The organism is Tannerella forsythia (assembly GCF_003860135.1).
In the GTDB taxonomy this organism is placed as follows: Bacteria; Bacteroidota; Bacteroidia; order Bacteroidales; family Tannerellaceae; genus Tannerella; species Tannerella forsythia_A.
Window position 1 is genome coordinate 57,672 of sequence record NZ_RQYN01000001.1, and the last position, 57,671, is coordinate 115,342.

53 protein-coding genes and 3 tRNA genes (2 of these 56 cut by a window edge) are annotated in these 57,671 nt (G+C 46.0%); 19 read left to right on the top strand and 37 right to left on the bottom strand.

Going from position 1 to position 57,671, the window contains the following annotated elements; genetic code table 11:
• The 9 genes in view from murQ to EII41_RS00300 are tightly spaced (at most 23 nt apart) and all read right to left on the bottom strand, a layout consistent with a single transcriptional unit that may run on beyond the window.
• On the bottom strand, positions 1-315 hold the 5' end (the start) of the coding sequence (gene murQ / locus EII41_RS00260; RefSeq protein ID WP_124788950.1) for an N-acetylmuramic acid 6-phosphate etherase. The gene continues 519 nt to the left of window position 1, outside the view; only the first 315 of its 834 coding nucleotides appear in the window; the start codon lies at positions 313-315; its stop codon lies beyond the left edge, outside the window.
• Entirely contained in the window at positions 312-1,163 is an 852-nt protein-coding gene (locus tag EII41_RS00265) for an ATPase (RefSeq protein WP_124750415.1), read from the bottom strand. The genes murQ and EII41_RS00265 overlap by 4 nt, the downstream gene beginning before the upstream one ends.
• On the bottom strand, positions 1,160-2,329 hold the full coding sequence (locus tag EII41_RS00270) for an acyltransferase family protein (protein WP_124788951.1): 1,170 nt from the start codon (positions 2,327-2,329) through the stop codon (positions 1,160-1,162). Before EII41_RS00270 ends, EII41_RS00265 begins: the two co-directional genes overlap by 4 nt.
• Positions 2,330-2,339: 10 nt before the next feature.
• Positions 2,340-3,578: an exo-beta-N-acetylmuramidase NamZ domain-containing protein gene (locus tag EII41_RS00275; protein ID WP_124788952.1), complete on the bottom strand. Its 1,239-nt coding sequence runs from the start codon at positions 3,576-3,578 to the stop codon at positions 2,340-2,342.
• Between the two features lie 7 nt (positions 3,579-3,585).
• Positions 3,586-4,887, bottom strand: coding sequence for an MFS transporter (locus EII41_RS00280; protein WP_124750412.1), 1,302 nt, complete (start codon positions 4,885-4,887; stop codon positions 3,586-3,588).
• Between the two features lie 16 nt (positions 4,888-4,903).
• Positions 4,904-6,220, bottom strand: coding sequence for a SpoIID/LytB domain-containing protein (locus EII41_RS00285; protein ID WP_124788953.1), 1,317 nt, complete (start codon positions 6,218-6,220; stop codon positions 4,904-4,906).
• Between the two features lie 9 nt (positions 6,221-6,229).
• The gene (locus EII41_RS00290; RefSeq protein WP_185711784.1) at positions 6,230-7,162 is read right to left on the bottom strand and encodes a DUF4922 domain-containing protein; all 933 of its coding nucleotides are present in this window, start codon (positions 7,160-7,162) and stop codon (positions 6,230-6,232) included.
• Positions 7,162-8,628 carry a glycosyltransferase family 2 protein gene (locus EII41_RS00295; RefSeq protein WP_124788955.1) on the bottom strand — a complete coding sequence of 489 codons (1,467 nt, stop codon included), beginning with the start codon at positions 8,626-8,628 and terminating at the stop codon, positions 7,162-7,164. The genes EII41_RS00290 and EII41_RS00295 overlap by 1 nt, the downstream gene beginning before the upstream one ends.
• A gap of 23 nt (positions 8,629-8,651) precedes the next feature.
• The gene (locus tag EII41_RS00300; protein ID WP_260425411.1) at positions 8,652-11,711 is read right to left on the bottom strand and encodes a xanthan lyase; all 3,060 of its coding nucleotides are present in this window, start codon (positions 11,709-11,711) and stop codon (positions 8,652-8,654) included.
• A 479-nt stretch (positions 11,712-12,190) separates the two neighbouring features.
• Here EII41_RS00300 and EII41_RS00305 point away from each other — a divergent pair, with 479 nt between their 5' ends.
• The 9 genes from EII41_RS00305 to EII41_RS00345 all read left to right on the top strand — a co-directional run bounded on the left by EII41_RS00305 (position 12,191) and on the right by EII41_RS00345 (position 29,539).
• On the top strand, positions 12,191-13,045 hold the full coding sequence (locus EII41_RS00305; protein WP_124788956.1) for a hypothetical protein: 855 nt from the start codon (positions 12,191-12,193) through the stop codon (positions 13,043-13,045).
• Positions 13,046-13,459: 414 nt separating this feature from the next.
• Positions 13,460-16,912 (top strand): SusC/RagA family TonB-linked outer membrane protein, encoded by a 3,453-nt coding sequence (locus EII41_RS00310; protein WP_260425412.1) that lies wholly within the window; start codon positions 13,460-13,462, stop codon positions 16,910-16,912.
• Positions 16,913-17,008: 96 nt separating this feature from the next.
• Positions 17,009-18,802 (top strand): RagB/SusD family nutrient uptake outer membrane protein, encoded by a 1,794-nt coding sequence (locus EII41_RS00315; RefSeq protein ID WP_317615860.1) that lies wholly within the window; start codon positions 17,009-17,011, stop codon positions 18,800-18,802.
• 205 nt (positions 18,803-19,007) lie between these two features.
• Positions 19,008-22,199: a SusC/RagA family TonB-linked outer membrane protein gene (locus EII41_RS00320; protein WP_124788959.1), complete on the top strand. Its 3,192-nt coding sequence runs from the start codon at positions 19,008-19,010 to the stop codon at positions 22,197-22,199.
• 32 nt (positions 22,200-22,231) lie between these two features.
• Positions 22,232-24,034, top strand: a complete 1,803-nt coding sequence (locus EII41_RS00325) for a SusD/RagB family nutrient-binding outer membrane lipoprotein (RefSeq protein WP_124750405.1) — start codon at positions 22,232-22,234, stop codon at positions 24,032-24,034.
• 68 nt (positions 24,035-24,102) lie between these two features.
• The gene (locus EII41_RS00330) at positions 24,103-26,577 is read left to right on the top strand and encodes a glycoside hydrolase family 9 protein (RefSeq protein WP_124788960.1); all 2,475 of its coding nucleotides are present in this window, start codon (positions 24,103-24,105) and stop codon (positions 26,575-26,577) included.
• A gap of 292 nt (positions 26,578-26,869) precedes the next feature.
• Entirely contained in the window at positions 26,870-27,256 is a 387-nt protein-coding gene (locus EII41_RS00335; protein ID WP_124788961.1) for a diacylglycerol kinase family protein, read from the top strand.
• 272 nt (positions 27,257-27,528) lie between these two features.
• Positions 27,529-28,284, top strand: coding sequence for a ThiF family adenylyltransferase (locus tag EII41_RS00340; protein ID WP_124788962.1), 756 nt, complete (start codon positions 27,529-27,531; stop codon positions 28,282-28,284).
• A gap of 154 nt (positions 28,285-28,438) precedes the next feature.
• Positions 28,439-29,539 carry a mechanosensitive ion channel family protein gene (locus EII41_RS00345; RefSeq protein ID WP_185711779.1) on the top strand — a complete coding sequence of 367 codons (1,101 nt, stop codon included), beginning with the start codon at positions 28,439-28,441 and terminating at the stop codon, positions 29,537-29,539.
• Positions 29,540-29,617: 78 nt separating this feature from the next.
• On the opposite strand, the gene EII41_RS00350 is transcribed toward EII41_RS00345, so the two are convergent.
• Positions 29,618-30,094: a Dps family protein gene (locus tag EII41_RS00350; protein WP_124788964.1), complete on the bottom strand. Its 477-nt coding sequence runs from the start codon at positions 30,092-30,094 to the stop codon at positions 29,618-29,620.
• A 131-nt stretch (positions 30,095-30,225) separates the two neighbouring features.
• Here EII41_RS00350 and EII41_RS00355 point away from each other — a divergent pair, with 131 nt between their 5' ends.
• Positions 30,226-31,170 (top strand): hydrogen peroxide-inducible genes activator, encoded by a 945-nt coding sequence (locus EII41_RS00355; protein WP_124750399.1) that lies wholly within the window; start codon positions 30,226-30,228, stop codon positions 31,168-31,170.
• Between the two features lie 268 nt (positions 31,171-31,438).
• The gene (gene rd, locus EII41_RS00360; RefSeq protein WP_124750398.1) at positions 31,439-31,600 is read left to right on the top strand and encodes a rubredoxin; all 162 of its coding nucleotides are present in this window, start codon (positions 31,439-31,441) and stop codon (positions 31,598-31,600) included.
• A 212-nt stretch (positions 31,601-31,812) separates the two neighbouring features.
• Here rd and EII41_RS00365 read toward each other — a convergent pair whose 3' ends face one another.
• The 16 genes from EII41_RS00365 to prmA all read right to left on the bottom strand — a co-directional run bounded on the left by EII41_RS00365 (position 31,813) and on the right by prmA (position 46,233).
• Positions 31,813-32,280: a C-GCAxxG-C-C family protein gene (locus tag EII41_RS00365; protein WP_124788965.1), complete on the bottom strand. Its 468-nt coding sequence runs from the start codon at positions 32,278-32,280 to the stop codon at positions 31,813-31,815.
• 211 nt (positions 32,281-32,491) lie between these two features.
• A complete protein-coding gene (locus tag EII41_RS14450; protein WP_260425413.1) occupies positions 32,492-32,716 on the bottom strand; it encodes an IS30 family transposase in 225 nt (74 codons plus the stop codon).
• Between the two features lie 100 nt (positions 32,717-32,816).
• Positions 32,817-33,104 carry a hypothetical protein gene (locus tag EII41_RS14455; RefSeq protein ID WP_260425414.1) on the bottom strand — a complete coding sequence of 96 codons (288 nt, stop codon included), beginning with the start codon at positions 33,102-33,104 and terminating at the stop codon, positions 32,817-32,819.
• Positions 33,059-33,244, bottom strand: coding sequence for a helix-turn-helix domain-containing protein (locus EII41_RS14460; protein WP_260425422.1), 186 nt, complete (start codon positions 33,242-33,244; stop codon positions 33,059-33,061). The genes EII41_RS14455 and EII41_RS14460 overlap by 46 nt, the downstream gene beginning before the upstream one ends.
• A gap of 374 nt (positions 33,245-33,618) precedes the next feature.
• Positions 33,619-35,853 carry a hypothetical protein gene (locus EII41_RS00375; RefSeq protein WP_124788966.1) on the bottom strand — a complete coding sequence of 745 codons (2,235 nt, stop codon included), beginning with the start codon at positions 35,851-35,853 and terminating at the stop codon, positions 33,619-33,621.
• 447 nt (positions 35,854-36,300) lie between these two features.
• Positions 36,301-38,007, bottom strand: coding sequence for an acyl-CoA dehydrogenase family protein (locus EII41_RS00380; RefSeq protein WP_124788967.1), 1,707 nt, complete (start codon positions 38,005-38,007; stop codon positions 36,301-36,303).
• An 8-nt stretch (positions 38,008-38,015) separates the two neighbouring features.
• Complete coding sequence (locus EII41_RS00385; RefSeq protein WP_124750394.1) at positions 38,016-39,035, bottom strand: electron transfer flavoprotein subunit alpha/FixB family protein; 1,020 nt, start codon at positions 39,033-39,035, stop codon at positions 38,016-38,018.
• A gap of 123 nt (positions 39,036-39,158) precedes the next feature.
• The gene (locus tag EII41_RS00390) at positions 39,159-40,046 is read right to left on the bottom strand and encodes an electron transfer flavoprotein subunit beta/FixA family protein (RefSeq protein ID WP_124788968.1); all 888 of its coding nucleotides are present in this window, start codon (positions 40,044-40,046) and stop codon (positions 39,159-39,161) included.
• A gap of 651 nt (positions 40,047-40,697) precedes the next feature.
• Positions 40,698-41,504, bottom strand: coding sequence for a 3-deoxy-8-phosphooctulonate synthase (gene kdsA / locus EII41_RS00395; RefSeq protein WP_124788969.1), 807 nt, complete (start codon positions 41,502-41,504; stop codon positions 40,698-40,700).
• Positions 41,505-41,525: 21 nt separating this feature from the next.
• Positions 41,526-42,440, bottom strand: coding sequence for a tRNA (adenosine(37)-N6)-dimethylallyltransferase MiaA (miaA, locus tag EII41_RS00400; protein ID WP_124788970.1), 915 nt, complete (start codon positions 42,438-42,440; stop codon positions 41,526-41,528).
• Positions 42,441-42,518: 78 nt separating this feature from the next.
• Positions 42,519-42,791: a hypothetical protein gene (locus EII41_RS00405; RefSeq protein WP_124788971.1), complete on the bottom strand. Its 273-nt coding sequence runs from the start codon at positions 42,789-42,791 to the stop codon at positions 42,519-42,521.
• Between the two features lie 243 nt (positions 42,792-43,034).
• Positions 43,035-44,045, bottom strand: coding sequence for a type I glyceraldehyde-3-phosphate dehydrogenase (gene gap, locus EII41_RS00410; protein ID WP_124788972.1), 1,011 nt, complete (start codon positions 44,043-44,045; stop codon positions 43,035-43,037).
• 249 nt (positions 44,046-44,294) lie between these two features.
• Complete coding sequence (locus EII41_RS00415) at positions 44,295-44,681, bottom strand: hypothetical protein (RefSeq protein ID WP_124788973.1); 387 nt, start codon at positions 44,679-44,681, stop codon at positions 44,295-44,297.
• Positions 44,632-45,045, bottom strand: a complete 414-nt coding sequence (locus EII41_RS00420) for a hypothetical protein (RefSeq protein ID WP_124752156.1) — start codon at positions 45,043-45,045, stop codon at positions 44,632-44,634. Before EII41_RS00420 ends, EII41_RS00415 begins: the two co-directional genes overlap by 50 nt.
• 24 nt (positions 45,046-45,069) lie before the next feature.
• A complete protein-coding gene (locus tag EII41_RS00425) occupies positions 45,070-45,279 on the bottom strand; it encodes a YtxH domain-containing protein (protein WP_124788974.1) in 210 nt (69 codons plus the stop codon).
• An 87-nt stretch (positions 45,280-45,366) separates the two neighbouring features.
• Complete coding sequence (gene prmA / locus EII41_RS00430; RefSeq protein ID WP_124788975.1) at positions 45,367-46,233, bottom strand: 50S ribosomal protein L11 methyltransferase; 867 nt, start codon at positions 46,231-46,233, stop codon at positions 45,367-45,369.
• Positions 46,234-46,448: 215 nt separating this feature from the next.
• Between prmA and EII41_RS00435 the strand changes: the two genes are divergently transcribed.
• The 6 genes from EII41_RS00435 to EII41_RS00460 all read left to right on the top strand — a co-directional run bounded on the left by EII41_RS00435 (position 46,449) and on the right by EII41_RS00460 (position 51,287).
• A complete protein-coding gene (locus EII41_RS00435; RefSeq protein WP_124788976.1) occupies positions 46,449-47,465 on the top strand; it encodes a hypothetical protein in 1,017 nt (338 codons plus the stop codon).
• Positions 47,466-47,482: 17 nt separating this feature from the next.
• The gene (locus tag EII41_RS00440) at positions 47,483-48,304 is read left to right on the top strand and encodes a helix-turn-helix domain-containing protein (RefSeq protein WP_124788977.1); all 822 of its coding nucleotides are present in this window, start codon (positions 47,483-47,485) and stop codon (positions 48,302-48,304) included.
• Positions 48,305-48,388: 84 nt separating this feature from the next.
• Positions 48,389-49,021, top strand: a complete 633-nt coding sequence (locus EII41_RS00445; protein ID WP_124788978.1) for a DUF417 family protein — start codon at positions 48,389-48,391, stop codon at positions 49,019-49,021.
• 333 nt (positions 49,022-49,354) lie between these two features.
• On the top strand, positions 49,355-50,224 hold the full coding sequence (locus EII41_RS00450; protein ID WP_124788979.1) for an alpha/beta fold hydrolase: 870 nt from the start codon (positions 49,355-49,357) through the stop codon (positions 50,222-50,224).
• The gene (locus EII41_RS00455; protein WP_124752149.1) at positions 50,225-50,695 is read left to right on the top strand and encodes an RNA polymerase sigma factor; all 471 of its coding nucleotides are present in this window, start codon (positions 50,225-50,227) and stop codon (positions 50,693-50,695) included. It abuts the gene before it with no gap.
• The gene (locus tag EII41_RS00460) at positions 50,688-51,287 is read left to right on the top strand and encodes a hypothetical protein (protein ID WP_124788980.1); all 600 of its coding nucleotides are present in this window, start codon (positions 50,688-50,690) and stop codon (positions 51,285-51,287) included. The genes EII41_RS00455 and EII41_RS00460 overlap by 8 nt, the downstream gene beginning before the upstream one ends.
• Positions 51,288-51,374: 87 nt before the next feature.
• On the opposite strand, the gene EII41_RS00465 is transcribed toward EII41_RS00460, so the two are convergent.
• From EII41_RS00465 to EII41_RS00500, 8 genes are all read right to left on the bottom strand, one after another.
• Positions 51,375-51,968, bottom strand: a complete 594-nt coding sequence (locus EII41_RS00465) for a hypothetical protein (RefSeq protein ID WP_260425416.1) — start codon at positions 51,966-51,968, stop codon at positions 51,375-51,377.
• 21 nt (positions 51,969-51,989) lie between these two features.
• On the bottom strand, positions 51,990-53,024 hold the full coding sequence (gene galE / locus EII41_RS00470) for a UDP-glucose 4-epimerase GalE (protein ID WP_124788981.1): 1,035 nt from the start codon (positions 53,022-53,024) through the stop codon (positions 51,990-51,992).
• Positions 53,025-53,196: 172 nt separating this feature from the next.
• Positions 53,197-53,352 (bottom strand): DUF4295 domain-containing protein, encoded by a 156-nt coding sequence (locus tag EII41_RS00475; protein WP_014223751.1) that lies wholly within the window; start codon positions 53,350-53,352, stop codon positions 53,197-53,199.
• A 21-nt stretch (positions 53,353-53,373) separates the two neighbouring features.
• Positions 53,374-53,562 carry a 50S ribosomal protein L33 gene (gene rpmG / locus EII41_RS00480; RefSeq protein ID WP_014223752.1) on the bottom strand — a complete coding sequence of 63 codons (189 nt, stop codon included), beginning with the start codon at positions 53,560-53,562 and terminating at the stop codon, positions 53,374-53,376.
• A gap of 24 nt (positions 53,563-53,586) precedes the next feature.
• Positions 53,587-53,826 (bottom strand): 50S ribosomal protein L28, encoded by a 240-nt coding sequence (rpmB, locus tag EII41_RS00485; RefSeq protein WP_014223753.1) that lies wholly within the window; start codon positions 53,824-53,826, stop codon positions 53,587-53,589.
• Positions 53,827-53,926: 100 nt separating this feature from the next.
• A tRNA-Leu gene (locus tag EII41_RS00490) sits at positions 53,927-54,010 on the bottom strand.
• A 12-nt stretch (positions 54,011-54,022) separates the two neighbouring features.
• Positions 54,023-54,104 (bottom strand) — tRNA-Leu (locus tag EII41_RS00495).
• A gap of 119 nt (positions 54,105-54,223) precedes the next feature.
• Positions 54,224-54,296: transfer RNA gene (locus tag EII41_RS00500), tRNA-Gly, on the bottom strand.
• On the opposite strand from EII41_RS00500, the gene EII41_RS00505 reads away from it, so the two are divergent.
• A complete protein-coding gene (locus EII41_RS00505) occupies positions 54,270-54,575 on the top strand; it encodes a hypothetical protein (RefSeq protein WP_124788982.1) in 306 nt (101 codons plus the stop codon). The genes EII41_RS00500 and EII41_RS00505 overlap by 27 nt on opposite strands.
• Positions 54,576-54,768: 193 nt before the next feature.
• Here the strand turns inward: EII41_RS00505 and EII41_RS00510 are convergent, their stop codons facing one another.
• The 3 genes from EII41_RS00510 to EII41_RS00520 all read right to left on the bottom strand — a co-directional run bounded on the left by EII41_RS00510 (position 54,769) and on the right by EII41_RS00520 (position 56,947).
• Positions 54,769-55,539 carry an SGNH/GDSL hydrolase family protein gene (locus tag EII41_RS00510; protein WP_124788983.1) on the bottom strand — a complete coding sequence of 257 codons (771 nt, stop codon included), beginning with the start codon at positions 55,537-55,539 and terminating at the stop codon, positions 54,769-54,771.
• Between the two features lie 77 nt (positions 55,540-55,616).
• Entirely contained in the window at positions 55,617-56,114 is a 498-nt protein-coding gene (locus tag EII41_RS00515; RefSeq protein WP_124789015.1) for a prolyl-tRNA synthetase associated domain-containing protein, read from the bottom strand.
• 20 nt (positions 56,115-56,134) lie between these two features.
• Positions 56,135-56,947: a purine nucleoside phosphorylase I, inosine and guanosine-specific gene (locus EII41_RS00520; RefSeq protein ID WP_124788984.1), complete on the bottom strand. Its 813-nt coding sequence runs from the start codon at positions 56,945-56,947 to the stop codon at positions 56,135-56,137.
• A 359-nt stretch (positions 56,948-57,306) separates the two neighbouring features.
• Between EII41_RS00520 and EII41_RS00525 the strand changes: the two genes are divergently transcribed.
• A protein-coding gene (locus EII41_RS00525; protein WP_221620685.1) for a glycosyltransferase crosses the window boundary here: on the top strand, positions 57,307-57,671 show its 5' portion. Its footprint extends 367 nt past the window's final position; the window shows 365 of its 732 coding nt (coding positions 1-365); its start codon is at positions 57,307-57,309; its stop codon lies beyond the right edge, outside the window.

Below are 57,671 nucleotides of genomic sequence, written 5' to 3' on the forward strand. Positions count from 1 at the left end.
GCGCAACGCTGTTTCTCCACCGGCAATCAGTCCGATGACCAGTGTGTTAGGCATTCCGAATGTGGGCGGTATTTCCGAGGCGTCGAGCACTCCCAACCGGCCGCTTGTGCCGGCACCCATGTAAAAGATACGTCCGCCCTGTTGCATACGGGGCACGATCTCCGAAACCAGCTTTTCTACCTGAGGAATGGCCTTTTGTACGGCCAATGCCACTTTTTGGTCCTCCTGATTGATATCGTCCAGAATCTCCCGGACGGTTTTCTGTTCTAAATCGCTGTACAGCGAATCTTGTTCTGTTATTTTAATAAATGTCATACGGTTTCTGCTACTGTCGAATAATAAGCGCGTAATCCTTCCATCGGATCGCGCACGATGGTACCGGTACGGATGCCCGTCGCCGCGGCCGCCTCCTCCAGAATATCTTTGTAATAATACGCTACCGAGCCGATAAAATGAGCCTTGTAACGTGTATAATCAAACTGCATTACGTTGCGGGTCAGGAACGATTTGAAAGCGTTCAACACCAGCGAACGGATAGCCGGATGTTCGATGTTTTCGGCCAAGAACGGCGATATGCCGGCCAGAAAACGGTTCGGGAACGGTTGCCGGTATACCCGTTCGATGATATCGGCGGGTGTCAGTTCATACTGCCGGAGGAACTTTTGTTTCAGCTCTTGGCCCATCTGGTTTTTCAGTAAATCACCGATCAGCAATTTACCCAATACCGCGCCACTGCCTTCGTCGCCTAAGATAAAACCGAGCGGCGAGACGTTGGCCGCGATCTTCTCTCCATCGTAAAAGCAAGAGTTCGAACCCGTCCCCATGATACATACGATGCCCGGCGATCGTCCGCAAGAGGCTTTGGCCGCCGCCAGCATGTCGGTATCGACTTCGATCAAACCGCTTACGTCAAGACAGCCTTCCAACACGTTGCGCACAATAGGAACTTTCTCCGGAATGCATCCGGCTCCGAAGAAGTGTACTTCACAAAAACGATTCGAATTCAGCTGCGGAAGCAAGGTCCGCTCAATTTCATGTCCCATCTCTTCCGGTGTCTGAAAGAAAGGGTTCATTCCTTTTGTAAATATTTCTCCAACGACCTGACCGTGTTCCAGCACACTCCAATGCGTCTTGGTCGATCCGCTATCTGCAATCAGTATCATATTTTGATGTATATTTTTTTCTTATATAAGATAAATCCTATTAACCAGTTGAATGCTACGAAGAGTGCGGCAAACAGGAACGAGCCGCCGTAATCTCCGGCCCAAGGGCGCAGACATACGCCGTACAGAAAGCCTTTCAGCGTAATGGGATCGCCTTGGTATGTGAGGTAGATGCTGCTTAACAAAATGGAAAGAACAGCACCCGCGACATACATGAAGAGCGGATTGACACCGAAGGCCTCGAAGAAACGGCACCATTTCGTATGTCCTTTCACATCGATTATCCAAATGAGCAAAGCGAGTAATCCCGCTGCCATCCCACAGGTCATGAGCACGAACGTAGGCGACCAGATTTTTTTGTTGATCGGGCAGCCGTAGCTCAGCAACCATCCGGTAAAAGCCATGGCGGTTCCGATCAGGAAAAGACGCAGCATTTTATCGCGTACTTCCGTCACCCCGAGCATGGCTCGACCGCAGCAAAAGCCGATCAGTACGTGTGCGATGGCAGGGATGGTACTTAACAATCCTTCCGGTTCGATGCCGTTGTCTTTATACATGTGGTTCACCCCGAGTACGGCACGGTCTACGATCGAAAGAATATTCGTTTCGTTGTATGCGAAACCGTTGCCAACCAACAGCAACACGGTATATCCGCCGAGCAAAGCGGCGATCAGATACGGAATACGGTGATGACGTACCGTCAGCGCGATCAGCGCCGTGGCTCCGTACGAGAGTGCCAGGCGTTGCATCACACCGAGTATGCGCAGATGACCGAAGTTCGATACCGACTGCCAGAGCCTCGCTCCGAACGACAGGCCTTCGTCGGCCAGACCATGCCACGTGCGACACGTCAGCCCGAACCATGCAATCCCGAGCCCGATGGCAAAAATGACGGCCGTTCGCCGGATGATCTTTCGCATGGCGGAATAGCTGAATGTAAAGTCGTATTTCTTGAGCGAAATATAAGTCGATATGCCCATGATGAACATAAAAAACGGAAATACGAGGTCGGTCGGTGTCAGGCCGTGCCATGCCGCGTGTCCCAACGGAGCATATACGAACGACCATGAGCCGGGATTATTGACCATGATCATGCCGGCAATCGTGATACCGCGCAGGATATCGAGTGCCAGCAGACGTTTGTTTGTGGGGGTTGTGAGAGTCATTGCACTAACGTTATTTGTACAGGTAAAACTTCTTCGATTGTTTCTTAAACTGTTCCACGTCTTTATACCAGTATGGGCGTACGTCTTCCCAACGGTTACGCCGGATGAACCCTTCCCGTATGTGGTTGCTCCCGCATACTTTATCGAACATTTGGAAACGAGTGGAATCGGCGTGCGCAAACACGGCGCGGTCGGGGTGGAGCGCCGCTACTTCCTGCATAAAGAGGAACTGTATGTCGCTCAGGGGTGCCCGCCGGTAGTCGGTGATATGCACCTGCACGCCTTGTATAAATTCGCCTTTGTTCGTCGCATAGAACGGCTTGAGGTGGATCGGTCGGAAGGTGACGCCCGGCACGCGTAGCGCGTTCATCCGGCGGGTCAGTTCTGCCGCCTTTATCCAAGGTGCGGCAAACATCTGGAACGGAATGGTATATCCCACACCGATAGAAGCATAACCCAGTTCGCCGAATATCCCGCTAACGGGATAAAAGAACGCCGAATGTGCATGAGGAATATGGGGCGACGGCGGGATCCATTGCAAACCGGTTTGCGTATAATCCATCTTACGCTTCCATCCTTTCATCTTTACTACGTGCAGCTTACATGCCTTACCGGGTTTCTTGTCGGCATTCAGCATCAGTGCCAGTTCACCGCAAGTCAGGCCGTAGATATACGGTATCTTGTATTGGCTGACGAAGGAGAAGAACCCGTCTTCCACGATACAACCTTCCACTTTTAATCCGCCGAGAGGATTCGGACGGTCGAGCACGACAAATTCGATATTGTTTTCGGCCGCTGCTTCCATGGCCAATCCCATCGTGCTGATGTAAGTGAACGAGCGACAGCCGATATCCTGAATGTCATACACCAGCACATCGACGTCCTTCAGCATTTCGGGTGTCGGCTTCCGTGTCGCACCGTAGAGCGAATACACAGGCAAACCCGTTGCCGGATCCGTACCGCTGTCGATCTTATCGCCGGCATGCACATCGCCCCGTACGCCGTGTTCAGGACCATAGAGCGCCGTGAGGTTCACGTTAGGCGCTTCGTGTAAAATATCGATCGTCGATCGAAGGTGATTATCTACTCCCGTCGGGTTTGTAATCAATCCTACGCGTTTACCTTCAAGGCATTGGAAGCGTTGTTCTTTCAGTACTTCCAAACCGGTCTTAATCGTAATCTTTTGTGCCTGCGTCGTCAGCACCGACAACGTGCACAAACACCATACAATGATATGAATACGTTTCATCCGTCGATTATGATTTGATTTTCTTCCCGAAATCGGGCGCTATTTTATTTCTAACTAAGAGGGAGGCGATAATACCCGGCAGGGTACAGAAACACACCCAAATGAAAAAGTTCGTGTATCCGATGTTTTCCTGAATCCATCCGGCTACCATCCCGGGCAACATCATCCCCATCGCCATGAAACCGGTACCGATGGCATAATGCGCCGTTTTATGTTCTCCCTCGGCAATGTAAATAAGGTATAAGGTGTAAGCCGTAAATCCGAAACCGTATCCGAACTGTTCGATGGCGACCGACATAATCACGAGCCATGTATCGGGCGTGGCGGCCGAGAGGTAGACGTAGAGCAGGTCGGGGAGATTGATCGCCAGTGCCATAGGTAATATCCAGCGTTTGAAACCGTGCCGGGAAACGACGATACCGCCCAATATACCGCCCAGCAGTAAAGCGATCACACCAATGGTTCCGTAAATCATCCCCACGGTCGCAGTCGATAGTTCCAATCCGCCGGCCTCGGGATTATCGAGCAGGAACGGAGACGCTATTTTAACAAGTTGCGATTCTCCCAGTCGATACGTCAGCAGGAAGAAGAACATCAACCCCAGATTTTCCTTTTTGAAGAACGACGTGAATGTACGGAAGAAGTCTTCCAATAACTTACCCGCAGTTACTCCTGTTCTTTTAGCGTCGCTGTCGGGCCTGGGCAAAATGAATTGATGGTATACCGTCAGCCCGATAAAGATGGCCGTCAGAAGATAGAAAGTAATGCTCCATGCCATGGGTATGCGAAGAGGTGTGTCGGCCAACAGCGGGCCGGTTTCCAACCATCCGGCAAACATGACGAGAATACCTTGCCCGAAAATATTGGCCAACCGGTAAAACGTGTTACGGATACCGACAAAAAAAGACTGCTCGCCCGAAGTAAGCCCGAGCATATAAAAGCCGTCCGCCGCAATATCGTGCGTTGCTGAGCTGAACGCCAGCAGCCAGAAGAAAGCGAGCGTCAGTTGCAGGTAATAATCGGTCGGGATAAAGAAGGCGATGCCTGCAAACCCTGCCCCGATAAGGAGCTGCATGCTGACGATCCACCAGCGTTTCGTCTTCAGCAGATCGACGAACGGGCTCCAGAACGGCTTGATTACCCAGGGCAGATACAGCCAGCTGGTGTAGAGCGCAATCTCGGTATTTGAAAGTCCTAAACGTTTATACATGATGACGGCTACCGTCATGACGGCTACATAAGGCAGTCCTTCCGCAAAGTAAAGCGTCGGCACCCATCCCCACGCGTTCGTTCTTTTCTCTGTTTTCATTTGTTGTTTGTTTTAGTTAATCGTATGCTTTTTCGATGGATGCGTCGATATAATAATGTAACAGAATCTTATCGTAAGGGTATTGCTGCTCGCCCATGACAGCTGCGCCGATCTGGCATAGCCCTACGCCATGCCCCCATCCCGCGCCGGTCAGGGTAAAACGCCCGGGGATTCCGTCCGAGATGTCGACTTTGTCTATCACGAAAGCAGAACTATACAGGTGCGACGTCGATAACGTGCGTCGTATCTCCAGCTCTTTTCCGATGGTCAACGTGCGCTTGCTACCCACAATTTTCAACTTGATCAGCCGTCCGGATGTACCGCGTTCGACAGGCACCAGATCGATAATCCGGCCGAAGTCGATACCTGACCGTTCACGGATCAGTGCAGCCAGTTCGTCTTGTCCGTACGTCACCGTCCAACGATAAAACTGCGTTGTCTCCTGATCATAGTGATTAAGAACCTGCGAGAGAATCTTCGCGTCGGCGGTATTGCAGAAAGCTTCCGGCGATGTACGTATCCATCGGTCGGCTTCGGCTTCTACGGTCAGATCAGGTAATTCCGTCACGGTTTTACTGTCGCGCTGTTTCGCCAGATAAGGATGCTCAACCTCTTCCCAGCAGCTCCCGAATTCTTCGAAGACGCCTCCGCAACATTTCGAGAAACGGGCATCGCAAATTTTCCCGCCGTACATCAGCAGCTCGCCACGGGTAGCGGCTACAGCTTCCCGTACGGTCTCTGTCGAAGCGCGGGTGATTCCCTGATAGCGTTGGCAGTGGTCGTCGGCACAGACATCGAAATGAAGATGATCTTCCCGGTCGTACCATTTGATTAACTCCTCATCCGTCTGTGTGCATGTCGTGTACGTATCTTGCTTGTCGGCAAGCGCTTTGTTTTTCTCCATTTGCGCCAGCAGCCAGCTTCGTGAAATGACGGCGTGCGCTTTCAACAGTTCAAGCGAGGCCGTAGCACTCATCTCGGACGAAATCACGCTGATCAGATAATCTTCGACTCCAATCACATTGATGCCGGTCAGTTTGCCGTTTTCGACAATCACATGGAACGCTCCCTGAAAACGTTGATGTTCTTTACGTTCCCAATGAAAATTAATCCCGATCGTTACATCCCGAATCTCGAAACTTCCCGATAACGCGTCTACCGGCTCGAATTGCAGCTCGTCGTACAGACGACCTTGCCAGATGATTTGACCGTTTTTATACGTCACCGTCTGCGTGCCGCTTACTTCGCACCCATCGATGCGATACGGAGCAAGTAAGACGAATTCAATTTCCGGCTCGAAAAGGATGCCGACTTTTACTTTCGGTTCTGTCATAGCTTTTTCTTATACGTTTTCTTTAATCTGTTGCTGTAACCGACGGAAATCTTCCGGTCGGATGCTGACTTCTTCCATCACCTGACGGATGGTTTGCAAGGTAATCTTATCGTAATCTTTTTCCTGTACAGTAATGAACACTCCGCCCATATCTACCGATCCCGGACTGATCAGGAGGTTTTCTTCTCCTTCGGCATAATAGCAGGCCGGCCGGTGGGCAGCCCTCGGGAAGATACACATGAACCATTTACCCTGTTCGTACCATGCCAGCAAGTTCATCATCGGTTCTCCGGATGTTTCATCCGGCGTCATTACACGGTAAATGGTCTCAAACAGATGGATGGCGTCCACTTTCTCACTTGCTTCGATGACTAATCTCGGTGCCGGTGTCCGATCTGCGTACCATAGAATGGCGTCGTTATATCGGAGAACCTCCCCGGATATTCCGTGTCGCGGGTTTTCTTCTACCGGCAACAGTCCTTTGTTTCCTGCCTGAAAATGAAAATGGTCAGGAGCCGATGCTCCGCATTTGGGACCGTTGTAAAACACCACATAACGGTCGAGTTCCTGTGCCAGATCGAGCATATCGTCGATGCGTCCTTCGATGCGCTGGTCGACATGCTGCATCTCGGGGATCGTCAGATGGCGCGGAAAAATCGGGAACGGGTTGACCAATATCTGATAACGCGTTTTGAACGCGATGCCCCGCTGCTCGACCGGCAGATGATGCGGACAGAGGAAACAGGCACGGGCACGGATGGATTGCGTATCGACCTTGGCCGACGAAGAGGTGATGCGTGCGGGATTGAATTGCACCTTGTACAAGGAATCTCCGTCTTCGAAGTACTTCGTCCGCACTTGATCCAATGCACGATAATTATTACCGGCCAAGGTCCAGACGGCCAGTTGCTCTTCAAACAGCTTATCTACGGTTTCTTGCATCATTGCTTCCGTTTTTTGTTCATGGCGATACGCGCCTCTAATTCCCATGTGCGTATCCTGTCTTTATATACATTATGATGATTCATCTTTACGATATCGAGCGCTGCGTCGGAATTGTCTTCCCAACGGCGGCAAAGATACACCACATCGTAGATACGCCCAATCTGATAATGGCGCGAGAAAGCCAGACCGAGCGCGTAATCCTCGCCATAGCTCGTATTGGGCACTTTAATCTCGCGAAGCAGTGGAGTATAGAACGCCCGCGGAGCACCCAGTCCGTTGATGCGAAGCGCGTTGTTTCGGCCATTGTCGGACGTCCACTCTTTGTGATCGATAATGCCGGGCGGGATCATCTGCATGTGGAAGTCCGTCATCATGTACGTCCCTACGACCATCGCACATTGTTGTTCGTAGAAGGTATCCACCATTTTCTGCAGCGTATGTTCGTCCTTGTACACATCATCACTGTCGAGCTGTACGGCAAATTTACCGCAGGCTTCGTGGTGTACACCGGTGTTCCAGCACCCGCCGATCCCGAGGTCGGTTCGTTCCGGAATCAGATGGATCACGCGTTCATCGGATGTGTATTTCCGAATGGCTTCGGTCGTGCCGTCGGTCGAATGATTATCGATGATAATCAGGTTGTATTTGAATGTTGTTTGTTGATTTAATACAGAGCGAATCGCGTCTTCGACGGTGCGCACACGGTTGCGCACAGGGATGATCACTGAAGCCTCATATTCGAAATGTCCGGCATCGAAAGCGATTGACCCGAACGAAGGTTCCAGATATCCGCCAATCTCTTTCAGATGCTCCGTGCAGGCTTGCTCCATCTCGATTTGTACGTCACGGTTCTTCGGGTCTACATAATCGAATATCTTCTCGCCGCTCTTACGCGTGTCAGACAGGACTTCGGTATACAAATATTCATTGATATGTACCAGCGCATTCTTTTGAGACAACTTTAACCGCAAGTCATACAGTCCGGCAAACCGGTAGGGTGACGTCATGCGTGCGGCAGCTTCGCGGAAGGCATCCGAACGGAACAGTAATACGGAGCCGAAGTCGAAATCGTCGCGCAGACTTCCCATCTGATAATCGATGACCGGCGCCTGCTTTTGGGTCGTTCCTGCTGTCTGATACCGGTCGGCATATACCATTCCGGCTTGTGTATCTTCGAGGATTTGCACCATACGTTCCAGCGCGAAATACCCCAAAGCCAGTGTCGAATATTTCGTATAGAAAAGCGTATAATCCGTTTCGGCTTTTTCAGCCATAGCCCGGATCGTCTCGCTACCGAAAAGCGATGAAACCGTTATCGTTTCACATCCGTCTATCGCAGGCTGCGGCTCTGCGGCAAGCAGATAAATGGAACCTGTCTGCGGACTGCTTTTCAGTGCAGCAATTGTTTCTCGTACTTGTGCTTCGTCTTCCATCGGGATGAAGCAGGTTATCTTTGCTCTCATATCGTTTTGCTTTTTATTCGTTCTTATTTCTGATTAAAAAATGTAAGGATCGATTCCATCAGCCGGTCTCTCGCTTCGCCGGTGCGAACCGATTCAAAGGGGAAACCGAGGATACATGTTTTATATTTGCCCCGATAAGCCACGCCTGCGCTGATATTGTTTTCGGCATAGCGTAAGATCGTGTGTCCGCCTTCTCCGGCCGGCTCGATACCGTCCGGCGATTCGACCACATAAGCCTTTTTGTTTAGCACATGATGATAATTATATCGGCCCGAAAAGACAGGGAATGGCGACGGAGCGCTTTTGACTTCGCCCGTGATAGCCGCCCGACCGGTCCGCCACTGAAAGCGGAGTGTGTTTGTCGCAAAATCGCGATCGGCCGGTGTCGCTGCCGGGTGATCCCATAAGTCGGACCCGACGTAGGCTCCCGATACAAAAATATGCCCTCCCGACTGGCAATAAGCCGTTATGGCTTCCTGCAACCCAGTGCTGAAGGTCTTGAATTGTAAGGGGACAACGCCTCCACGTCCCATTTTCGTCTGTCGCTGTTTTCCCAGAATCAGATCGACGATGGAGTAGTCGCTCAGGGTGATCTGTTTCGACTCGACGGCCTCGTTGCTACAGGAAACAAATGAATAACCGGCTTTTAAAATAGAAGCGCCATGTGTCGACGGATAGTCGAACGTGTTGCCTGCAATCACCAACGTGTCGCAGTTTGAGTGGCTGTCGCCGAACCCGGCGGCATCGTCGTCCATCCACGGAATCGATCGCCGGAACTCTTTCATCGGGCCTACATAGCTGATGTCATGAATATACGGCACGCCGTGATCGATCCAGTCCGTAAATCCGGCAATGCTGTCGCCGGTAAAATCAGCCGGTGCTGAAATCCGGTCGAATCCGTTGACGATCAAAACGGTTCCTTTTTCGTTCACAGCGCGTGCCGCCGAGAGGATTTCGGAAGGGAAGCTTTCCCCTCCTTCATTTAAGGCTGTGACCTTATAACTGTAGATGATGCCGGGAGACTGTATATTCCGGAACGAATTTTGTTTGACGATGGTACCATTGTCGAAAGCCCCATCACCGACGCGTGTGTAAACCATGTACCGTTGAGCTTCGGCGGTAGGTTCCAACGGATCGGATACGGCCTGCCACGAGAGTTCAACTTCGTTCGATCCGACAAACTGCAAACGCATGTGATCAACCGGAAGAGGTTGTACCACGTATTTTTGCGCGTATTGAGAACAAATGAACCGGAGCATGCCTTTGTAGATGGCGCGACTGACGGTAAACCGGAAACGGGGATCGATCCCGTAGCGCATATCGGCAAAATTCTGATGCGAGAGCAGTTCCAGCAGCATAGTCGGTACGCGGGGCGTACGTGCTTCGGAATACGGTTTGTCCCACATACCTCGCCGGCTCCACCTCGGTTCGTGCAGTGCTCGAATATCGTTCACGATCTGACTCTGAATCAGGTCGGTCAACTCACGTGCAGCATAGCGTGACGCGCCATTGGCGTATTGTCCGTCATATACGTCGGTGAAGAAGATGCCGAGCGTTCCGACAATCGAGTCGTTGGGTGTTGTTCCGGCATCGGAATGGAAGGCGAAAGCCAGATCGACGGGGATATTCAGCCCTTCTTCTTTCGGGTTGAGCGATGAGCCGCCACACAAGTAATTCACCCATTTTCCGCGTGAGCGATAATCGTCTGTATAGTCGTTCTTCCCCTGACTGTCGGAATAGATCGTGTCGGGAATACCGGCCCATTGCATCCAGTAACGTGCCGCTTCGGTGAAACGCGGATAACCGCTGATTTCGTTGGGGCTGTCGATGGCTGTGAGCATCTCGGCCGCACCCGGTGCATCCGAGCTTTTGACGTTGCTCGTTATCATTGCATCATGCGAAGTTCCCCGTGCGATGTTTCCGTATCCTCCTCCTATTTTAACGGCGTCGGCTGAAATAAGTTTACCGGACTCGGACGACCGGTTGCTTAACACCACCTTATTGGCATCGTTTTTACCTTGGTCGAAGTCGAAATGTCCAAGGTAAATCCATGTCCCTCCGCCCATTTGCTGGTTAACGGAGAATTCGGAGCGCTCTCCCCCGTGATATACGGTATAGCGTGCGTCCGTCGTACTGTTCGCGAGAGTCCGGTAAGAGATGTAGACGGCATACCTGCCCTTCTCAGGGATGTCGGGAATCCATTCGGCACGGCTTTCGTCTCCTTTTCGAATACTTTCCGTCACCCGGTAAGTGCCTTCTTCAAACGGATTCTCGAAATCGACATAGTGCTTACGCAGATGAGCGAATCCGGGGCCTTCTCCCGTGTGCCAGCCTTTCATCGCCGTGTATTCGATGTAGTGAGAATTATTTCGGCATCCGTCGTTATCGATGACAATTTCTCTTGTCTGTACGTCGCGTTCGCGCGGGATCAGCACATTCGCACCGGCGTTTTCGAGCATCGGAACCAGATAAGGTAATACAAAACTTTGCGTGTACAAGTCTTCTACGGTTTGGAACGTACGAGCGCGTTGCCATTCCCAACGGTTGAGTTTCGACTCGTAATAGAATCCATGACTTTGCCAAAGAGCGATGTGCCGGTTTTGCAATCCGTATTTCGGCGTGTAAGGTACGGAGAGCCGGGTCACTAACGGCTTACTGAGCACCTGACGGAATGTCTTTTGTTTGTTGTTTTTCTTTGCTTTGAATGCGAGAGGAATAAGCTCTTCGATAGCATGATGCTCTGTTCTTACCTGAACGCTATGCTTTTTGTATTCTTCAGGCAGGAGGTTTTTAATGTTACGGTATATTTCAGCCACATTATCTTCCCGGAAAGGGAGATAAGAACAATTTGTATTGGCAAAAAGAACAATCTGATTCTTTCGGACATCGATCGAATCGATCGTAATCTTGCCGATCGAAACTTCCTTTTTCGAAAAAGCGGTTAAATAGCTACCTATTTGTTCCTGTACGTTTTTCGGAAAGGTCTGCGCCTGTATAGCCTGTGAAAAGAGACAGCAGCAGATTACCCACCATGAATATTTTATCTTGTGCCCGAGCCTTTCGGCTGTTTTTTTATGTTTCATCTATAAAATCAAATTTGCTTCTTGATATATCCACTGTTCGGAAAGAGGCTGATCATTCCTCTTGCCATATAGTTTAATGTATATGCTTCTCCTCACGCGGTGGATATATTTCTTCTGTTATACTACGGACAAAGATAGGCTTTTGTTTTAATATCGGAAACAAAGATTCCGATATTTTTTGAATTATACTTATTAATTTGCAAATTTAGCGCATGATTTGACTGTAGTTAGCGCATGTTTTTTCGGTGTTTTTTCAAAAGCATTTCTGTCGGAGGATAGGGTGTTTGCTATGGATAAAGATTTACATATCGATTTGAAAGTAGCGGCTATTTATGCATGATTGATTGAAACAATTTGTCAGTGTCGATCAAAAAACAGCCTATATGCTGCGACTCTGAGCCGAGTCTGAGAAAAGATTCGTTTGGAGACAAATCTAAAAAACTATTATCTTTGTGTTTCAAACAGCATCTTTAATCGGAATGAAATTAATAGCGGAAAGCGGATCGACAAAAACAGAATGGGCGCTGGTGGAAGGCGAGCACTTGATACAGCGTGTTTTCACAGAGGGTCTGAATCCTTTTTTTCAAACAAGAAGAGAAATCAGTCGGAGTATTAGGCTCGGGCTACCCGACTCGTTTTTTAAACGCAAACTGGAGCAGGTCTTTTTTTATGGGGCGGGGTGTACCTCGGCTGAGAAGAAGAATGTCGTAGAGGCTTCTTTAGTCGCCCAATTCAAAACACCGGCTTACGTGGAAAGCGATTTGTTGGCTGCCGCACGGGGGCTGTTTCAGCACGAGTCCGGGATTGCCTGCATTCTTGGAACGGGCTCGAATTCATGTTTCTACGATGGAGATTCAATTGTTAAAAATGTACGCGCAGGAGGGTATATTTTAGGCGATGAAGGAAGTGGGGCCGCTTTGGGAAAGCAATTTCTCTCGGATGTCTTGAAAAAACTTGCTCCGCAGGTACTGATCGATGATTTCTTCGAAAAGTACGACTTGACACCTCACGATGTAATGGATGCGGTTTATAATCGTCCGTTTCCTAATCGTTTTTTAGCGGAGCAGTCTTGTTTTTTAGCTGATTATCTTCGTCTTGATTATGTAAAAGGATTGTTGCTTTCCAATCTGCGCAGCTTTTTTCTGCGTAATGTGATGCAATATGACTATCTGAATTATCCGATTCGCTTTGTCGGATCGGTGGCATATAATTATGCGGATTTATTGCATCAGGTCGGAAAAGAGTTTGGGGTAGAGCTAAGCGTGGTGGAAGAAACCCCTATGGGTGGGTTAATCAAATACCATGCCTTCCCTCCGGATGATGCCGGAAGCTGATTTTCTGCTTCTTTTTGTTACTTCGCATGGTTTTTTGTTTTTATTTTTCAAACAATCATTTGTTAAATCTTGAGCCTAATTCATAAAAAAGAAGAATAAAAGTTCTTAATGTGAAAATTATAGTATACCTTTGCTTGTACAAAAATGCAAAATAGTATACTTTTAATTGTATAAAGAGCAAACAGGAATAGAAACAACGAGAACATATATTTAATGTAATACTTGACAATTAACAGGAAAGAATAAACAATCCCTTAAAAAAGAGAGCCTATGGAAATGATTTGTCTGAAAAGCACCCATATCGTTGCGGACTCGAGATGCGTTTGCATATAACGTTTTTCGGATATTTCATATTCCATCTACAAACAATCATTAAAAGCATAAATCAATATGGTAAACGTAAAAAAACGAAGCATGTATTACGACAGAATGGTTGCGATTTGCGCAATCACTGCGTTATTAGGAGGGACGCCTCATTTTGCGAAAGCCGACAAGCCTGTCGGTCTACATGTAACTGATACACAGAATCCGTCCGTAAGCATCAGCGGAACAGTCGTTGATGAAAAGGGTGAAGTCGTTATCGGAGCCAGTGTATTGGAAAAAGGAACGGGAAATGGTACGATAACGGATATCGACGGAAGATTTACCCTGAACGTAAAATCGGGTGCTAAATTGGTGATTTCGTACGTAGGGTATCGGACGCAGGAAGTGACAGCCAGTGCATCGATGCGTATCGTGCTTCAGGAAGATACTGAATTGCTGGACGAAGTCGTTGTGGTAGGGTATGGAACACAAAAGAAAGTGAATCTTACCGGAGCCGTAGCTTCTGTCGATGTCGGCAAGGCATTGGGAGCCCGTCCGATCGCAGACGTCGGACGCGGTTTGCAAGGAACAACGCCCGGTCTTTCGGTCGTGGTACCGAATGGTGAAGTCGGTATTGATCCGAGGATCAAGATTCGTGGCCAGATCGGATCGTTCGAGGGCTCTTCTGCCCCTCTGATCTTGGTCGATAACGTCGAAGTGCCGAGTATTTCGTTTATCAACCCGGACGATATTGAGTCGATTTCCGTATTGAAAGATGCAGCGTCGGCATCCATCTATGGAGCTAAAGGCGCTTTTGGAGTGGTATTGATCACGACGAAACGAGGCGCGAAACAGGAAAGTTTAAATATTGCGTATTCCGGCAATTTTGCATGGCAGAATCCGGCCTTAAAAATGGAAATGGCTGGTCTCGAAGGCATGGAATACAATATGATTGCCGCTTTGAATGGCGGGAAAACCGTTTCGGGTTGGCCGTATTATGTAACTCCCGAAGGTTTGGAACGAATGAAGGAATGGCAGAAAGAATATGGTGGAAAATTAGGCGTTGACGATCCGACGGTGTACGGACGCGACTGGTATGTAGATGCACAAGGACGTAAAATCGGATTGAGAACGTATGACCCGTATGATTATATGATCAGAGAATGGGCTCCGTCAACGAATCACAACCTTTCTTTGAATGGAAGAAGCGGAAAGATCGGCTACAATGTCGGATTGGGCTATTTGAATCAGAATGGTATGACCAAGCCGGCGAAGCATGACGATTTTAAACGTTATAATGCCTCTACCAATTTGGACATTGAGGTAAGCAAAGTTATTTCGGTTAATGCCGGCATGATCTTCTCCAAACAAGAGAAGCGTTTCCCTTATGTTACCGGAACAAAATCGGCAGACCCGTGGTATTATATGTATCGTTGGGGACCGACCGTACCTTTCGGACGAGATGATCGCGGATATCTGATGCGTGGTCCTGAGCAGCAAATTCATGATGCCAACGATGGATTGCAAATGAATAATTATTTCAGTGTGAACTTAGGGACACATATCAATATTATGAAGAACTGGACGGCAGACCTGCAATATACCTATGCCAACCGCGAGTATGCATTTGAGCAGAACGGAACAAGATTTTCGGCCGCAGATACATGGGGTGCTCCGATCAAACGGCTGGATAAAAATGGAAATCAGGTTTACGTGAACGGAAAAGGAGAAGTGATTGGCGCAGGAGCAGTCGGTGCGATGCCGGCGTATGATTTGAATTATGTAACGTATACCGGCGCAGGTTCTACTCCTGATCTCGTTTATCGGGAAGCAAAGAACTGGCATCAGAATACCTTCAATGCCTATACGACTTATAACTTGAATCTGGACGACACCCATCATTTTAAATTCATGGCCGGTGTCAATCAGGTATCTTCCCGCTTTGTATCGAACTGGTCGCAGAAAAAAGAGTTGAGCAATATCCACAATCCTCAATTCGATTTGGCTACCGGCGAGGAAAAAGCAGGTGGGGACAGAGGCTGGGAATCTCAGCTGGGCTATTATGGCCGTATCAATTACGACTTCTTAGGTCGTTACTTGTTCGAGGCCAATCTGCGTTACGACGGAACATCGAAATTCCCGACGGATTTGAAATGGAGATGGTTTCCCTCTTTCTCGGCCGGATGGCGTGTCAGTGAAGAGGCATGGATGGAATGGAGCAAGCCTTTCTTGGCTTCGTTGAAACTCAGAGGGTCTTGGGGGCAAATCGGAGACCAAACAGTTGCGAATACGTTATATCTTTCCTTGATGGAATCCGGACAAGGCAGCTGGCTCGATGCTTCAGGAAAGAAGTTGACGTATGTAGGAATTCCTTCTTCCGTATTAGCTTCCATTACCTGGCAGGATATCGAATCGTTAAACCTCGGATTTGACGTGTCTTTGATAGAAGGAAAATTGGATGTTATGTTCGACTGGTATCGAAGAGATACGAAGAATACGATTGTACCCATGGAAGGTGTCCCGGCTACTTTTGGTTCTAAAGCACCGCTCGGAAACTTTGGTAACTTGCGTACGTACGGTTGGGAGCTATCGGTCAATTACCGTCATCAATTTAAAAACGGCTTGGGGGTAAATGCAATGGTAACCCTTTCCGATGCGTTGACTGAAATTACTCAATACGGTAGCTCCAGAAGTATTGAAGCCAATTATAATGGCAAGACGTATGGTGAAATTTGGGGTTATCGAACCGACCGCTTATATCAAAAAGACGATTTTGTGTATGATGCCAAGGGAGAACTGGTGAAGACATATGCACTGAACGGCAAAGAAGTTGCCAAAGGAACAGCGGGAGCTAAACTTGTCAATAAGTTAAAAGACCCGAACGGAGTATATCAGGATTATTTACAAAGCGGGAACTTTATCTTTGGTCCCGGCGATGTGAAATTTAAAGATGTGAATGGCGACGGAAAGATTGACCAAGGAGCTTCGGACATCCATGATCATGGCGACAAGGAGAAGATCGGGAATACGACCCCGAGGTTTGAATACGGAATCAGACTGGGCGCGGACTATAAAGGATTTGATTTCTCGATCTTTATGCAAGGTGTCGGAAAACGTGAATTGTGGGGAAGTTCTTCCATTTCTATTCCCGGCTTCAATACGTCTGATGGAGCGATGGCCAAATCGTTCGCGAAAGATTATTGGACGGAAGAAAATACTGGAGCTTTCTATCCTCGTCCGTGGAATATGGCCAACTCAAAAGATGCATACAATATGCGTCCTCAGGATAAATACCTGCTTAATATGGCCTATCTACGCGTTAAGAACATCACGTTTGGGTATACGCTTCCGGAAGTACTTGCAGGAAAAGCATACATGAAGAGTGCTCGTGTATACGCGTCATTGGAGAACTTCTTTACTTTCGATCATCTTAGAGGCTTGCCTCTCGATCCGGAAGTCATTCCCGGAGCTACTCCATTCTATGATAAAGGAAATGCCGAACGGGTCGGATTAAGTACTCCTACATTTAAGTCCTTGTCATTCGGCGTTCAGTTAACATTTTAATTAGTTTAGAATATGAAAAAGATTATATATGCAATATCGGGTCTTGTCGCGCTTTTCTTATCTTCTTGCAGCGACAGTTTTTTGGACAGACCTCCGTTGACAAAATTCGAAGATCAGAACTATTGGCGTAATGAGAATGATTTGCGCATGTATGCCAATCAATTTTATCCTCAGTTCTTCAATGGATATAACAGTGGATGGGCAGCCAGTTGGACACCACTGAGAGGATATGACTTCTGCGATGACTTTTCGACTGAAGGACGGCAATTAGCGTTCCCTAACTCGGTTCCGAATACGGTTACAAAAGTGAAAACAGACGATGCGTGGGACGGACAGGCATTGGGCGATAAATGGAACTATTCCTGGGTCAAAAAAGCGAATATCATGATCATGCGCATGGAAGAGCGTATGAAAGATAAATTGACACAGGAAGAGTTCAACCATTGGATGGGAGTAGCTCGCTTCTTCCGCGCTTACCAGCATTACAGACTGGTGCTTACGTATGGAGACATCCCGTACTTTGAAAAAGATTATGATGCGGAAGACTTTGCGAATCTTTATAAGGACAGAGATCCCAGAGGGGTCGTAATGGACAAGATTTATGATGATTTGAAAGCGGCCTTAGCCGGTGTTCGGGCTAACGATAAAGGCCCGATGAACGTAAACAAGATGATTGTGGCTGCGATTGCTTCCCGCATCATGTTGTACGAAGGTACGTGGCAGAAATACCATCATTTGGATATGGAACGTGCACAGAAGTATCTTACGTTCTGTAAAGAAGCATCTGAAGTCGTGATGAATAGCGGAAAGTATAAGTTTGGAAGCGATTTCAGATCTTTGTTCGGATCGGATAATCTGGCCGGTAACCCCGAAGTCATCTTGTATCGCCATTACGATAAGGCCGTAGGTGTTTCGCATTGCATCGGTTCCTATTCGAATGGTACCGAATCTCAGTCGGGTGTCAATCTGGCGCTGATAAAGTCTTTTATTTGCAACGACGGGAACGTCTATTCAAAATCGGCAGTAGACGGAGCCGCGAAGTTTGATTTGGCTACGCTTTGCAAAACGCGTGACCCACGTTTCGAAGCTACTTTCTACGACACGGTCAATGTCAATTCATCCACGTTGATCTACGGAAACAAATTTATTAGCCGCGAGGGAGCATCATACTGGAGAACGGGTAACAATGCGAGCTTACCGGGACAATACAAAAGCATCGATAATGTAAACGATGCGCCGGTACTTCGTTATGCCGAAGTCGTATTGAATTGGATCGAAGCGAAGCAGGAGTTGGCCGAATCGTTTGGAGGCGAAGCCGTATCACAGAGCGATTTGGATCAATCGATTAATGCGATTCGTAAACGTCCGTTAGACAGTTATGCCGTCAAAAAAGGAGTGAAACAAACAGCTCCTCTGTTATTGGCATCCTTACCTGAAGATCCCGAAAAAGACGCTGATGTGTCGCCTCTTTTGTGGGAAATCAGAAGAGAGCGCCGTATGGAATTTATATTTGAACATACCCGTTTACACGATATCAAACGTTGGGCAAAGATTCAGTACATGGATAATTCCAAAAATGTCGATACGCAATGCGGCCCATGGGTGGATTTTCCGAAAGAATTGCCGGACTTTGTGGCGGCTGATCCGAAAACAGGAAAATATACGAAAGCCAATTTGTTGAAAGTACGCAAGGCAGACGGAACCATCGTCACGTTCGATGGTACAAACGCTGCGGATATGGTCGGCTTCTATGTATTGCCGAAATTTGCTCCCAGAAATGTTTTTGGAGATGAGGCGTATTGCTATCCTGTCGGAAAGCTCGACATCAAGGCCTATGAAGATAAAGGCTTTAAGCTGACTCAAACAAAAGCATGGACGGCTTTTAATTAAAAAAGTATTTGTTCATAAAAATGAAAAGTTAAATCATAATCCATCAAAAGGTGTTCGGAAATCGATGTATCGTACTTCGGTTATTCCGGACACCTTCATCCTGAAAAAAATCTCCATGAAAATCAAAGACGAAAAGCAAAAAAAAGACTCTTGTTACAGAGCATCAACTTGAAAAACAAATTGTATCATGATAAAAAAGTGTACCATGGGAAGAAAAATGAAACTATTACTCTCCATATTCTTATTGAGTGTGGGAGTTGCAATGGCACAAACCCGTATAACGGGTAACGTAACAGACGAGAAAGGAGAACCGGTCATCGGTGCTTCGATCCTCGTTAAAGGAACAGACCAAGGAACGGTTACAGACTTGGATGGAAATTTCAGTTTGTCGGTTTCTACAAACGCAAGGTTAGTCGTATCATATGTCGGAATGAAAACACAAGAAGTCTTAGCTACTTCTAATCTGCGTATCGTTCTCCGATCCGATACCGAGTTATTGGATGAAGTGGTTGTTACTGCCATGGGGATAAAGAAGGAGCGAAAAGCGTTAGGATATGCCGTGCAAGATGTAAAGAGTGAGGAGCTGCTGAAAAACAAAGCCCCGAATTTGATCAATTCTTTGGCCGGAAAGATTGCTGGAGTTAATATTACACAAAGTTCAGGGTCGGCAGGTGCAGGTGCGCAAATTGTGCTTCGTGGAGGAACCTCGCTCGAAAGAGACAATCAACCGTTGTTTGTGGTAGATGGAGTCATCTATGATAACTCTACTCCTGTCGGTGGAAACTCTGGCTTTGATGGAGCGACTAGAAACTCTACAACTTATGGGAATCGTGTAATGGACATCAATCCGGAAGATATAGATAATGTTTCCGTACTTAAAGGTGCGGCTGCGGCTGCTCTCTACGGTTCTCGTGCCGCTGCTGGAGTCGTTGTCATTACAACTAAAAAAGGGAATACCGATGGGAAAACAGAGGTAACGCTTAGTTCACGATATACGTCCAATTGGGTCAATCGTTATCCGGAAGAACAAACTTTATATAAAAGAGGTTCCTATAATAATATAGGAAACTTGAATACAGATTGGATCATGTCGTCATGGGGGGAAATGTTTGGGGCAAATGATGCTCAATATCAAAATCTTCAAGATTTTTTACAGACAGGCTCAAGTTGGGATAATACTGTAACGATATCCGGAGGAAACCAAACAGGAAGTTTTTACCTTTCCGCTTCCCATTATGATCAGGATGGCATTGTACCTAAGACCGGATATGATAAAAGTACCGTTCGTTTTAATGCAGACAGAACTTATGGAAAATTTAATATTGCGATTAACTCGGCATTCTCTAAATCAAACACTCAGAAGACCTTTACTTCAGGTGGACTTTACAACTCCAGCAGTAATGGAGCAATGGAAGCCGTATATTTATGGCCCAGAAGCGAGAACATGTCGAAATACTTAAATGATGACGGAAGTAAATATCGTATTTTTCAGGGATTAGATCCTCAAAACCAATCGTTGGACAACGATATTGAAAATCCGTATTGGATTATCAACAAAAACAAAATAGGTGATGAAACGACTCGTCTTTCTGGGTCTATTACTCCGAGTTATAGGCTGAATGATTGGTTGACATTGACTTATAGATTAGGAATAGATCGTTATAACATGACTGACAGAACGGTTATCGCGGAGAACGGAGCAGTAGCTCCAGAATTCCAAAAAGGTCGTTTGTCTGAAAATGATGTAACGTATGAATATCTGAATTCGAATCTAATGCTAACTGCATCCAAAAAGTTCAATGACTTTGATCTGAATTTTCTTTTAGGACAATCGGTAGAAGATACGAAATCGACAGTCAATCGTCGTACGGGCTATAAATTCATCGTTTCGGACTTCCCCAGTTTTGGCAATATAAACGACGCTAACAAGCGTTTGCAGTCCAATAGGACACAGAAAAGACTGATGGGATTGTATGGAGAGTTCAGAGCTTCGTACAAGAGTTTGCTTTATTTGACACTTACCGGACGAAATGACTGGACATCTACCTTGCCTGTGGATAACAGATCATACTTTTATCCTTCGATCGGAGGCAGTTTCGTCTTTTCAGAGCTATTTCCGGAAAACACCGTATTTTCTTTCGGAAAAGTGCGCGCTTCATGGGCACGTGTGGGTAAAGATACCGATGCGTATGCAACTACGACTGCCTTGTTCGCACCATTGGAATTTCTTGCCGGAACAGGAGTCGGTAACAGCTGGGAAAGAGGAAATCCATACTTAAAGCCTGAAATTACAGAATCTACTGAATTGGGGTTGGAGATGCGATTCCTGAAAGGGAGGCTTGGGTTTGATCTGACGTATTACACGAATAACAGTAAAAACCAAATTGTTTCTCCCCGTCTGAGCCAGGCCAACGGTTATATTCTCTATAAAGTGAATGTAGGAAATATTTATAACAAAGGGCTGGAACTTTCTATTACGGGCACTCCTATTCAAACAAAAGATATTCAATGGACAACAACGCTTAATCTGGCAGGTAACAGAGGAACCGTCGACAATCTTTTGGATGGTATGAAGTTGCTTTATGTTACCGATGTTCAGATTGGTGGTGTAAAAGCAGCATCTGTCAACGGAGGGGATTTTATGGCTATTACCGGCAATAAGTGGAAACGCGATGATGCAGGGAATCCGATTCTCGATGCCGTTACCGGTATGCCTACGTATGATAATACCCAAACAAATTATGTAGGGAATCGTGAACCTAAGTTAATAGGAGGATTAAACAACAGCATTCAGTGGAAAAATTTCAATATCTCTTTCCTTCTTGATTTCAGGCTTGGCGGAGATATCTATAACGGTACCGATTATTTCATGACGGTTAATGGAAGGAGTAAACGAACCGAAAACAGAGAAAAGCTTACTATAAACGGTGTGGTACAGACTGAAAAAGAAATTACGGAAAACGGCGAAACTAAAAAAGTGCTTGTCTCTGAGCCTAAATCGTTTACATTTGAAGCAGATAAGCGCTATGACATCCTGAACAAAGACGGTTCCGTCAAAACGCACCGATATGGACGTGAGATTATAGAAGAGTATTACAAAACATATTATCCTGCCGAAGCCACGAATTTTATTACAAAAACAAATTGGTTAAGGTTACGTTCTTTCTCTATATCATATTCTTTCCCTAAATCGTTGCTGGCAAAAATCGGCTTTATAAAAGCTTGTACGGTTTCAGCTACGGGAAATAACCTTCTGCTCTTTACTAATTACAAAGGTTTGGATCCTGAAGCTAGTGTCGCTGGATCGGGTGTTACCGGTTCCAGTTCGACCGGAATAGATTATTGTGGAGTACCCAACACGATGAGTGCATCGTTTGGCGTTAACTTGACTTTTTAATACTTCAAATAAAAAGAGAAAGGAATAGAAAGATGAAAAAAATAAAATATTTAGGATTGGGGTTAATTTTCTCGTTGGCATGTATATCATGCAATGACTGGTTGGATGTGAATGAAAACCCCAATACTCCGACCAATACGGTAGCAAGTGTCGAAACAAGGCTTCCATGGATTCAGCATTTTTACGGATACGCTTATGGTGCTGCAAGCATGCGTGTTAGTTGGATTAATGGAACCATTACTTCACGACATGGTTTTAGTTCCGGCAGTACTCATACCTATATGCCTGTTTGGAATCCGAGTAACGGAGTATCTATTACCCCTTATCAACAGTGGTTTGTTGGTGCGGCTTCTAATATCGAAGATATAAAAAAGAAAGCGGAAGAGACACAAGCTTATCATTATACGGCAGCTACGCTTGTGATTGAAGCAATGGGGTTTATGCTGATGACAGACCTTTATGGTGAGATGCCTTTCCGCGAGGCTGTAGGGGCTCAACTAACGCCTAAATACGATGACGGAAAGACCATCTATGAAGGTTGTTTAGAGAAGTTGGAAGAAGCACTGACCTACTTCGATAAAAAACAACCCTCTACTGCTCCTCCCTTGTCTAAAGGTGATAATTGGAATAACGGAGATGTCGCTAAATGGAAAGCAATGGTGTACGGATTAAAAGCTCGCTGGCTGAACAAAGTGTCTAAGAAACCGTCTTATAATCCTGACGCTGTTTTGGATGCATTGTCTAAAGCGCCTTCGACAAATAATATGAGTGCAGTTGTACATCACTTGAATCTTCCGGGCGATTTGGTGGGGCCTAGCTTGAATGGTGATCCTACTAAAACAAGTTATTTTTTCGATGTCTTTGCTTGGAGCGATCATATTCGTTTACAAAAATGGTATACCGACAAGTTGGAATACACGGAAAAAGGCACAACGCATTATGATCCCCGCCGGCATGCTTTACTCCCGGCCAATCAACACTACAATGTTGATGGAACTTCTTATTTTATGATCACGGCAGGTGTGGATGAATTACATTCCGATATTCATTTGAAGTCAGGGCCCGTAATTTCTAATTATAACAATAAGACTAAAACCTACAAAGCCGGTAGTACGATTGCCGAAAGAAGCGGCGACACAGTCTATGTTACGCTACGTTCTATCTGTGCGGTAACAGGCTCTACCGATGGGGAGAGTATGTATAAAGATAAAGATGGAACCATTCTCTCTACCGGAACTTTTTATACTCGTCCGGAGGCTCCTACCCATCTTTTGACTTACTCCGAAATGTGCTTCATTAAAGCCGAGGTATTGTTCAGGAAAGGTGATCGGGCAGGAGCTTATCAAGCATATAAAGCCGGTATTCTGGCGGATATTGAGTTGATGAATCAGAAACTGAAAGCGTATGCAGACAATAACAATCCCGGCAAGAAACCGATGACGGATCAAGAGATCAGTGACTTTATGAAAAGTGAAGGAGTGTGTCAGGATGCTGCGAAACTGACGATGGAAGAGATCATGAAGCAAAAATTTATTGCCATGACGTTTACGGTTGAGAACTGGAACGATATGCGTCGATTTAACTATTCAGCCGGCAATATAGGCAGTTTTGGAGTTGTTTACTCCGGATTTGAAAGGCCGAAAGCCATGCCTGCATCTGCAACGACTAATAAGTTTCCCGGAGCTTCGAAAGCGGATGACAATTATTGGTGGAGACGCTTTATGCATTGTTCGCATGAAGTCAATTACAATGCAGAACAATGGAAAGCATCGAATCCGAAAGCCGATAAGTTGGATATATGGTCTGTGCCGGTTTGGTGGGATAGTGTTGATTGATAGTTGATTTAAAAAGAAAGAACGTTCTTTGGAGGTTTGTTCTCTCTTCGGTAGAGTTTATTTTCACTATGCGAAAAATAATTTGTGCGTCTGTTTGGTTGCTGTTCTTTTTGGGAGTGCGTGCTCAATCGTGGGTACGTGTGAACCAGATCGGCTATCTGCCTGACGATGTCAAGGTAGCTGTCTGGGTAAGCAAGGAGAAGAGGCCGATCGATTCGTTCGAGGTAGCCGATGCACAAACCGGTAAGAGGGTCTATCGGGGAGGGACGATCATAAATACGGGAAAGCAGCCGGCTTTCGAGTCGTCGGTACGGCTTCATTTTTCGGAATTTACGACGCCCGGCACCTATGTACTGCGTGCTGGTGGCAGCCAGTCCGTCCCGTTCCGGATCGGGTATGAGGTGTATGCCGGGGCGGCGGAGATTCCGCTCCGGTATATGCGTCAGCAGCGATGCGGATACAATCCTTGTCTGAAAGACTCATGCCATACGCATGGGGGCGTTTCGGTGGGTGACCCCGACGGAAAACGCGACGGTATCCCCTTCGACGTTTCCGGTGGCTGGCACGATGCCTCCGATTATCTCCAATACGTTACCACATCGGCCCATGCCGTGTACCAGATGCTTTTCGCATATTCGCAACATCCCGAAGCATTTGGAGACCGGCATCAGGCCAATGGGGACGAGGGTGCCAACGGCATCCCCGATATTCTGGACGAGGCCAGATGGGGACTTGACTGGTTGCTGAAGATGAATCCCGACTCGGTTACGTATTTTAACCAGTTGGCCGACGACCGCGACCATGCGGGTTTCACGCTTCCGGCCGCTCAACGTGTCGACTACGGTTGGGGGGCAGGCAAAGCGCGTCCGGTATATTTTTGCAGTTCGAAGCCGCAAGGATTGAAGAAGCATCGGAACCGGAGCACGGGACTCGCTTCGACGTTGGGAAAATATGCTTCATCGTTCGCTTTAGGCGCAAGCGTGTTGTCGGAATATGACCCTGAGTTTTCCAAGCTGTTGTTCAAAAAGGCGGAGCAGGCTTATCGCAGGGGGGCGGCCTATCCCGGCGTATGCCAGACGGCGCCGTGCGGGGCGCCTTATTTCTACGAAGAGGACAACTGGGCCGACGATATGCAGCTGGCCGCAACCGGGATGTATGCGCTCTCCGGACAAAAAGAATATCTGAAACAGGCCGTTCAATACGGCCGGATGGAACCCGTAACGCCATGGATGGGAGCTGATTCGGCTCGTCATTATCAATGGTATCCGTTCGTGAATCTCGGCCATTACCGGCTGGCGGCACAAGGAGATGATCCGAAGGCGAAGCAGGAGTTTATCCGCAATCTCCGCAGTGGTTTGCAGCGGGTGAAAGAGCGGGCACAGGGCGATGCGTTTCTCAACGGCATCCCGTTTATCTGGTGCTCCAACAACCTCACGGTGGCCTTCATCACGCAGTGCCGGCTGTATCACGAACTGACGGGCGACGGAGCATTCCTCGAAATCGAAGCCGCAATGCGCGACTGGCTGTTCGGCTGCAACCCGTGGGGAAAGTGCATGATCGTGGGCTATCCGGCACATGGAGACACGCCGTCCGATCCGCACTCGGCCTTGACCCATCTGCACGGAATGCCCGTTACCGGGGGGCTTGTCGATGGGCCTATCTATGCGTCGATATTCGGCAGCCTGATCGGGGTACATCTCTCGAAAGAAGACCGGTACGCGCCTTTTCAGTCGGATGTGGTCGTCTATCACGATGATTATGCCGACTATTCGACGAACGAGCCGACGATGGACGGAACGGCATCGCTCTGTTACTATCTGGGCTATCTGAGCGCTCAGGCACATCGGTGCGAGACGGTGGAGGGCGGAATCGTACGGGGTGACCGGACGGAGAAGAAGATCGCGCTTGTGTTTACCGGGCACGAGTATGCCGATGGCGCCGGTGTCATCCGTCGTGCCTTGAAAAAGCATCGAGCTCAGGCATCGTTCTTCCTGACGGGCGATTTCTACCGGAAATATCCCGACGTAGCCCGCCGACTGCAAAACGAAGGACATTATTTGGCGCCCCATTCCGACAAGCATCTGCTCTATGCCGACTGGCAACGGCGCGACTCGACGCTCGTTTCCCGCACCGTCTTCGAGCAAGACCTCGACGGCAACTATGCCGCGATGCAAGCGGCCGGATTGAAGATCGAAACGCCTCGGTTCTTTATCCCTCCTTACGAGTGGTATAATCATAAGATAAGCCGCTGGGCTAAGGAGATGGATGTGCAGGTCGTAAATTTCACGCCCGGCACACAGTCGAACGCCGATTACACGACGCCCGGGATGAAGCATTATCGTTCGTCCGAAGCGATTCATCGTTCCATCCTCTCGTATGAGGCGGAAAATGGACTGAACGGTTTTATCCTGCTTCTTCATATCGGCACCGACCCCAAGCGGACGGATAAATTTTACAACCGGTTGGATGATCTGATGCGCGGATTAATGCAAAAAAAGTATATTTTTGTACGCATCGATGAGTTATTGGCAAGGGACAAATAGAAAGAATAAACGCGAATGAAATCATATCGAAAAAAATCAGGTAAAAACAAAAGCAATGATCTATCTCAAAGCCCCGGATAGCAGTCGTGTGTATTGCGCATGACGGCTGTCTGCGGGTTTGTTTTTTCATATCTTTTCCATAAGCGTCTTGCCCGGGCTTGCATTTGCAGGTTCCGGGCAAGTTTTTTGAGAATGCTCTTATTCAACTTATTCATACGGATAGTAAAGGGCAGTGATACCGATCAAATCGGAATACGACCTTGCGTTCGGAATTTTACCTTACCTTTGAACCATGATTAAAGAGAAGAAAAAAATTTCTATCCGGCGTTTATTCCGGAGTTTCAGCTATGCGTTACGAGGCGTTCGTCAGGTAATTTATGCAGAGCAAAACGCACGAGTACACACCTCGGTACTCGTATGCGTAGTTGCGGCAGGGATTTATTTCCGGCTATCGTCGACGGAATGGATCGCTGTTGCCCTTGCTGCCGGTGGAGTCTTTGCAGGAGAGACGTTCAACACGGCTATCGAAGAATTATCGGATGCCGTATCCCCGCAATATGATGAACGTATCAAACGAGTAAAAGATTTTTCGGCCGGAGCCGTACTGATCATGGCGATCACAGCGGCGATCATCGGTTTGGTGATTTTTATCCCTAAAATCGCCGAGTGCTGTTACTAAGACCTCATTAGTACTGTTACTAATACACCATTAGTACCGTTACTAATACACCGTTAGTAGTAGTACTAATACACCGTTAGTACCATTACTAATACACTGTTAGTAGTAGTACTAATACATCGTTAGTAGGAGTACTAACCCTCTATTAGTAATAGCACGAATGGTTCGTCTCCCCAGAGCGGGAGATTAAATGATGAGTACCCCGATTTTATCGAGTGCTGTTTTTTTGTTTTATCCTTATCTTTGCGCCGGGTTATTGGGAGCATGTAGATATGTCAGGAAAAGCGAATTTTGAACGTACCGAATTATTGATCGGCGGGGATGCGATGCGGCGCATGAACGCCGCACGAGTGATCTTGCTGGGAGTTGGAGGAGTAGGCAGTTGGTGTGCCGAAAGTCTGATACGCAGCGGCATTCGTCACTTGACCCTTGTCGATTCCGACTGCGTAAGCGAAACGAATATCAACCGTCAACTTCCGGCCACGACGCTTACCGTAGGGGAAGCTAAAGTGAACGTACTGAAAAAACGTCTTCTGGAGATCAATCCGGAGGCAGAAATTACAGCGATTCAAGAGATGTATAATGCTGACACATCCGCCTCTTTTCATCTCGACTCCTACGATTACATCCTCGACGCCATTGACAGTTTAGAAGAAAAAACTCACTTGATACGGACAGCGACACACACCGATGCCGTATTCTTCTCCAGTATGGGCGCAGCCTTAAAGATGGATCCGTCGCGTATCCGTACGGCGGAGTTTTGGAAAGTACAAGGGTGCCCATTGGCTGCGGCTTTGCGCCGGAAATTGAAGAAAGGTCAATGGCCCGGAAAGAAATTCGTCTGTGTCTTTAGCGACGAAGTACTCGAGAACCGAGGCACTCTTCCCGACGCGGCCATACCCTTGTCGGGATGGGATGCTCGAAAAGCGCGTATCAACGGTACTTTGGCACATATTACAGCAATTTTCGGATTTACCTTATCCGGACTCGTTATCAGCGATATATACGCCTCTGTCCATACGAGGTAGTATTTGCTCCGTTGTTTCTCTCATGCGACGAATAACGGTTCTTCTTGGCATTTTTTCATTCTTTTGTATCTTTGTAGACAACGGGAATGATATGATAAACAGATTACATTCCTCAACAATAAAATTTTACATATCATAAAAATAAGACGCAATTATGTTGGATAAACTTTACTATGGGAACTCAGTGCAGGACTGGGGAATATCTTTGCTTATTATTATAGGAGCCATTCTTATTAATAAGCTCATTGCTTTGATTATTAAGAAAATCATCCGAAAAGTTACGGCTAAGAGTCGTACACGTCTGGACGATATCCTGATCACCGCCTTCGAAAAACCCGTTTACATGGGCATCATATTGTTTGCGATATGGGTATCTCTTGACCGTCTGACATTGAGTGAGACCTTTCATGAGACCCTCAAAAATATATACGAAATACTAATTACCTTAAATGTAACCTGGTTCTTTGCCCGGCTTTTTACGGGATTGCTCGAAAATAATCTGGCAGGCAAGGACGATGAACAACAGAAAAGTCCGTTTAACATCGACCGCAAACTTTTTCCTATCATCAGACGCGGGATACTTATTCTTGTATGGGTGATCGGTGGAGTAATCGCACTTCACAACATTGGAGTAACTGTTACGACTCTGATCGGAACGTTAGGGATTGGAGGGATTGCTTTTGCATTAGCGGCACAAGATACGATCAAAAACATCTTCGGCGGAATCACCATCTTTACGGATAGAACTTTCCAAATCGGCGATGTGATCAGCTTCGACGTGATGGAAGGTACAGTCGTCGACATCGGACTAAGAAGCACACGCCTTGAGACGTATGACAAGCGGATCGTCATCATCCCGAACTATAAACTGATCGATGCCTTGATCACGAATATTTCTTCCGAACCGGCGCGACGTATTGTCATGGAGATCGGACTGACGTATGATACTACGCCTGAGAAGATGCAGGAAGCCGTTAAGATTTTACGAAAGATTCCTCATAAGGTAGCAGATGTGGAAGAGAATGATCTAAATGTGGCTTTCGCGAATTTTGCAGATTCATCGCTCGTGATCCGTTTCGTTTATTTCATTCGCAAAGGTGGCGATATTTTCGGGACACGCTCTGCCGTCAATTTCGAAATTCTCCGTTCTTTTAACAAGGCCGGTCTCAACTTCGCCTTCCCGTCCAGAACGATTTATATCGAAAATCATACGGAAGCGTCCGAGGTCGAAACGTTAATCAACGAACAACGTTAAGGCTGCAAAAGAGAAGAAGGTGTGTCATAACGAAATGTTTCGACACACCTTCTTTATACTATCAGTAAGCGATCTACATTACGCCATATAGGTCGTCAGCTTCCACAAGTGAGTCTCAATGGCAGCAAGATGCTTACCGGCCATTGCAACCGTACCGAAATCGCCGGCCTCGGTAGCCAACTTAACGAGGTTCCGGTATTTATCGCGCAAGATGTTCTTCGATTCGATCACTTGGTTGACTCCTTTTTCCCAATCCGATACATGATGCGTTTCTTTAATATCCGATTGTTTCAGATACTCCGAGAAGCGGTTTTCAGGATGCCCGCCCAGCATGGCGATGCGCTCAGCCACTTGATCGATGGCCGCTGCTTCTTCATTGTAATATTCTTCATACAGCTCATGCAGTTCGAAGAACTTATCACCTACGATATCCCAATGCAATCCTCTCAGATTCGCATAATACACCTGACGGTTGGCGAGCACATCGCTCAAACCGTTAATAATTGATTCTACGGAACTGTTTACTTCCTTACCCGTCTTTTTCTTCGCGTTCATAATTCTATTTATTTTTATTGGTTTAGTAATAATCTTATTTCTTTTTGCATGCAAAGATACAGTTATAAATTCCACTTGTCAAATTGATAATTTCTATCTTTGCATCAATTTTATCAATAAATGGGACAGATATGACGATTCAGCAATTAGAATATATCATCGCCGTCGATAATTACCGGCATTTTGCCAAAGCCGCAGAAGCTTGTCGAGTGACGCAGCCGACTTTGAGTATGATGATTCAGAAGCTGGAAGATGAGCTGGAGGTCAAGATCTTCGACCGAATGACACAGCCTGTCCGCCCCACAGAAATCGGGAAGCAAATCATCCGTCAGGCACGTGTGTCGATCTATCAATTCAAGCAAATTAAAGAGCTTGTAAACAACGAAAAAGATATTATAAAAGGAAATTTTAAGGTCGGTATCATTCCTACCATTGCCTCCTATCTGGTTCCGGAATTACTAAAAATCGTTCGTGAGTCGGAAAGCGAAATCAACCTCATCATGGAAGAAGTTTCTACATCGGAAATGATCGAAAATATCCTGTGTGGCCGTATAGACGGCGGGCTTGCTGTCAGTCCGTTAAATAATCCTTTGCTGATCGAAACCCCGATCTATTACGAAAAATTCTACGCCTATGTATCGCCGGACGAAGAACTCTTTCGAAACAGAGAAATCGATCTAAAAAACATCGATATCCAGAAAGTGTGGCTTCTTAATAATATTCATTGTTTGCGTGGACAAGCCGAAACACTCTGTAAAAGAAAAAAAGAGCACGAACCGTTCCCAACCGTCAGTTATGAGTCGGGAAGTTTAGACACCTTGATGAATATTGTAGATTATAATGGTGGGCTGACGATTGTTCCCGAGATGACGGCCATGGGCCTTCCGGAAGAGAAGCAGGGCAACCTCCGCAAAATCAAAGGAGACACTTCCGTAAGGGAAATCAGTCTGATCGTCAGTCGTAGTTTCGTGCGCCAGAAGATGGCCAAGGCAATCATAGACATGGTCAAGAAATCGGTACCGCAGTCGATGCAAAACCCCGAACTCAGCCGTCATATCATTCAGGTCAACTACTGACACTCAAAAGAGACAATACGGAACTCAATGCCCAATCCTCCTCCATGTGATCGGAGCAACAGGCGGACATTCCGGTAAAACCGTCCCCCCGATTCATCCGACAAGATCAAACGCTAAAAACAAACAGCCTTGATAAGCCACATCCGAACATGCCTCTCTTCTATCCACAAAAAATAATCGAAGACAGGAAAGAATATCCGCATATAGAATTATCAAAATAAAAAAAAACAGTATATTTGTCCGCTTAATTTTTTAAACACAATAAAGTATGAAGAAGTATAGATGCATCGTATGTGACTACATTTACGATCCGGTAGAAGGAGATCCGGACGGCGGTATTGATCCGGGAACAGCGTTCGAAGATATTCCGGACGATTGGGTTTGCCCTTTGTGTGGCGTTGGTAAAGAAGATTTTGAACCGGTCGAATAAAACCCGGCCAGCACAAGTTCAAAGGATAAAATCAATGGTAAAATCAGGATGAGGATGATATCCGTCATTACGTATGGAACTCCCATCCTGATTTCCTTTCTTTCTACGACTCCCCTGTCTTCCTGATACGCTTAAGGTATCACATTGCTTCTACAAAAACAAGCCTTTATCAATCAGGAATACTCCTGTTTGAATCGTGAAATTTTAACACCTCAGGAGCGTTCCTGAAGTTTCTCACCGACAAGACGAGCCGCTGTGGCGACATATTCGGCACATGGACGCTTGCGGATCGACGCAGAAGTATCGGACGACGATGTGGTGACGTCCTTTTCATCTTCTTTGACAAGCAATTCGCGGCATATAATCGATCCGTTTACTTTACGAAACGCCCCGGCCAGTTCCTGAACGAGTGCATAGTTCTTCATCTTGGCTTCTTTATCCGACGGATCGGCTGCCGGTTCCATAAGTCCCGCGATGATGGCCATACCGCTTACCGTACCACACACCTCACGCATCTTTCCTACTCCTCCGCCCAGCGGCGCGGAGATTTTCGCCGCAAGCTGAGGTTCCATCCCAAACACATCGGCATAGGCTAACAGTACGGACTGCGCACAATTGTAGCCTTCCGAGAATAAACGACGTGCTTTTTGTACACGTTCCTCGACATTGATTGGTTCCATATTTTTTTCTTTTACAACAACACGCAAGTGAACTATATACTTGACAAAGATACAAAATATGATTCGTTCGCAATTTTTTAATTGTAAAATGATGACAAATGTAGTTTCAACTAGTGAATGCAACTTTTCGCTTCAAATTTAAGAAGAAGATTTCTTTTGGAGAGTAGAAATTGAGTTTGTATCTCGGCCTTTTGTTGATTCTGTACTGTATCTATTTGATTATATTGGCACTATACTCATTGAAATTTGATTTTTTAGGGATGTACTGCCTGATGAGTTTGTTTGTGTTCTCAATCAATCCTTTTTCCCATGAAGAATAGGGATGAGTGAAATAGATCTGTGTATGTAGCTTTCTGGCTAATGTTTGATGCTCTGCAAACTCGCTACCGTTATCTACGGCGATGGTGTGCACATGTTCTTTGTATGGCAACAGCATAGCGTAAACGATTTTTGAAAGCTACTTTGCCGTTTTTCCCGACAATAGTGTCCATCTCCCAATCTCCAAAGCGTTGTTTCAGATCCACAATAGGAGGCCTTTACTCTATACCGACACGATTCTTAATGGATACAGACTTGGGCTGCTTCCTTTTTTTATGTTTCATCTTGTGCCGGGTATGCAGGTAGAGTTTTCCGCCTGCGGCTTTATCGGCTCGGATGATTTTATAGATAGTTTCAAGCGAAACGTAAGACTCCCCGCGGAGCTTAAGTCTTCCTTCGATCTGCTGTGAAGACCATTGTTGCTCTAACAGGAGAAGAATCTGCCTTTTTAGGCTGGGCTTTAATTTCCGGGGCTGCCGACTGCACTCTTTACGAATATCTGCCATATCCTTAGATCATAAGAAAACGTGTGCTTCTCTTTCTCGTTACAGTTTCGTTTAAGCTCTCGGCTCACGACCGATTTGTCTTTACCGATTGCCTGTGTAATCATTTTCTGCGTACAACCCTGCTTATACATGGCAGAAATTGTGCACCTTTGCTTTCAAGCTAAATGTCTCATAATGTTTTTGAATGAAAGACAAGATGGAGATTTTATCCCTTCGGAACAAAGGATAGGGAAGTTTTTTCTCTTCCTTTGTCCGATAAAATCAATTCTTACCTATCCCCTAATAGTTGCATTTGCTAATTGAATTTACGTCGCTTAATTCTGTAATTTTATGCTTCAAAATCACAATAGGGTTGTTTTAGTATAGCTCTATATTTCAGTACTATGAGATTAATAAAAATGGATCTCCGGATATTTACCTAAAATGACTATCTTTGCAAAGATAATAATCATCTTATGTAAATATGCGGGGATTCATATATTTTTATCAGCAATATTTATAAAAGAAAGAGACTTTAATATCCAGGATTCTGTGACATTTGAGGGCTTAAAAGAAGTTGCCTCTCAGGTATCGGGAGTAATGTTCTGTATTCTTCAACACCATATACATTTTTTGCAAAATTATTTCTTTTCATGAAAGCAAAATTCGTGTTGGTGTAAAGCATCAATTGCAATCTTGCATTTTTTATCTTCTCCAATACACTGTTACCCGATACATTTATATTTTTGGCTGTAGTAACTTTTGATAGTTGTTTTTCTGATTCAGAAAGCATTCCATTTTTATAGAGACATTCTGCATAAGACAAAACCACATCAGTGTAGGTCATTATCGGCACGACCTGTGGAATTGGAATAGGTACATCACGGCCTGTTTTAGATTTGTTATAGGTAGCGAATATCGTTTCTTTGTTACTTCCGTTGCTAAACAAATCGGTTATTGTCTGTTTGCTGTTATAGTTAGAAGCATCCAGTTTATAGAATCCATTATTGATGACTTTCTCCAATAGCTTCTCAGCTTGGCCATAGTTGTCTTGGTACATGTGAATATTGGCAAGTAGGATTCGAGCTACATCTTTTGACAGAAAGAAATAGTCATTAAATTCATTATTAAGGGACTCATTCTTTTTTTCTTCAAGATAATCTATTGAATTCTCTAAATTGGTTTTCAAATCTGAAAGAATCTCGTTCTGTGGCATTCTTTTTATATTGTAAATGTCAGTCATATAAGAATCAGAGTCGATATAAGGAACATCTCCCCAGGCTATTATCATATTATAATACTGCATTGCACTAAATACGTTGAAGTACTCTTGGTATACGCCAAGTTGTTTAGCTTCCGCATCCTTGAACATCATAATATTCGTATTAGCCTTATAAAAATTTTCCCAAATGTTGTGGACAGTGTTACTGTTTGGATAAACGTATTGTCTTACTAAATCTTTTTCTTTATTATATTGGTAATACTGTTCTACAAGATTTAATTCTGCTAAACTTAGTGCAAGATTCGTGGCAAAAGCTGCTACTACGTATTTTCCTGTAGGGCCCAATTTTGGTATTGAAATATCTCTATTGCCTTCTTGGGTAATTTTTATATTTCCTACTACATTGCTTAATCCATCGTATATTTTGATACCTGATATTTTGGGCTTCTTGGAATGAAGCGGTTTTATTCTCACCGTCAATATACCGTTTGTTAAACTTTTTTCCATCTGAATGTCGATATCGACTATTCCTTCATATATTTCCGAGAAGAACTGTTTGGAGCTTATTTTAGAATCAGGTTTACCTGGTCCTGATTGTGGTTTTAAGTAAATGGGAATAGGTGAAGAAATGCCAATGTTATAAACTCCACCTTCGTTAGGAACATTGAGTTCAGTCGTTTCGAATTTGATTTCCTGTCCGTCTTGTAGCACTTCATTGCCAGCTACGCCGTCATTATTCCAATCAATAAAGCGCTCCAAATCCTTTACTTCTACATTTAACCCAAGACTTTCGTAGCGTTTGATTATATTATCTCGTATAGAAGGGAGCTTAAACCATAGAGCTTTCTTATCTTCGTTTATTTGTTGTTTTGTGCTTTCTTGAAAAGCTCCTTTTTCACCAAGCTCCCTACATAATTTTGCTAAATATTCAGTTAAAGCGGCTTCGCTTCTGTTTACTAGTAACAGGGAGGAAATAGTAATCAAAGCAGCAGATTCAACCGTCCCTCCTGCGATGGAGAAAGTGGACGCATCTTTCTCAACATATTTTTGAAGTCCAAAAGCGGTGAATAGTTCCTTTTGGGCTTGTTTGTTGGCTTCTCCAAACTTCATTCCATTCGCAATGAGTTTCTGTATTCTTTGATACTTTAAATGTGTAAGAAGATTTACGTTTACGGTTGTTCTATCAGACAAATCCACCAAGGCACGCAGGCTTAGTATACCTGAAGATAATTGTCCATCAACTTCATTAAAAAAATAACCGTTTGCAACTAACTCCACATAAGGAGCTTCAAATAATTTAGATCCAAATGAAAAATTTCCCAAATCATCCTGAATCGTAGTGGAATACAAACTTCCTAAAACTTGTAAATTACCATCCATCGGTTGAATAGTAATAGTGGAACCACTGACGAATGGTCCTTTTTCAACTTTTCCTAAAACATTGTACGTTGTAGGTTCAAAATTATTATCCAAGCCGTCCTTTTGACTGCACGATGAGAGTGTAAAGGTAAGTACGGCAGATAAATAACAGTACTTTTTGAATTTCATATAACTGTAGTTTCAACTAGTGAATGTAACTTTTTGCTTCAAATTTAAGGAAAAGATTTCTTTTAGGAAATAAAAATAGAGTTTGTATTTGGAGCTGTTGTTAACCCAAAATTATATCCTTTTGATTTTAATATGATTAAATTTGTCAAGATATGATTTTTATAATTACTTACCCCCGAACAAGTACATTCCTCAAAAGTGGCGTAAATCATGAAATAAAAAAGAAACGATAAGAACAAAAAGAACTGTCAACCTTTTCAAGACATGACACTTACTAAAAAACGCCGAAAATGGTTCATCGGATTATGGGATTACCCCATAAATCTAAACCCAAAAGCTCCTATCGCGTAATCCGGGTTAATTTAACAATACCCGAAATAAAAAAATGAGACTGCCTGTGTTTTCGAGGCAGCCTCATTTTTGTTGTTCGGTATAGTAACTTTGTTGTTACTCTCTGCGGTAGGCCTTCAGGTCTTCGATGCTGAAGTTTTCGATAAACGAACGGATTTTGTACATCTCCGCTTTACCGTAGTGGAGGTAGACCTTCGTGGAAGGCAGGAATGAATCGTCCGTATGGACGCTTTGAAGCAACAGGTAACCGAATACGCAATGCGTCGCTGCTTCGACGAGGCGGCGGGCAAGGAAATCGAGGTATTCGTTGTCTTTCGCCTCGGTCACTTTCGTCACTAACTGCTCGTACGTATCGGTCATTGCGACGAGGTCTTGCTTCAGCGACGAGAGTTCGGGTTTGTATTCCATCGCTTCATATTCGCGAAGTCTGGACAGGTAGGTGCCTGTGGTGACGTGGCGGATGGCCGCAACGACCTGCAACTGTGTCGTTCCTTCGTAAATATTCGTGATACGTGCGTCGCGGTAAAGACGTTCGCAAGCGTAATCTTTCATAAAGCCCGATCCGCCGTGAATCTGTATCGCATCGTAGGCGTTCTGGTTCGCAAATTCGGTCGACATGCCTTTGCCCATCGGGGTGAACGCGTCGGCCAACTTGGCGTATTTCTTCTGTTCCTGACGTTCTTCGGGCGTGAGTTTGCGCTCGCGCGAGATGTCGTCCAGCGCCTTATAGATATCGACGAAGCGTGCCGTTTCATAAAGCATGGCGCGTACGGCATCGGTACGGGCACGCATCATGGCTACCATTTCGTAGACGGCCGGAAAGTCTAAAATGGCTTTGCCGAACTGCCGACGCTCCTGCGCGTATTTGTATCCTTCCTGATAGGCCGCTTCGCACAGTCCCACGGCTTGTGCCATGATACCCAGACGGGCGCCGTTCATCAGTGCCATGACGTACTTGATCAATCCGAGCCGACGTTCGCCGCACAGTTCAGCCTTCGCGTTGCTGAATACCAGCTCACAAGTGGGGGAGCCTTTGATTCCCATCTTGTTTTCGATGCGGCGGACGTTCACGCCTCCGTTTCGCTTGTCGTAAATAAACATCGAAAGGCCGCGTCCGTCTTTTGTTCCTTCTTCCGAGCGGGCGAGTACGAGATGGATGTCCGAGTCGCCGTTGGTGATAAAACGTTTCACGCCGTTCAGTCGCCAGCAGTTCTCTTTCTCGTCGAACGTGGCTTTGAGCATCACCGATTGCAGGTCGCTACCGGCATCGGGTTCGGTCAAGTCCATCGACATCGTTTCTCCTTTGCACACACGGGGGATATAATGCTTGTGCTGCTCTTCGTTTCCGAATTCGTAAAGCGTTTCGGCGCAGTCCTGCAATCCCCAGAGATTTTCGAATCCGGCATCGGCGCGCGACACGATGTCGGCGGCCATGATGTAAGGCACGATGGGGAAGTTCAGCCCGCCGTAACGGCGCGGCATGGCCATGCCCATCAGTCCGGCTTTACGCACGGCATCGAGGTTTTCCTGCGTGCCGCGGGCGTATGTTACTCGTCCGTTGGCCACCGTCGGGCCTTCCTGATCGACGCTCTCGGCATTGGGAGCAATGACTTCGGCGCTGATCTCGCCGACCATCTCGAGCACGCGCTCGTAACTGTCCATCGCATCGTCGAAGTCGATGGGAGCATAATCGTATTCGTCTTTATCTTTGAATTCGCGTTCTTTCAGTTCCACAATCCGCCGCATCAGCGGGTGATGCAAGTGATGACGCAACGAGGGAGTATCTAAATAAAAGTTTGCCATGATAATCGTTATTTACTGTTCTTCTTATAGTATTTAATCATTTTGGGGATCACGTTTTCGACGGTGCCGGTGATCACGTAGTCGGCAATCGCATTGATCGGAGCGTTGGGATCGCTGTTGATCGAAATGATGATCGAGCTTTCCTGCATTCCCGCGATGTGCTGGATCTGTCCGGAGATGCCGCAGGCGATATACAGTTTGGGGCGCACGGTAACGCCGGTTTGTCCCACTTGACGGTCGTGATCGGTGAATCCCGCATCGACGGCTGCGCGCGATGCGCCTACTTCGGCATGCAGTTCTTTGGCAAGATCGAACAGTAACTTGAAGTTCTCTTTCGAACCAACGCCGTAACCGCCGGCGACAACGATCGGCGAACCTTTCAGGTTGTGTTTCGCCTTTTCGACATGGCGTTCGATCACCTGTACGACATAATCCGTCTCGGAAACGAATTGCGACACGTCGTGCTTGATCACTTTGCCCTGATAGTTGGCATCGAAGATTTCTTTTTTCATCACCCCTTCGCGCACGGTAGCCATCTGCGGACGATGTTCGGGGTTGATGATCGTCGCGACGATATTTCCGCCGAACGCGGGACGTATCTGGTAGAGCAGATTTTCGTATGTCTTGCCGGCTTTTTTGTCTTCATGCTTGCCGATTTCGAGCGCCGTACAGTCGGCCGTCAGTCCGCTTGTCAGTGCCGACGATACGCGTGGCCCGAGGTCTCGACCGATGACGGTTGCTCCCATAAGGGCAATCTGCGGCTTCTCCTGTTCGAAGAGCTTGATCAGGATCGACGTGTGAGGCAGCGAGGTGTACGGATCGAGTCGCTCGTCGTCGAACAGATGCAGCACATCTACGCCGTACGGCATCACTTGTTTTTCCACCTCGTCAAGCTTGCTTCCCGCAACGACAGCCTCCAAGCCGCAGTTCAGTTGATTGGCCAGCGAACGTCCTTTGGTCAGGAGTTCGAGGCTGACATCGGCAATCGTGCCGCCATCTATTTCGCAATATACAAATATGTTGTTCATTATGTATCGTATTTACTTATTTATTTTTGAATAATGTAGTTATGGTAGTCATCATGTAGTCAATGTAGTTAACGAACTACCTTTACTACTTTTACTACTCTGAAACTACTCTTCTCTCTCCCTTTACCCGATCGTATGGTTACTGATTAATTCTTTCATTAACTCTTCGATATCACCGTCCGAGTCGGTAAACGATTTATTTTCTTTCGTTTGAAAAACGATATTTTCGACCGTTTTCACTTTCGTCGGTGAGCCGGACAGTCCGCATTGTGTCACGTCGCCGTTTACGTCGGCTACCGACCACTCGATGATATTCAGATATGGGCGATTCTCATACAGCTGACCATAAGGCAGTGCAGTGCCGTTTTTTGTTCGCTCGGCCTTCTCTTGCGCTCCCAATGCCCGTTTGTACTTCTGTACCAGCTTGGCGTTGCGCGGGCGGCATGGTGCGGCCGACCCGTTAACCGTTACAACGATAGGCATCGGCGCTTCGACCGTTTCAATTCCTCCGGGAATTTTACGTTTGGCCGTGATCCGGTTGTTTTCGATCTTGACAATTTCTTCGGTGTACGTGATTTGTGTCAGGCCGAGCTTCTCGGCTACCTGAGGCCCTACTTGTGCCGTGTCGCCGTCGATCGCCTGCCGTCCGCCGATGATCAGGTCGAACGAGCCGATTTTCCGGATCGCCATAGCGAGCGCGTACGAGGTGGCGAGCGTATCTGCCCCGGCAAATGCGCGGTCGGTCAGGAGGTAGCCGTCATCGGCTCCGCGATATAATCCTTCGCGGATGATTTCTGCCGCGCGTCCCGGTCCCATGGTCAGAATCGTTACGGTCGTACCCGGATGTTGTTCTTTGAGACGTAATGCCTGCTCCAGCGCGTTAAGGTCTTCCGGATTGAAGATGGCGGGGAGCACGGCCCGATTGATCGTGCCGTCTTCTTTCATGGCGTCTTTCCCGACGTTGCGGGTGTCTGGCACTTGTTTGGCCAATACAATGATTTTCATTTGTATATATAGTTTTATGTGAATAATCGCTTGCGAATATATAGAAGGTCGTTGCGTGTTTTAGAACGGCATCGGAAACATGTAAAAGTGCCCGTTGCAAGCAGTTTCGACCTGTTTTTATCTCTGCGTTATCGCTTGCAAAAGTAGTGAATGATTTCGGATTTCAAAGTTTTTTGTATAGAAATTGCACATCTTGGGCGTTTTTGTGCATATCGGAGTGTGGATAGAAGACTTCCCGCAGCATAGAGGTGAGACTTTGTTTCGTATCGAGTGTTTGGCCGCGTTTTTGTTCTTCCGAAGTCCAACGTTGCCCTTCCGAGGTTGAATTTTGGTCTTCCGAAGTTCAATTTTGTTCTTCCGAAGTTGAATTTTGTTCTTCCGAAGTCCAACGTTGCTCTTCCGAGGTTCAATTTTGTTCTTCCGAAGTCCAACGTTGCTCTTTCGAGGTTCAATTTTGTTCTTCCGAAGTCCAACGTTGCTCTTTCGAGGTTCAATTTTGTCCTTCCGAAGTCCAACGTTGCTCTTCCGAAGTCCGGCCTTGATGCTTTTAGGAGCATTTCGCTTTTCCGAGGCATCGTTTGTATCATTCCGGAGGAACGCCGAGATGGTTACAAATAAATGCCCGGTGGGCGAGGGGAGGAAATCTGTTTTTTATTTTTACGGATACTGTACAGCCTGACGGATTCGTACCAGTTTGGTCAGAAGGTCTTCCAGCAGATGGAGTGGAAGCATATTGGTCGCGTCCGACTTGGCTTGCGAAGGTTCGGGATGCGTCTCGATAAATAATCCGTCCGTACCCACCGCCACGGCGGCTTTGCCAATCGTTTCGATCAGTTCGGGCAGCCCGCCCGAAACGCCCGACGTCTGGTTGGGCTGCTGCAACGAGTGTGTGATGTCCGTAATCACGGGGAAGCCGTATTGCCGCATCTTGGGGATACCGCGGAAATCGACGACTAAATCGGTATAACCGAAGGTGGTGCCGCGTTCGGTAAGGATCACGTTCGGATTCCCTGCATCCACCACTTTCTGTGCCGCATACTGCATTGATTCGGGCGCAAGAAACTGTCCTTTTTTGATGTTGACCATCTTTCCGGTCTTTGCCGCGGCGATCAGCAGATCGGTCTGGCGGCAGAGGAAAGCGGGAATCTGCAACATATCCACGTAGTTGGCCGCTAAAGCGGCTTCATGTGTTTCGTGTATGTCCGTAACGGTCGGAATATGGAACGTTTCGCTCACCTTGCGCAGGATGCGTAGCGCTTTCTCGTCGCCGATACCCGTAAACGAATCGATGCGCGAACGGTTCGCTTTGCGGTACGATCCTTTGAAAACGTATGGAATATCAAGTTTCCGGGTGATGTCGACAATTTTTTCCGCGATACGTAACGCCATCTCTTCCCCTTCGATGACACAGGGACCGGCCAGTAAAAAGAAATTCTTCGAGTTTGTTAATCGTTCAATAGTCATTGTGATATGATGTTTGATAAGTCAATTCATAAGTGCCTTGCATCGGGCGATTTTCTCTTCCGTCGGCCATGACTGATCGATCCAGTGGATCGTAAATCCGCGTCGCTCCATACCGCGAAACCAAGTCATCTGTCGCTTGGCAAACTGATGGATCGCGATCTCTAATTGTTCGATCATTTCGTGATAAGTCAGTTTGCCGGTCAGATGCAGCGTGATAAATTTATATTCCAGACCGTAGTAAATCAGGTCGTCCGGCGCGATGCCCGAATCGAGGAGTGCCTGTACTTCTTCAACCATCCCTTGTTCAAGCCGTGCATGAAGCCGCCGGGTGATACGCTCACGTCGCAATTCGCGATCAATATCAAGCCCGATAATCAGACTGTGTATCGGTTCGAACTCGTTCCGTTCGGGGGCTTGCGTTTGATAAAATTCTTCGATTTCGATGGCGCGTATGGCACGCTGGGCACTATCCACATCCGTTTTGTTATGCAGCGTTTTATACGAAGCAAGTATCGCCTCAAGTTCTTCGAGCGACTTACCTTTCAACGACTCGCGAAGTGTCGGGTTGGGGGGGACATCGAGCAGATTATAGCCTCTGAGTACGGCTTCGATATACATACCTGTTCCTCCACACAAAATCGGGACGATGCCTTTCTGTCTGAGATTATCGAAGATATGGAAAAAATCATGCTGATACCGGAAGACGTTGTATTTCGTACCCGGTTCGCAAATATCGATGAGATGGTACGGAATTCTTTTCGCGCCGACGGTATAGTCGTCCAAATCTTTGCCTGTTCCGATGTCCATCCGGCGATAAATCTGACGCGAGTCGGCACTGATGATTTCCGTATTCAAATCCGCAGCCAATGCTGCGGCAAAACTTGTTTTGCCGCATGCGGTTGGCCCTAAGATTGTAATCAGTTCGTATGTTCTCATTCTACGGTCGTACAAAAGTACGGAGAAAACCGGATATCCCCAAATCCGACGAATCGTTCAGCCGTGTGTTGACCGTCACTAAAAGAACATATTATAGCAGGCGGTAAACTTTTGCTTTTTAACTTTTACCTCTGCTCCACTTACGTCATGCTGGACGTTTGCACTTTTTTCGGATACTTCTATCCGAACCTCTTGACCTTCGCAATAATAATCCCTGTTCGCATAGAGGTCATTCTTTGCGATGGCATTGTTCCCTGTCGAAGTCTTTATAAGACTTTTTGAAAAGAATTTTTTCATCGCTTCTGAATTTAAATTAGACATCTGATGAAAAACACCCGAAAGCTTTTTCATCGGCTATAAATATAACACCAAAAAGCCCGATTGGTTACTCCTATCTCTCGTTTTTGGATTTATTTAGTTCTTTTTAACTATTAAGGGTGCGAATTTATTCGCTAATTGATGGCCTTGTGGGTCTGTTTGGGCCTTTCCGGAGCGGCGTTTCATGCAGTATACCTGATGGAGGAGAAAAGTCATAAAAAAGACTGCCTTTTTGGGGTGAGGCAGTCTTTTTTGTTTTATGAATCGAAAAACGGATTATCCGTTTACTTTCGCCATGTGAGCGATCAAATCAAGTACTTTGTTCGAGTAGCCGATTTCGTTATCGTACCATGCGATCACCTTTACGAACGTATCTGTCAGATAAACTCCTGCGTTGGCATCGAAGATCGAAGTCAGTTCGCAGCCGAGGAAGTCGGAAGAAACGACAGCATCTTCCGTGTATCCCAAAATACCTTTCAGTTCGCCTTCTGCAGCTTCTTTCATTGCTTGGCAGATCGCTTCTTTCGTAGCCGGTTTTTCCAAGTTGGCCGTCAGGTCGACAACCGAAACGTCCAGCGTCGGTACGCGCATGGAAATACCCGTCAATTTACCGTTCAACGACGGAATAACTTTTCCTACTGCTTTAGCTGCGCCGGTCGAAGACGGGATGATGTTGCCCGAAGCAGCACGTCCGCCTCTCCAGTCTTTCAACGAAGGACCGTCTACGGTCTTCTGGGTTGCCGTCGTCGAGTGAACGGTCGTCATCAAGCCTTCCTTGATACCGAACTTGTCGTTCAATACTTTGGCGATCGGAGCCAAACAGTTGGTCGTACAAGAAGCGTTCGATACGAATTTCGTTCCTTTCTCGTATGCATCGTGGTTTACACCGCAAACGAACATGGGCGTATCGTCTTTCGACGGAGCCGACATCACGACATACTTCGCGCCTGCATCGATGTGTCCTTGCGCTTTTTCTTTTGTCAGAAACAGACCGGTAGACTCTACTACATATTCGGCACCTACTTCATTCCACTTCAGGTTAGCCGGGTCCTTTTCTGCGGTTACGCGGATTGCTTTGCCGTTGACGATCAACTGGCTTTTTTCCACGCTGTACTCAACAGTTCCTTTGAAGCGACCGTGCATTGTATCGTACTTGAGCATGTAAGCCATGTAATCTACCGGACAGAGGTCGTTAATTCCAACGATTTCAATGTCATTTCTTGTTTGGGCGGCACGGAATACAAAACGTCCGATACGGCCAAATCCGTTAATACCTACTTTTGTCATTGTTGTATAATTTTAAAAAGGTTTGAAATATAATGTCATTTTGATTTTTCTGTTCAACAGCCACAAGGAGTGGCGCATGATGCACATATCGATAATATGCTTGCGATCATTGTTAAAACCATGATAATACGCTTCATGTTTAATCTTTTTGCCTTGATTTTTACGGGCGCAAAGGTATGAATTTTTTCTTGTTTGAAGCCTATTCGGGAAGAAAAACATGCTTCATAACATAAATTAATTCTTGGCCGTTCACTTTCTCTTTGAAGAGAACAAATTTCCGATCCATTTCTTGGCTCGTCTGATGCCCCACGCAATGAGCAAAGGTTGTGCCAACTCCCAAGCATAAGGAATAAGGCCGGTGCCTAACGACAAGAAGTCGGCCGGTCGTAATGACGAAAGCGAAGCGACAGAAGGTACGGGAGAAAGAGCGGCAGCTTTTTTCTTTTCCGATTTGGATGAGCCGGATGTCGAGAAGAGTGCGGAGATGCCCGAGAAGAGGAGACGTCCTGCGTTTTCACGCATATACAGCACCTCTTCGTTCAGTTTCTGCTCTTGTATCCGACACAACAGGCGGAGACGCTGTCTTTCAGTCTGTAATTTGCTCAGTGGGGTCTGTTTCAGAGATATCTTGTTCATCGGTTTCATCGGTTTTATGGTCATTGGCAATCAATGCCGCAATTACGGTATTCAAAACGAAAGTTTGGATTTTATCCTTGAAAAGAACGACTCCTCCAATCATCAGCAGATAAATGCCGACTACGATTGAGAAACCAATCCCTTTCGAGTTAAGCCATTCGCCCAGAAAAAAACCGAGCGCAAGGAAAATAAAAAGACTCAGGAAGAATCCAAGCGTAAGTAATATCAGGCCATACGAAAGGACTGCGATGACTTTTCCTGTCCGTTCGTACGTTCCTAATTTAAGCAGTTCAAATTTTAATTCACCATAGGTGGTGAGATCTTTTTTTAATTCCCGAAAGAAATGCTCTGCATTCATTTTTATAAAGAATTATTTTACTTCGATTACCTAAGCATCTTCGAGGACTTCATGTACATGGTTCTCTTTGAATTTGGAAACAGCCGACTGAAATCCGTCTTTCACTTTTCCAACCATCTCGTTTAATTCGTCGAATAACGGTCCTCTTTTTTCTGTTGCGGCCAGATAGCCTATCGTTGCCCCTACTGCGGCTCCAATCACGACGCCTAATAGTAATTTGGGATCTACATTTCTGTTCATAGCGGTATATTATAAGAATGTGAATACTCCTACAAATATCGCATTTTTTTCAGTAATTCAAACTCTATAAGCGTGATTTAATATTATTTATGAATTGTCGCTGTCCGTGTTTTGAGTTCGAACGACTGCCCACTGATTGCGGGATGTATGCGAAAGGAGCGTCAGCCCGTTCTGCCGGCATTCTTGCTCTATCGCGGGAATATCTTCTTCGTAGAAGCCGCTCATGTATAGATAACCGCCGGGCTTCAGGATCGGGGCATAGTGGCGGATGTCGTTCAGCAGGATATTTCGGTTGATATTGGCAAAAATATAATCGAACATACCGCAGTGCGGAAGGAGTTCTGCTCCGCCTTGTTCTATCCGTATGTCGAGCGTGTTGTTGAGCCGGCAGTTCTCAATCGCGTTTCGATATGCCCACTCGTCGATGTCGATTGCGACAACACGTCGCGCTTGTTTGCGTGCGGCCAAGATGGCGAGTACGGCCGTGCCACATCCCATGTCGAGCACTTCCTTGCCGTGCAGGTCGAGTGTCAGCATCTCGCAAAGCATGAGATAGGTGGTGGCATGATTGCCGGTCCCGAATGCCATTCTGGGGTCAATAATGATGGTCTGCTCGTATCCTTCTTCCGGCTGATGGAATGATGCGCGAATGAGGCATTGCTTACCGATTCGGATGGGCTGGAAGTAATTTTTCTCCCATTCCTCGTTCCAGTTCCGGGCAGCAATCGGTGTGTGCGTATGATGAATGACCGTGTCTTCGAGCGGAAAAGAGGACAGACAATCGGTCAAGGCTTCAGGCTGAAAGGCGGAAACGGGGATGTAGGCTTTCAGTCCGTTTTCGTCAGCGACAAAACTTTCAAACCCGACGGCTCCCAGTTCGGTCGCCAAAATATCGTTGATCACTTCTGTAGCTACAGACGAAGTGTAGCTGAATTGAAATTCGTAATAATCCATAATGCGTAATAAAGCTGCCCGACAAAGATAGTAAATTCGGCAGATATCTGCTGGACTTTTTTCTGTCTGTTGAAACTTGTCGTATCAAAAGTGTTTTGTTGTTTTTTTCGGTTAAATTTATGCCGGAAATCGAATGTTTTTCCGGTAAAAACACGATATTTGTACCGAATGAATAAACAGGATAAATGGAAACACACCTCAATAAAGATAAAAAGATGAAGATAAAAGCAACTTTGTTATTGACCGGTCTCATGATGTGCTCGGTCGCTTGTCTAAGCAACAAAAAGCAAACGTTATACGAAGAGGAGGTTGCGTACGATTACTACCGTAACGATCATTACGGTTATACGGTGGCTTATCCTTTATTCCTCATACCTGAAGGCGAGGGCCGTGAGGAGGGGCAAACATTTGTAGCGGACGATGGCGTGTCGAATATGCAAGTGTACCATACCGACAAAATCGGTCTTTCGCTCGAAGAGGCTTACCGGAAAGAACTTGAAGGGCGGAACGCCTCCGAAAAGCAACTTGAGGAAAGTTTTTATCGGATGCTATGGAAAGAGGGGAAAAATACTTGTGCACAATATACTTTCCTTGCTTACGGATCGTTTTATGAGCTGAAGTTCACGTATACACCGCAGAATGCTTCACGTTTCGAAGCTGCGATCTCGGTTATCGTCGAATCGTTGATGGTTGATGGATCAGGCCGGGAAGAGGATGAAGATTCCGACGGCTTTATTACGTTCCTGTTCGACTTCCTAGATGTATGTTTCTATGAAAAGAACCTGAATCGGCTGATTCGTGATAAAGACCCGCGTCTGGCTTCTTATATCGATCCTCAAATGGGTTTGCAACGCTACTACGCGCCCGGAGCGTTTGCCTATCTGGCCGGATGCGACCGGAATTTCGGGTTCGACGAATACGGTGATTTTACGTTCGAGCCGTGTGCAGGGGGTGAGATTTCGGTGACGGAACTTCCGGACGGGAAGAGCGCGTGTGAACTGGAATTCGAAAACGAAGGAGAAGTATATTACGAATCGGTAGAGAAGGTGCCCGATGTAGTCGTGAATGTGGAAACACTCGAGACGAAAGCGGTCGTACTGCCTTATCCCGACGCCGAAATACGCGTTGTTTACGTGCCAAACAAATTTCACTCTCCCGTGGGACTCTACTTTGTCCTCACCCCGGATGGCTGGAAATTCGTCTTTATCGATGATACGTTATGCGGAGCCTAAAAACATCCGGTATAGCTATGCATCGAATCAATTTGTTTCAATGTAAGGGGAGTGACTTTTCGCTTCCTTTCTCCTCGCCTGACTATCATATTTTACTGTTTAAAGGTGAAGGGAACTTCTCTGTCGATTTTACAGAATACCCTGGCAACGGCGCGACGGTACTCTTTTTTACGCCATTTCAAACGCTGCTGTGGGGATCCGGCGATCAAATAGAGGTCGAAGGCTTGGCTTTTCATGGCGATTTTTATTGCATCGAATATCACAAACACGACGTTGCCTGCAACGGGTTGTTGTTTAATAATATATACTTGTCTCCGCACATCACGGTTTCGGATGCTGATTTCGATGAGTTGCGTCTGCTGTTCGGAAAAATACGCCATGAGCTGACTTGCGATTCCGCATTCTCCGACGCTATCTTGAAAGCCTATCTGCAACTGATTCTCGCTCTTTGCAGCCGGACGAAAAAGCAGCAGCTACAGGACATTGAAACGGCCATCGACTGGAACCGAGAGATGAAAGACATCCGCCAACTCATCGATACGCACTTTTTGACCCAACGCAGTCCTTCGTTTTATGCGTCAGAACTGGCTCTTTCGCCCAGCGCTTTATCGAAAAAAACACGGCAGTTCTTCGGAAAAACACCCACGCAGTTGATTCAAGATCGTGTGGTACTGGAGGCAAAAAAGTTGTTGCATCTGACTCGAATTCCCATAAAGGAAATCGCAACTCAGCTCAACTTCGAGGATGTCTTTTATTTCAGCCGCTACTTCAGAAAAACCGTCGGGCTGTCGCCTCTTCATTATCGGCAGGAGGTCGGTATCTCGATCGTGGCAAAATAGTCTATGTATTATCCGTTTCTGTCCATTGCCGGAAACGACCGCGCCCCTTACCTTTGTACCATAAATTTTTAAACAAACATGACAATGGAAAAAATTAAAACTTGGATCGACTACGGTCTCCATTTTTTGGCCGACAGCCAAACACATTTTATTAACTTTGTCCGCGTAGCCATCTTTGTTGTAATGGCTTGGATCGGAGGGCTCAAGGCTTTTCAGTACGAAGCCGACGGTATTGTTCCCTTCGTGTCTAACAGCCCTTTTATGAGCTTCCTGTATCAGCGCTCCGATAAAATGACCGTCAACGAGAAAGGTGAGACGGTGAAAGAATATACCGTACATCGGAATCCTGAAGGAAAAATGGTGGCCCGCAACATCGAATGGCATAAATCGAACGGAACCTATCTCTTCTCTTATGGTTTAGGGGCCTTTATAGTATTGATCGGCACGCTTATTCTGCTTGGAATATGGAGTCCGAAAATCGGAGTCGTAGGAGGTGTACTGACTTTTCTGATGTCGATTGTCACGCTCTCGTTTCTGGTTACGACTCCCGAAACATGGGTACCCAATCTCGGAGGGGATATGCCTACGCCCAACTACGGATTTCCGTATCTTTCGGGGGCCGGAAGACTCGTGATAAAAGATGTCATTATGATGGCCGGAGGTTTGGTTGCCGCTTCCGATTCCGCCCGGCGTCTCTTGAAAAAACAAAACAACTGATTTTTCTCCGGCAGCTTTCGTAAAGGTTGCCGGATTTTTTTATCTCATATTCATTGTTTTTTCGACTAATGAATATATTCTTTACCAATCATCGAAAAAGTAATCTGAATCATACAGAAAATCTTTTTGCCGGCAGGGGGGAAAAAGATAATTGATATTAGAAAAACACTCCTTTTAAGAAATATATTCTCTCTTTTTGAAATTAGGAGATTGTCCTTAATTTGATGTAAAACAGCTTGAAATCAATGAAAAATGTTTTTGAGCACTTCTCTTTTTTACTCCATGTTGTAACATTTAGCTTCTTTTCGTATCTAATGGATGTGAAAATAAATAATGAATAAAATGAGAACATCTGGAATTTTAAAAACAGCCTGCTTGCTCAGTATTTTCTTGATCCAAAGTGCTATATCGGGAGGGCAAGTAGCAACAAAAGCGTTTGAAGTTGTGAAAAGCGGACAAGGTAAGCAAGCACTTATCTTTATACCCGGATTTGCCTGTTCGGGACAAGTCTGGGATGAAACAAAAGTTTATTTCGAAAATGATTATACTTGTTATACGTTGACCATGGCCGGTTTCGCAGGCGTAAAACCGCAAGCACATCCTTCGTTCGAATGTTGGAAGGATAGTATTGTTCAATTTGTTTATAATCATTCGATTGAACGGCCTGTTGTCATAGGACACAGCATGGGAGCGGGTTGGGCTATGGCACTTGCGGCCGACCATCCGGAACTGATCTCAAAAATTGTTGTCGTCGATGGATTACCTTGTTTAACAGCCTTGATAAATCCGGAGTTTAAAGCTGTAGAGAAACCTGATTGTACTTCACATGTTCATCAGTTCTGTTCGGTTACGGACAGCCAATTTTATCATATGCAGAAAATATCTATTTCGCAACTGGTGAGTGATACTTCTAAACAAGCCTTGATTCTAGACTGGAGTCTTCGATCAGACCGAAAAACATTGGCAGAGATGTATTGCAGTTTTGCCAATACTGATTTGAGGAAGCGAATAAAACATATACAATGTCCTGCACTTATCTTGCTGGCTGCACCATTCAGAGGAATCAAACTGGCAGTCGAAGAGCAGTTCAAGTATCTCCCCCAAGTAGATATTCAGTATTCTGATAAAGCCTTACATTTTATAATGTATGACGATAAAGCATGGTATGTAAGTCGTTTAACTGATTTTATAAGAAAGCCATAAATGGTTTTTGAAAAGATTTATCAAATGTATTGGCCAAGGGTGTTCCGCTTGTGCATGGGCTATACGAATGACTACAGTCTGGCTCAAGACATGGCACAAGAGACATTTCTTGTCATATGGAAGGCGTTACCACAATTCAGAGGAGAAGCAAACATCGAGACATGGATTTTCAGGATTGCAACGAATAACTGTCTGCGGTATATTGAAAAGGAAGCTCGTTTCCCTAAAGCGGAATTTCCCGTACATGAAGTGGGAGAGGAGCAGCCAACAGATACGGAATGGAAAATCCGACAGCTTTATACTTACATTTCAGCCCTTCCCGAAATAGATCGTATTATTATTTCGTTGGCACTGGAGGGAGTAAAACAGTCTGATATTGCTGATGTGGTAGGGCTTTCAAATACCAACGTAAGGGTGAAAATCCATCGAATCAAAGAAAAATTAGCTCGTAAATTTAAAGAAAATGAATAAGGATAAAATGGATATTAGTCGTCTGTGGAAAGAGCAGAAAGTAGAGCCACCAAGCATAAAAGAACTTTACTTCAAGATGGAACGTCTGAAAAGATCGAACAAGAAAGCAATGCTGTTTCTGAATTTGATAGTCTTCAGTACCACGATCGTTATTTTATTTATCTGGTATTTTTATCAACCACGATTTCTGAGCACTAAATTAGGGGTTTGTTTGACGATAGGGGCTATGGCTATTTATGTGATTGTCGCTCACCGAAGTCGACAGTTGTTCCGACACATAAACAGAAGCGATGGGGATGCCCGCTCCAATTTGAATTTGTTTCTGGCAATCAAAAAGAGGCAGCGGGTTATGCAAACGATCGTGCTGAATTTGTATTTTATATTTTTTTCGATTGGACTACTTCTTTACATGTATGAATATGTTGCTCTCATGACTTTCTGGAAAGCCCTTGTTGCCTACCTGTCCATCATCGTCTGGATTATAGTGAACTGGTTTTACTTTCGTCCGAAACAGATTCGAAAGCAACAGCAGAAGCTGAATGAGATTATTGACCGTTTACAACATATTTGCGACCAGATGAATCGGTCGTGAAAAACTTTTTTAGAAAAAAGAAGATGCCCTTAGGCGTATTCACTTTGTAGAGAATACGCAAGGCCATCATCCTTTCTTCTTTTCGGCTTACTGCTGTTCGTGAACGGTAAACCCTTCCGGAATTGTAAACTTATCGGCGGGTATCGCCTCGTTTTCTCTGATTTCTTTGGCTTCGTCCGTGACGACAACTTCTCCTTCGTTGACGGACTCGAATTTCAGCATGATCCCCTCCCATATCCAGACCGTCGCTTGAAACTTCATGTCGCCCTGCGGAATGTCGAGCGTATATTTTTTACACAGTTTACCGGCTATTTTTTCTTCGCCGCCTTCCTTGATGTTGTATTTCTTCCTGTCTTCCTGCGTCAGGTTACGGTAGTTATTCGGTTCATCTGGCGCAGGCATCCGGTAAGCTCTTTTCTCTTCCACATCGATGGATACGTTTGTCTTTCCTTCGGCAATGGTCCGCATGAGCTTCTCCATATTCGTCACTTTAATATGAAGTTCGGTCGCTTCCTTTTCGCCGTAATCGTCGAAGTAAAGCGTATTCTGCATTTTTTGTCCCATGGCCGTTACTTCTTTTTTGATGATGGCCGATTTGATGCCGTACTTCGTCATCTTTTGTGCCGTGCCCCAGATGCCCGACAACAAAAGCAGACCTGTAATAAATAATCTTATTTTCATCTCGTTCGTTTTGTGATGAGGTTATGATCGGTTACTTAATTTTTTTTGCCATTCCCAAGCGGATTTAAGCGTGTCGGCCAGTGTCTCTCGAGCTGTCCAGCCCAATGTTTCGTTGGCGTGTCTTGGGTCTGCCCACACTTTCTCGATGTCTCCTTCGCGACGTCCGGTAATCTTATGAGGTACCTTGACGCCTGTAGCTTCTTCGAATGTGCGGATCAGTTCGAGTACGGAAACCCCGCGCCCTGTGCCGAGATTGAATATTTCGAGCGGTTCGCTCAATGCATTGTTCAGCATCCGGTCAATGGCGATGACATGGGCCTTGGCCAAGTCTACCACGTTGATGTAGTCCCGTATGCAGGAGCCATCCGGCGTGTCGTAGTCATTGCCGAAGACACTCAACTCCTTGCGGATACCCGCTGCGGTCTGCGTCAGGAAAGGAACGAGGTTCTGCGGAATGCCGATGGGTAATTCGCCGATTTCGGCCGAAGGATGTGCGCCGATCGGGTTGAAATAACGCAACAGGATGCTTTTGAAGGGGGCTCCGGCATGAATCGTATCTCGTATGATTTCTTCGTTGATCTGTTTCGTGTTGCCGTAAGGTGAACAAGCCGGTTGGATGGGGGCTTCTTCGGTGACCGGCAGATGGCCGGCATCCGGCTGTCCGTAGACTGTGCACGACGAAGAGAAGACAAGCCCTTTGATGCCGTGCTTGGGCATCAGTTCGAGCAGGTTGATCAATGAAACGAGGTTGTTGCGATAATATTTCAACGGCTCCTGTACGGATTCGCCTACCGCCTTGCTGGCTGCAAAGTGGATGATTCCCTCGATGCCCGGATGGTCGGTCATCACCCGGTCTAATGCTTCCTTGTCGTTACAGTCGATCGCTTCGAAAGCAGGTCGCTGTCCTGTAATTTTTTCAATACCATCGAGTACACCGATCTCCGAATTTGATAAATTGTCGATGCTGATCGCCTCATAGCCTGCGTTTTGCAGCTCCACGGTCGTATGTGAACCGATGTATCCGGTTCCGCCTGTCACTAATATTTTCTTCGTCATAAAAGTTTGAGTTTTATATCGCCAAAGGTATGTAATTTATTTCGTTCCGTCATGTTTTTCTTTTGAACAAGGCTCCTAAAAAAAGAAAATCACAACAAAGCGAACTTTGCTGTGACTTATACCCATTGTTATTGATTATCCAATCAATCTAACAGTAATTATTGAAGTGTTGTTACTTCTTAAAATAATCTTTTACCGAGTCATTCGGGATCATTTCTTCTTGGAAGATGTATGCTCCCGTTTTGGGCGATTTTACCATCTTAATCACTTTGGAATAAGTACGTCCGCCTTCTCCTGACTTAAAGGTTGCCACCGTTTTTTTTGCCATGGTTCAAATCTCCTATAATAATTATTTAATTTCCTTATGTAAGGTCATCTTCTTTAAAATCGGGTTATATTTCTTTAACTCCAACCGCTGTGTCGTATTTTTACGGTTCTTTGTTGTGATATAACGCGACATTCCGGGAAGACCGCTTTCTTTATGTTCCGTACATTCGAGAATGACCTGCACTCTGTTTCCTTTTACTTTTTTTGCCATTGTTCGTTTCCTCCTCTATCTACGTTATGCACCTAAATATCCCTTATCTGCAGCTTTCTTGATGGCTGCATCCAAACCGATCTTATTGATCAGACGCAAGCCGGCAGCCGATATGCTCAGACGGATCCAGCAATCTTGTTCTACCCAATAGAACTTCTTGGTAAACAAGTTCACATTAAACTTGCGCTTCGTCCGTACATTCGAATGTGCGACATTGTTCCCCGACATCGCTTTCTTTCCGGTAATTTGACAAATCTTAGACATTGCTTTATTTTTTTCTTTTTGTTTTATCCATCAAAGGACGCTAAGAGCTACACTTTTCCTCTTGTAATGGAGGGAAAAACTCTATGCGTCTTTTTCTACGTACGCAGGATGAGATTTGAACTCACACACCGTTGCCGGCACTACCCCCTCAAAGTAGCGTGTCTACCAATTCCACCACCTGCGCATATTGAAGGGGTGCCCAGAACAGGACTCGAACCTGCATGCCTCTCGACACACGCACCTGAAACGTGCGCGTCTACCAATTCCGCCACCTGGGCTTACTTCAATTTTTCTTCAAGGCGATCGCTTCTCGCTCTTCGTTCATCTTTTATTAAGGAAAGTTCTCGTATCTTGGCTTTACAGCAACAAAAAAGGGAGAAGCCTCCTTTATATAAAGAGCGGAAGACGGAACTCGAATCCGCGACCCCAACCTTGGCAAGGTTGTGCTCTACCAACTGAGCTACTTCCGCATTGCTTTTTTTTTGCTTTTGCAGTCTGCCGGTTTTGCTTTTACCTTGCCAAGGTTGGATGTTTTATCTTCTTGGGGCAAGGTTGTGCTCTACCAACTGAGCTACTTCCGCATTGCTTTTTTTGCTTTTGCAGTCTGCCAGTTTTGCTTTTACCTTGCCAAGGTTGGATATTTTATCTTCTTGGGGCAAGGTTGTGCTCTACCAACTGAGCTACTTCCGCATTGCTTTTTTTTGCTTTTGCAGTCTGCTGGTTTTGCTTTTACCTTGCCAAGGTTGTAACCTATTATCTTTTGGGGCAAGGTTGTGCTCTACCAACTGAGCTACTTCCGCATTATTCGCTAAGTATTTTTATGATTAGCGGGTGCAAAGATAGAGTCTTTTTTTGATATCGCAAGCGTTCTGTCATTATTTTTTTTGAAATACGTGCGGGAATAATGGCAGAACGCCGCTTATCAAACGCTTTTGTAGCCGATTATTTTTTTAAACCGGTTGCTTCCAGCCACACATCGGCCATCAGTTGACGACCCGGTAAGTCCGGGTGTACACCATCAGCAGACCAGTAACGGGCGGGAGCTAACTTCATCGCTGCATCGAAGGCAGACTGATAGGGCACAAAGACTGCTCCGAATTCATTGGCCAATTTTTTTAGTGACTTCCGATACGCGTCGAACATGGGGAACCATTTCGGTTCGTCGATCGCCGATCCGCCACGAAGAGCAAAAGGTTCGCCCAGAATAAGTTGGGTGTGGGGTAGTTTCTCCTTCGTATAATTCAGCAGATCGCGTAGGTCGTTTTCATACGTTTCTGCCGTTCCCTTGTATCCACTCGAAAGCGTATGCCAGAAATCGTTCACGCCAATCAGGATGCTCAGGATATCGGGCATAAACGTCAGGGTGTCGATTTCCCAACGGCTACGTAACTGGTAGACTTTATTTCCACTGATGCCGCGATTGTATATTTTGACTTGCTTGTCGGCATACGTCTTGAGCAGTTGTGTCGCCGCCAACAGCGGATAACCGGAGCCTATCATATCGAACGTGTTGCAATCGACGGCTTCCCGATTTCGTCCACAGTCGGTGATTGAATCGCCTTGAAAAAGAATCACGGCATTGTTCTTGATCGTGATCTTGGGAGCCGAAACGCCATTTTGTTCGTTGACTACGGCCTTGGCCAATTCAGGGAGAGACAACATTCCTAATCCGGCCAATGTTGTGTTTTTCAAAAAATCTCGTCTTGTCTTCATCGTATTTGTTATATCCTTATTTGGTTTGTAATTCGCACTTTTCACTTTTCGCTCTTCGTTTTTCACTCTACGTTTTCTTATAAATCATACAAATCAATCCATTCGTACGTATTCTGCGTGTGATCCATGAAGCGCACGAAATCGTTGTTCGAAATGATGAGCGAAGCTGTATTAATACACGGATGGAAACTCAGTCGCGAAGCTTTCTGCAAGTTGCGGTCGAGAAAAACGTGCACATGGTGCGTTTCGTCGTGTATCAGTCCGAAAGGAGTTACCGAACCGGGAGTGACGCCAAGATACTTTATCATCCGTTTTTCGGAAGCAAATGTAAGTTTACCTTGTCCAAGCCGTTTTTCGATGGCATGTATATCCATCGAGCAATCACAATCGAGAATCACCAAGTAATGGCGATTCCCCTTATGATTACGGAAAAACAAATTTTTGCAGTGCTTCGCATCGTGTCCCGCCCAATATTGTTTGGCGATCTCGATCGTCGGCGCAGGCGGATGCTCAAGATATTCGAACTTGATATCAAGTTCTTCCAGCAGCGCGTAAAGACGCGGGTCTCCGTTCATCGTTGGCAAAAGATGAGGCGTTAGATTCGTTTGATCAATTCGGAGAAAAGCAGGGTCATGACATCGGTGGCACGGTTGGCGGCTTTCACGACTTCGTCACCGTCGTTCACGAAATCGTCCGCGAAATGGTAGCCTTCGTTCGTGATGACCGACATACCAAAGACACGCAGTCCCGCATGACGGGCAACGATCACTTCCGGTACCGTACTCATGCCGATGGCGTCGCCGCCCACTTTGCCGTAGAACGCATATTCAGCCGGTGTCTCATACGAAGGGCCGGTAAGGCCGACATATACGCCTTTCTTGAGCGGAATATGATGTTCTTCGGCAATCGCTTCGACGTGCTTGATCAATTCACGGTCGTAGGCGCGTGTCATATCGGGGAAGCGTGTCCCGAAGGCTTCGTTGTTCGGGCCGATCAACGGGTTCGGCAACATATTGATATGGTCGCGGATGATCATCAGATCGCCTACATGAAACGTATGATTGATGCCACCGGCGGCATTCGAAACGAGCAGGTTTTTGACACCGAGCAGCTTCATTACACGTACGGGAAAGGTGACTTGCTGCATGGTGTATCCTTCGTAATAATGAAAACGTCCCTGCATGGCCATCACCTGCCGTCCACCGAGTGTTCCGAAAATCAGATTCCCTTTGTGTCCCGTGGCTGTGGAATTCATGAAGTGAGGGATTTCGGTATATGGGATAACCGTCGCTTCTTCAATTCTGTCGGCCAGTGCTCCCAATCCGCTACCGAGAATAATCGCTGTCTCCGGTTGTTTTTCGATTTTTGAAGCCAGATAATCCGCGGCTTCCTGATACGTTGTTTTCATATTACTTTCCTTGAAGTTTAAGTTGCAAAAGTAACAAAAAATCATCTTCATTCCAAAATATGTTTTTCACCTGTAGATGTTGATTCGCTTTTTATTGTATCTTTGCCCCCTCTGTTTGTAAGAATTAAATTTATGATGAAATAAGTAAATGTTTAATTAAGATATATTGAAGAGCGTTTTAACTGTATTCTTTAATCTCGTGATAAGTTTAAATTAAAGAGAGTGTGAGGGAAGAAGTATGAAAATATCCACTCTATTCTATTGTAGGGATTGGTGTTTCTTCATTTGCTTTTTCTAGGGAGCTTAGGAGAGCGAGAAAGGTTGAGACTATTTTATGTTGTAGTGTATAAGGTTGTAATATGTTATTTAGTTATGCTGTCATTATCCCCATGGCGAACGAAGAGAACGATTTTGAGTCATTCGTTTCGATTTTAAAGGATGAATTAGATCGTATAGGCACGGGGGCAGTTTATTTTATCGTAGATAAAGTCTCTAAAGATAGGACATTGGAACTGTGTAGAAACTTATCTAAAACAGACAATCGATTTAATACAATTTGGGCTCCAGAGAACCGTAATGTTGTCGATGCTTATATCCGCGGCTATCGTGAAGCATATACGGATGGTTTTGAATATATCATTGAGATGGATGGTGGTCTGTCGCATGATCCACGTGCACTCCCGATGTTTCTGCGAGTATTAAACGAAGGTAATGAGTGTGCATT

What these genes read in the sequence shown, in the direction of transcription:
- EII41_RS00265 (WP_124750415.1), bottom strand. Translation starts at nt 1,163, where the DNA reads ATGATACTGATTGCAGATAGCGGATCGACCAAGACGCATTGGAGTGTG.
- EII41_RS00270 (WP_124788951.1), bottom strand. Translation starts at nt 2,329, where the DNA reads ATGACTCTCACAACCCCCACAAACAAACGTCTGCTGGCACTCGATATC.
- EII41_RS00275 (WP_124788952.1), bottom strand. Translation starts at nt 3,578, where the DNA reads ATGAAACGTATTCATATCATTGTATGGTGTTTGTGCACGTTGTCGGTG.
- EII41_RS00280 (WP_124750412.1), bottom strand. Translation starts at nt 4,887, where the DNA reads ATGAAAACAGAGAAAAGAACGAACGCGTGGGGATGGGTGCCGACGCTT.
- EII41_RS00285 (WP_124788953.1), bottom strand. Translation starts at nt 6,220, where the DNA reads ATGACAGAACCGAAAGTAAAAGTCGGCATCCTTTTCGAGCCGGAAATT.
- EII41_RS00290 (WP_185711784.1), bottom strand. Translation starts at nt 7,162, where the DNA reads ATGCAAGAAACCGTAGATAAGCTGTTTGAAGAGCAACTGGCCGTCTGG.
- EII41_RS00295 (WP_124788955.1), bottom strand. Translation starts at nt 8,628, where the DNA reads ATGAGAGCAAAGATAACCTGCTTCATCCCGATGGAAGACGAAGCACAA.
- EII41_RS00300 (WP_260425411.1), bottom strand. Translation starts at nt 11,711, where the DNA reads ATGAAACATAAAAAAACAGCCGAAAGGCTCGGGCACAAGATAAAATAT.
- EII41_RS00305 (WP_124788956.1), top strand. Translation starts at nt 12,191, where the DNA reads ATGAAATTAATAGCGGAAAGCGGATCGACAAAAACAGAATGGGCGCTG.
- EII41_RS00310 (WP_260425412.1), top strand. Translation starts at nt 13,460, where the DNA reads ATGTATTACGACAGAATGGTTGCGATTTGCGCAATCACTGCGTTATTA.
- EII41_RS00320 (WP_124788959.1), top strand. Translation starts at nt 19,008, where the DNA reads ATGGGAAGAAAAATGAAACTATTACTCTCCATATTCTTATTGAGTGTG.
- EII41_RS00325 (WP_124750405.1), top strand. Translation starts at nt 22,232, where the DNA reads ATGAAAAAAATAAAATATTTAGGATTGGGGTTAATTTTCTCGTTGGCA.
- EII41_RS00330 (WP_124788960.1), top strand. Translation starts at nt 24,103, where the DNA reads ATGCGAAAAATAATTTGTGCGTCTGTTTGGTTGCTGTTCTTTTTGGGA.
- EII41_RS00335 (WP_124788961.1), top strand. Translation starts at nt 26,870, where the DNA reads ATGATTAAAGAGAAGAAAAAAATTTCTATCCGGCGTTTATTCCGGAGT.
- EII41_RS00340 (WP_124788962.1), top strand. Translation starts at nt 27,529, where the DNA reads ATGTCAGGAAAAGCGAATTTTGAACGTACCGAATTATTGATCGGCGGG.
- EII41_RS00345 (WP_185711779.1), top strand. Translation starts at nt 28,439, where the DNA reads ATGTTGGATAAACTTTACTATGGGAACTCAGTGCAGGACTGGGGAATA.
- EII41_RS00350 (WP_124788964.1), bottom strand. Translation starts at nt 30,094, where the DNA reads ATGAACGCGAAGAAAAAGACGGGTAAGGAAGTAAACAGTTCCGTAGAA.
- EII41_RS00355 (WP_124750399.1), top strand. Translation starts at nt 30,226, where the DNA reads ATGACGATTCAGCAATTAGAATATATCATCGCCGTCGATAATTACCGG.
- rd (WP_124750398.1), top strand. Translation starts at nt 31,439, where the DNA reads ATGAAGAAGTATAGATGCATCGTATGTGACTACATTTACGATCCGGTA.
- EII41_RS00365 (WP_124788965.1), bottom strand. Translation starts at nt 32,280, where the DNA reads ATGGAACCAATCAATGTCGAGGAACGTGTACAAAAAGCACGTCGTTTA.
- EII41_RS14450 (WP_260425413.1), bottom strand. Translation starts at nt 32,716, where the DNA reads ATGCTGTTGCCATACAAAGAACATGTGCACACCATCGCCGTAGATAAC.
- EII41_RS14455 (WP_260425414.1), bottom strand. Translation starts at nt 33,104, where the DNA reads ATGGCAGATATTCGTAAAGAGTGCAGTCGGCAGCCCCGGAAATTAAAG.
- EII41_RS00375 (WP_124788966.1), bottom strand. Translation starts at nt 35,853, where the DNA reads ATGAAATTCAAAAAGTACTGTTATTTATCTGCCGTACTTACCTTTACA.
- EII41_RS00380 (WP_124788967.1), bottom strand. Translation starts at nt 38,007, where the DNA reads ATGGCAAACTTTTATTTAGATACTCCCTCGTTGCGTCATCACTTGCAT.
- EII41_RS00385 (WP_124750394.1), bottom strand. Translation starts at nt 39,035, where the DNA reads ATGAACAACATATTTGTATATTGCGAAATAGATGGCGGCACGATTGCC.
- kdsA (WP_124788969.1), bottom strand. Translation starts at nt 41,504, where the DNA reads ATGACTATTGAACGATTAACAAACTCGAAGAATTTCTTTTTACTGGCC.
- miaA (WP_124788970.1), bottom strand. Translation starts at nt 42,440, where the DNA reads ATGAGAACATACGAACTGATTACAATCTTAGGGCCAACCGCATGCGGC.
- EII41_RS00405 (WP_124788971.1), bottom strand. Translation starts at nt 42,791, where the DNA reads ATGAAAAAGCTTTCGGGTGTTTTTCATCAGATGTCTAATTTAAATTCA.
- gap (WP_124788972.1), bottom strand. Translation starts at nt 44,045, where the DNA reads ATGACAAAAGTAGGTATTAACGGATTTGGCCGTATCGGACGTTTTGTA.
- EII41_RS00415 (WP_124788973.1), bottom strand. Translation starts at nt 44,681, where the DNA reads ATGAACAAGATATCTCTGAAACAGACCCCACTGAGCAAATTACAGACT.
- EII41_RS00425 (WP_124788974.1), bottom strand. Translation starts at nt 45,279, where the DNA reads ATGAACAGAAATGTAGATCCCAAATTACTATTAGGCGTCGTGATTGGA.
- prmA (WP_124788975.1), bottom strand. Translation starts at nt 46,233, where the DNA reads ATGGATTATTACGAATTTCAATTCAGCTACACTTCGTCTGTAGCTACA.
- EII41_RS00435 (WP_124788976.1), top strand. Translation starts at nt 46,449, where the DNA reads ATGAAGATAAAAGCAACTTTGTTATTGACCGGTCTCATGATGTGCTCG.
- EII41_RS00440 (WP_124788977.1), top strand. Translation starts at nt 47,483, where the DNA reads ATGCATCGAATCAATTTGTTTCAATGTAAGGGGAGTGACTTTTCGCTT.
- EII41_RS00445 (WP_124788978.1), top strand. Translation starts at nt 48,389, where the DNA reads ATGGAAAAAATTAAAACTTGGATCGACTACGGTCTCCATTTTTTGGCC.
- EII41_RS00450 (WP_124788979.1), top strand. Translation starts at nt 49,355, where the DNA reads ATGAATAAAATGAGAACATCTGGAATTTTAAAAACAGCCTGCTTGCTC.
- EII41_RS00455 (WP_124752149.1), top strand. Translation starts at nt 50,225, where the DNA reads ATGGTTTTTGAAAAGATTTATCAAATGTATTGGCCAAGGGTGTTCCGC.
- EII41_RS00460 (WP_124788980.1), top strand. Translation starts at nt 50,688, where the DNA reads ATGAATAAGGATAAAATGGATATTAGTCGTCTGTGGAAAGAGCAGAAA.
- EII41_RS00465 (WP_260425416.1), bottom strand. Translation starts at nt 51,968, where the DNA reads ATGAAAATAAGATTATTTATTACAGGTCTGCTTTTGTTGTCGGGCATC.
- galE (WP_124788981.1), bottom strand. Translation starts at nt 53,024, where the DNA reads ATGACGAAGAAAATATTAGTGACAGGCGGAACCGGATACATCGGTTCA.
- EII41_RS00475 (WP_014223751.1), bottom strand. Translation starts at nt 53,352, where the DNA reads ATGGCAAAAAAAACGGTGGCAACCTTTAAGTCAGGAGAAGGCGGACGT.
- rpmG (WP_014223752.1), bottom strand. Translation starts at nt 53,562, where the DNA reads ATGGCAAAAAAAGTAAAAGGAAACAGAGTGCAGGTCATTCTCGAATGT.
- rpmB (WP_014223753.1), bottom strand. Translation starts at nt 53,826, where the DNA reads ATGTCTAAGATTTGTCAAATTACCGGAAAGAAAGCGATGTCGGGGAAC.
- EII41_RS00510 (WP_124788983.1), bottom strand. Translation starts at nt 55,539, where the DNA reads ATGAAGACAAGACGAGATTTTTTGAAAAACACAACATTGGCCGGATTA.
- EII41_RS00515 (WP_124789015.1), bottom strand. Translation starts at nt 56,114, where the DNA reads ATGAACGGAGACCCGCGTCTTTACGCGCTGCTGGAAGAACTTGATATC.
- EII41_RS00520 (WP_124788984.1), bottom strand. Translation starts at nt 56,947, where the DNA reads ATGAAAACAACGTATCAGGAAGCCGCGGATTATCTGGCTTCAAAAATC.